At 67.8% G+C, this 55,679-nt stretch carries 56 protein-coding genes (1 of these 56 cut by a window edge); 31 read left to right on the forward strand and 25 right to left on the reverse strand.

Annotation, left to right across the window (positions count from 1 at the left end; translation table 11 throughout):
* Positions 1-125: 125 nt before the first annotated feature.
* The gene (locus AC6EKW_RS06030) at positions 126-872 is read right to left on the reverse strand and encodes a 3-oxoacyl-ACP reductase family protein (RefSeq protein WP_498513920.1); all 747 of its coding nucleotides are present in this window, start codon (positions 870-872) and stop codon (positions 126-128) included.
* Between the two features lie 200 nt (positions 873-1,072).
* Between AC6EKW_RS06030 and phaQ the strand changes: the two genes are divergently transcribed.
* The 10 genes from phaQ (at position 1,073) to AC6EKW_RS06080 (ending at position 10,573) form a co-directional block, all read left to right on the forward strand.
* Entirely contained in the window at positions 1,073-1,492 is a 420-nt protein-coding gene (phaQ, locus tag AC6EKW_RS06035) for a poly-beta-hydroxybutyrate-responsive repressor (protein WP_273887801.1), read from the forward strand.
* A gap of 41 nt (positions 1,493-1,533) precedes the next feature.
* Entirely contained in the window at positions 1,534-1,866 is a 333-nt protein-coding gene (locus AC6EKW_RS06040; protein ID WP_273887802.1) for a hypothetical protein, read from the forward strand.
* Positions 1,867-1,964: 98 nt separating this feature from the next.
* Complete coding sequence (locus tag AC6EKW_RS06045) at positions 1,965-2,318, forward strand: hypothetical protein (protein WP_273887803.1); 354 nt, start codon at positions 1,965-1,967, stop codon at positions 2,316-2,318.
* A 49-nt stretch (positions 2,319-2,367) separates the two neighbouring features.
* Positions 2,368-3,576, forward strand: a complete 1,209-nt coding sequence (locus tag AC6EKW_RS06050) for a thiolase family protein (RefSeq protein WP_273887804.1) — start codon at positions 2,368-2,370, stop codon at positions 3,574-3,576.
* Between the two features lie 65 nt (positions 3,577-3,641).
* Positions 3,642-4,763 carry an ester cyclase gene (locus AC6EKW_RS06055; protein WP_498513921.1) on the forward strand — a complete coding sequence of 374 codons (1,122 nt, stop codon included), beginning with the start codon at positions 3,642-3,644 and terminating at the stop codon, positions 4,761-4,763.
* Between the two features lie 109 nt (positions 4,764-4,872).
* Positions 4,873-6,207 carry an extracellular solute-binding protein gene (locus AC6EKW_RS06060; protein WP_498513922.1) on the forward strand — a complete coding sequence of 445 codons (1,335 nt, stop codon included), beginning with the start codon at positions 4,873-4,875 and terminating at the stop codon, positions 6,205-6,207.
* Positions 6,208-6,227: 20 nt separating this feature from the next.
* On the forward strand, positions 6,228-7,163 hold the full coding sequence (locus tag AC6EKW_RS06065; protein ID WP_498513923.1) for a carbohydrate ABC transporter permease: 936 nt from the start codon (positions 6,228-6,230) through the stop codon (positions 7,161-7,163).
* On the forward strand, positions 7,163-8,044 hold the full coding sequence (locus AC6EKW_RS06070; protein WP_273887809.1) for a carbohydrate ABC transporter permease: 882 nt from the start codon (positions 7,163-7,165) through the stop codon (positions 8,042-8,044). The genes AC6EKW_RS06065 and AC6EKW_RS06070 overlap by 1 nt, the downstream gene beginning before the upstream one ends.
* Before the next feature lie 12 nt (positions 8,045-8,056).
* Positions 8,057-9,079, forward strand: coding sequence for a LacI family DNA-binding transcriptional regulator (locus AC6EKW_RS06075; RefSeq protein ID WP_498513924.1), 1,023 nt, complete (start codon positions 8,057-8,059; stop codon positions 9,077-9,079).
* A gap of 15 nt (positions 9,080-9,094) precedes the next feature.
* On the forward strand, positions 9,095-10,573 hold the full coding sequence (locus AC6EKW_RS06080; RefSeq protein ID WP_273887811.1) for an alpha-N-arabinofuranosidase: 1,479 nt from the start codon (positions 9,095-9,097) through the stop codon (positions 10,571-10,573).
* Positions 10,574-10,634: 61 nt separating this feature from the next.
* Here the strand turns inward: AC6EKW_RS06080 and phaC are convergent, their stop codons facing one another.
* The 3 genes from phaC to AC6EKW_RS06095 form a co-directional block, all read right to left on the reverse strand.
* A complete protein-coding gene (gene phaC, locus AC6EKW_RS06085; protein ID WP_273887813.1) occupies positions 10,635-11,708 on the reverse strand; it encodes a class III poly(R)-hydroxyalkanoic acid synthase subunit PhaC in 1,074 nt (357 codons plus the stop codon).
* Between the two features lie 3 nt (positions 11,709-11,711).
* Entirely contained in the window at positions 11,712-12,668 is a 957-nt protein-coding gene (locus AC6EKW_RS06090; RefSeq protein ID WP_273887814.1) for an E3 binding domain-containing protein, read from the reverse strand.
* An 89-nt stretch (positions 12,669-12,757) separates the two neighbouring features.
* Positions 12,758-13,060, reverse strand: coding sequence for a muconolactone Delta-isomerase (locus tag AC6EKW_RS06095; protein WP_273887816.1), 303 nt, complete (start codon positions 13,058-13,060; stop codon positions 12,758-12,760).
* A gap of 151 nt (positions 13,061-13,211) precedes the next feature.
* Here AC6EKW_RS06095 and AC6EKW_RS06100 point away from each other — a divergent pair, with 151 nt between their 5' ends.
* Positions 13,212-14,507 carry a hydroxyacid-oxoacid transhydrogenase gene (locus tag AC6EKW_RS06100; RefSeq protein WP_273887817.1) on the forward strand — a complete coding sequence of 432 codons (1,296 nt, stop codon included), beginning with the start codon at positions 13,212-13,214 and terminating at the stop codon, positions 14,505-14,507.
* A gap of 45 nt (positions 14,508-14,552) precedes the next feature.
* Positions 14,553-15,344, forward strand: a complete 792-nt coding sequence (gene attM / locus AC6EKW_RS06105; protein ID WP_498513925.1) for an AttM family quorum-quenching N-acyl homoserine lactonase — start codon at positions 14,553-14,555, stop codon at positions 15,342-15,344.
* On the opposite strand, the gene AC6EKW_RS06110 is transcribed toward attM, so the two are convergent.
* Genes AC6EKW_RS06110 through AC6EKW_RS06120 form a run of 3 tightly spaced genes read right to left on the reverse strand, consistent with a single transcriptional unit; the run spans position 15,335 to position 17,148 of the window.
* Entirely contained in the window at positions 15,335-16,033 is a 699-nt protein-coding gene (locus tag AC6EKW_RS06110; RefSeq protein ID WP_498513926.1) for a zf-HC2 domain-containing protein, read from the reverse strand. The two genes, attM and AC6EKW_RS06110, sit on opposite strands and share 10 nt — an antisense overlap.
* A gap of 2 nt (positions 16,034-16,035) precedes the next feature.
* Positions 16,036-16,629 (reverse strand): RNA polymerase sigma factor, encoded by a 594-nt coding sequence (locus tag AC6EKW_RS06115; RefSeq protein WP_273887821.1) that lies wholly within the window; start codon positions 16,627-16,629, stop codon positions 16,036-16,038.
* A 15-nt stretch (positions 16,630-16,644) separates the two neighbouring features.
* The gene (locus tag AC6EKW_RS06120; protein ID WP_498514010.1) at positions 16,645-17,148 is read right to left on the reverse strand and encodes a DoxX family membrane protein; all 504 of its coding nucleotides are present in this window, start codon (positions 17,146-17,148) and stop codon (positions 16,645-16,647) included.
* Positions 17,149-17,294: 146 nt separating this feature from the next.
* Here AC6EKW_RS06120 and AC6EKW_RS06125 point away from each other — a divergent pair, with 146 nt between their 5' ends.
* The gene (locus AC6EKW_RS06125; protein ID WP_498513927.1) at positions 17,295-20,159 is read left to right on the forward strand and encodes an FAD-binding and (Fe-S)-binding domain-containing protein; all 2,865 of its coding nucleotides are present in this window, start codon (positions 17,295-17,297) and stop codon (positions 20,157-20,159) included.
* Here the strand turns inward: AC6EKW_RS06125 and AC6EKW_RS06130 are convergent.
* Positions 20,156-21,268 (reverse strand): FUSC family protein, encoded by a 1,113-nt coding sequence (locus AC6EKW_RS06130; protein WP_273887823.1) that lies wholly within the window; start codon positions 21,266-21,268, stop codon positions 20,156-20,158. The genes AC6EKW_RS06125 and AC6EKW_RS06130 overlap by 4 nt on opposite strands.
* Positions 21,269-21,437: 169 nt before the next feature.
* Between AC6EKW_RS06130 and pdxH the strand changes: the two genes are divergently transcribed.
* A complete protein-coding gene (gene pdxH / locus AC6EKW_RS06135; RefSeq protein WP_420542050.1) occupies positions 21,438-22,061 on the forward strand; it encodes a pyridoxamine 5'-phosphate oxidase in 624 nt (207 codons plus the stop codon).
* 3 nt (positions 22,062-22,064) lie between these two features.
* On the opposite strand, the gene AC6EKW_RS06140 is transcribed toward pdxH, so the two are convergent.
* Positions 22,065-22,349, reverse strand: a complete 285-nt coding sequence (locus tag AC6EKW_RS06140; RefSeq protein WP_273887825.1) for an FmdB family zinc ribbon protein — start codon at positions 22,347-22,349, stop codon at positions 22,065-22,067.
* A gap of 5 nt (positions 22,350-22,354) precedes the next feature.
* Positions 22,355-23,581 carry a formamidase gene (gene fmdA, locus AC6EKW_RS06145; RefSeq protein WP_273887826.1) on the reverse strand — a complete coding sequence of 409 codons (1,227 nt, stop codon included), beginning with the start codon at positions 23,579-23,581 and terminating at the stop codon, positions 22,355-22,357.
* 170 nt (positions 23,582-23,751) lie between these two features.
* Between fmdA and AC6EKW_RS06150 the strand changes: the two genes are divergently transcribed.
* The 10 genes from AC6EKW_RS06150 (at position 23,752) to AC6EKW_RS06195 (ending at position 30,183) form a co-directional block, all read left to right on the forward strand.
* Positions 23,752-24,576 (forward strand): fumarylacetoacetate hydrolase family protein, encoded by an 825-nt coding sequence (locus AC6EKW_RS06150; RefSeq protein WP_273887828.1) that lies wholly within the window; start codon positions 23,752-23,754, stop codon positions 24,574-24,576.
* On the forward strand, positions 24,576-25,949 hold the full coding sequence (locus AC6EKW_RS06155; RefSeq protein ID WP_498513928.1) for an FAD-binding oxidoreductase: 1,374 nt from the start codon (positions 24,576-24,578) through the stop codon (positions 25,947-25,949). Before AC6EKW_RS06150 ends, AC6EKW_RS06155 begins: the two co-directional genes overlap by 1 nt.
* A gap of 9 nt (positions 25,950-25,958) precedes the next feature.
* Positions 25,959-26,360, forward strand: a complete 402-nt coding sequence (locus AC6EKW_RS06160) for a cobalamin B12-binding domain-containing protein (protein ID WP_273841808.1) — start codon at positions 25,959-25,961, stop codon at positions 26,358-26,360.
* Between the two features lie 37 nt (positions 26,361-26,397).
* Positions 26,398-27,171: an enoyl-CoA hydratase/isomerase family protein gene (locus tag AC6EKW_RS06165; RefSeq protein WP_498513929.1), complete on the forward strand. Its 774-nt coding sequence runs from the start codon at positions 26,398-26,400 to the stop codon at positions 27,169-27,171.
* Complete coding sequence (locus AC6EKW_RS06170) at positions 27,168-27,590, forward strand: acyl-CoA thioesterase (protein WP_498513930.1); 423 nt, start codon at positions 27,168-27,170, stop codon at positions 27,588-27,590. The genes AC6EKW_RS06165 and AC6EKW_RS06170 overlap by 4 nt, the downstream gene beginning before the upstream one ends.
* 222 nt (positions 27,591-27,812) lie before the next feature.
* Positions 27,813-28,703, forward strand: coding sequence for an RNA polymerase sigma-70 factor (locus AC6EKW_RS06175; RefSeq protein ID WP_273887833.1), 891 nt, complete (start codon positions 27,813-27,815; stop codon positions 28,701-28,703).
* Positions 28,700-29,089, forward strand: coding sequence for a PPOX class F420-dependent oxidoreductase (locus AC6EKW_RS06180; RefSeq protein WP_273887834.1), 390 nt, complete (start codon positions 28,700-28,702; stop codon positions 29,087-29,089). Before AC6EKW_RS06175 ends, AC6EKW_RS06180 begins: the two co-directional genes overlap by 4 nt.
* A 12-nt stretch (positions 29,090-29,101) precedes the next feature.
* Positions 29,102-29,317, forward strand: a complete 216-nt coding sequence (locus AC6EKW_RS06185; protein WP_273887835.1) for a carboxymuconolactone decarboxylase family protein — start codon at positions 29,102-29,104, stop codon at positions 29,315-29,317.
* A gap of 18 nt (positions 29,318-29,335) precedes the next feature.
* Positions 29,336-29,647, forward strand: coding sequence for a carboxymuconolactone decarboxylase family protein (locus AC6EKW_RS06190; RefSeq protein WP_273887836.1), 312 nt, complete (start codon positions 29,336-29,338; stop codon positions 29,645-29,647).
* On the forward strand, positions 29,644-30,183 hold the full coding sequence (locus AC6EKW_RS06195) for a nitroreductase family deazaflavin-dependent oxidoreductase (RefSeq protein WP_273887837.1): 540 nt from the start codon (positions 29,644-29,646) through the stop codon (positions 30,181-30,183). Before AC6EKW_RS06190 ends, AC6EKW_RS06195 begins: the two co-directional genes overlap by 4 nt.
* On the opposite strand, the gene AC6EKW_RS06200 is transcribed toward AC6EKW_RS06195, so the two are convergent.
* The 3 genes from AC6EKW_RS06200 to AC6EKW_RS06210 all read right to left on the reverse strand — a co-directional run bounded on the left by AC6EKW_RS06200 (position 30,167) and on the right by AC6EKW_RS06210 (position 34,761).
* A complete protein-coding gene (locus AC6EKW_RS06200; protein ID WP_273887839.1) occupies positions 30,167-31,309 on the reverse strand; it encodes a thiolase family protein in 1,143 nt (380 codons plus the stop codon). The genes AC6EKW_RS06195 and AC6EKW_RS06200 overlap by 17 nt on opposite strands.
* A gap of 2 nt (positions 31,310-31,311) precedes the next feature.
* A complete protein-coding gene (locus AC6EKW_RS06205; protein WP_273887840.1) occupies positions 31,312-33,063 on the reverse strand; it encodes a CocE/NonD family hydrolase in 1,752 nt (583 codons plus the stop codon).
* Positions 33,064-33,135: 72 nt separating this feature from the next.
* Positions 33,136-34,761: a long-chain fatty acid--CoA ligase gene (locus AC6EKW_RS06210; RefSeq protein ID WP_498513931.1), complete on the reverse strand. Its 1,626-nt coding sequence runs from the start codon at positions 34,759-34,761 to the stop codon at positions 33,136-33,138.
* A 295-nt stretch (positions 34,762-35,056) separates the two neighbouring features.
* On the opposite strand from AC6EKW_RS06210, the gene AC6EKW_RS06215 reads away from it, so the two are divergent.
* Positions 35,057-35,521, forward strand: a complete 465-nt coding sequence (locus tag AC6EKW_RS06215; RefSeq protein ID WP_498513932.1) for an RrF2 family transcriptional regulator — start codon at positions 35,057-35,059, stop codon at positions 35,519-35,521.
* 6 nt (positions 35,522-35,527) lie between these two features.
* On the opposite strand, the gene cysC is transcribed toward AC6EKW_RS06215, so the two are convergent.
* The 3 genes from cysC to AC6EKW_RS06230 form a co-directional block, all read right to left on the reverse strand.
* On the reverse strand, positions 35,528-36,109 hold the full coding sequence (gene cysC, locus AC6EKW_RS06220; protein WP_498513933.1) for an adenylyl-sulfate kinase: 582 nt from the start codon (positions 36,107-36,109) through the stop codon (positions 35,528-35,530).
* A gap of 9 nt (positions 36,110-36,118) precedes the next feature.
* Complete coding sequence (gene sat / locus AC6EKW_RS06225) at positions 36,119-37,291, reverse strand: sulfate adenylyltransferase (protein WP_273887845.1); 1,173 nt, start codon at positions 37,289-37,291, stop codon at positions 36,119-36,121.
* 66 nt (positions 37,292-37,357) lie between these two features.
* The gene (locus tag AC6EKW_RS06230) at positions 37,358-38,083 is read right to left on the reverse strand and encodes a sulfotransferase-like domain-containing protein (protein WP_273887846.1); all 726 of its coding nucleotides are present in this window, start codon (positions 38,081-38,083) and stop codon (positions 37,358-37,360) included.
* Between the two features lie 162 nt (positions 38,084-38,245).
* On the opposite strand from AC6EKW_RS06230, the gene AC6EKW_RS06235 reads away from it, so the two are divergent.
* Genes AC6EKW_RS06235 through AC6EKW_RS06250 form a run of 4 tightly spaced genes read left to right on the forward strand, consistent with a single transcriptional unit; the run spans position 38,246 to position 42,441 of the window.
* Complete coding sequence (locus AC6EKW_RS06235; protein WP_498513934.1) at positions 38,246-38,848, forward strand: 2-hydroxychromene-2-carboxylate isomerase; 603 nt, start codon at positions 38,246-38,248, stop codon at positions 38,846-38,848.
* Positions 38,841-39,617 carry a 3-hydroxybutyrate dehydrogenase gene (locus tag AC6EKW_RS06240; protein ID WP_498513935.1) on the forward strand — a complete coding sequence of 259 codons (777 nt, stop codon included), beginning with the start codon at positions 38,841-38,843 and terminating at the stop codon, positions 39,615-39,617. The genes AC6EKW_RS06235 and AC6EKW_RS06240 overlap by 8 nt, the downstream gene beginning before the upstream one ends.
* Positions 39,618-39,667: 50 nt before the next feature.
* On the forward strand, positions 39,668-41,650 hold the full coding sequence (locus tag AC6EKW_RS06245; protein WP_498513936.1) for an acetoacetate--CoA ligase: 1,983 nt from the start codon (positions 39,668-39,670) through the stop codon (positions 41,648-41,650).
* Positions 41,647-42,441, forward strand: a complete 795-nt coding sequence (locus tag AC6EKW_RS06250; RefSeq protein WP_498513937.1) for an enoyl-CoA hydratase-related protein — start codon at positions 41,647-41,649, stop codon at positions 42,439-42,441. Before AC6EKW_RS06245 ends, AC6EKW_RS06250 begins: the two co-directional genes overlap by 4 nt.
* Here AC6EKW_RS06250 and tsaA read toward each other — a convergent pair.
* From tsaA to AC6EKW_RS06265, 3 genes are all read right to left on the reverse strand, one after another.
* Positions 42,428-42,877: a tRNA (N6-threonylcarbamoyladenosine(37)-N6)-methyltransferase TrmO gene (tsaA, locus tag AC6EKW_RS06255; RefSeq protein ID WP_273887853.1), complete on the reverse strand. Its 450-nt coding sequence runs from the start codon at positions 42,875-42,877 to the stop codon at positions 42,428-42,430. The two genes, AC6EKW_RS06250 and tsaA, sit on opposite strands and share 14 nt — an antisense overlap.
* Positions 42,867-44,156 carry an alpha-hydroxy-acid oxidizing protein gene (locus AC6EKW_RS06260; protein WP_498513938.1) on the reverse strand — a complete coding sequence of 430 codons (1,290 nt, stop codon included), beginning with the start codon at positions 44,154-44,156 and terminating at the stop codon, positions 42,867-42,869. The genes tsaA and AC6EKW_RS06260 overlap by 11 nt, the downstream gene beginning before the upstream one ends.
* A gap of 281 nt (positions 44,157-44,437) precedes the next feature.
* A complete protein-coding gene (locus AC6EKW_RS06265) occupies positions 44,438-45,421 on the reverse strand; it encodes a phosphotriesterase family protein (protein WP_498513939.1) in 984 nt (327 codons plus the stop codon).
* Positions 45,422-45,552: 131 nt separating this feature from the next.
* Here AC6EKW_RS06265 and AC6EKW_RS06270 point away from each other — a divergent pair, with 131 nt between their 5' ends.
* Positions 45,553-47,220, forward strand: coding sequence for a long-chain fatty acid--CoA ligase (locus AC6EKW_RS06270; RefSeq protein WP_498513940.1), 1,668 nt, complete (start codon positions 45,553-45,555; stop codon positions 47,218-47,220).
* A gap of 23 nt (positions 47,221-47,243) precedes the next feature.
* On the forward strand, positions 47,244-48,299 hold the full coding sequence (locus AC6EKW_RS06275) for a zinc-dependent alcohol dehydrogenase (protein ID WP_498513941.1): 1,056 nt from the start codon (positions 47,244-47,246) through the stop codon (positions 48,297-48,299).
* A 7-nt stretch (positions 48,300-48,306) separates the two neighbouring features.
* Here AC6EKW_RS06275 and nhaA read toward each other — a convergent pair whose 3' ends face one another.
* The 6 genes from nhaA to AC6EKW_RS06305 all read right to left on the reverse strand — a co-directional run.
* Positions 48,307-49,638 carry a Na+/H+ antiporter NhaA gene (gene nhaA / locus AC6EKW_RS06280; protein WP_498513942.1) on the reverse strand — a complete coding sequence of 444 codons (1,332 nt, stop codon included), beginning with the start codon at positions 49,636-49,638 and terminating at the stop codon, positions 48,307-48,309.
* A gap of 64 nt (positions 49,639-49,702) precedes the next feature.
* Positions 49,703-51,253, reverse strand: coding sequence for an APC family permease (locus AC6EKW_RS06285; RefSeq protein ID WP_498513943.1), 1,551 nt, complete (start codon positions 51,251-51,253; stop codon positions 49,703-49,705).
* A 16-nt stretch (positions 51,254-51,269) separates the two neighbouring features.
* Positions 51,270-52,742, reverse strand: coding sequence for an aldehyde dehydrogenase (locus AC6EKW_RS06290; RefSeq protein ID WP_498513944.1), 1,473 nt, complete (start codon positions 52,740-52,742; stop codon positions 51,270-51,272).
* A gap of 2 nt (positions 52,743-52,744) precedes the next feature.
* The gene (locus tag AC6EKW_RS06295) at positions 52,745-53,542 is read right to left on the reverse strand and encodes an acetoacetate decarboxylase family protein (protein ID WP_273887861.1); all 798 of its coding nucleotides are present in this window, start codon (positions 53,540-53,542) and stop codon (positions 52,745-52,747) included.
* The gene (locus tag AC6EKW_RS06300; protein WP_273887862.1) at positions 53,539-54,468 is read right to left on the reverse strand and encodes a VOC family protein; all 930 of its coding nucleotides are present in this window, start codon (positions 54,466-54,468) and stop codon (positions 53,539-53,541) included. The genes AC6EKW_RS06295 and AC6EKW_RS06300 overlap by 4 nt, the downstream gene beginning before the upstream one ends.
* Positions 54,465-55,679 carry the 3' portion of a cytochrome P450 gene (locus AC6EKW_RS06305; protein ID WP_498513945.1) on the reverse strand. The gene runs 21 nt beyond the window's last position, so the window shows 1,215 of its 1,236 coding nt (coding positions 22-1,236); its start codon lies off the right edge, out of view; it ends in the stop codon at positions 54,465-54,467. The genes AC6EKW_RS06300 and AC6EKW_RS06305 overlap by 4 nt, the downstream gene beginning before the upstream one ends.

Here is a 55,679-nt window from a genome sequence, read left to right on the forward strand (position 1 = left end):
GGATGCCAGACCGCCCAGACGGTCAGTATCCATGAATAAATTATATACGTGCGGAAAATATATACTGCAAGAAGATATAACCAAAAGGGTCATATGTAGCGAGGTTCGGCTGGAGTCTGCGGGATCTACATGTAGATCCCGCCGTTGATGTTGAGGGTCTGGCCGGTTATGTAGTCTCCGTCGACGATGAGGTAACGGACGGCGCGGGCGACCTCTTGGGGTTTCCCGACGCGGCCGAGGGGGATGCGGGGCAGTATCTTCTCTTTCACCACGCTCTCCGGGACGCCGGCGAACATGTCGGTCTCTATGAAACCTGGGCACACGGCGTTCACCGTGATGTTGTAGCGGGCGAGCTCCAGGGCCGCGGTCTTGGTGAAGCCGATGATGCCCGCCTTGGCGGCGGCGTAGTTGGCCTGCCCGAAGTTGCCCATCTGTCCGACGAAGGAGCTTATGTTTATGATCTTGCCGGAAGCCTTCTCAATGAAATGGGGGAGCGCCGCTTTGACCGTGTAGTAGCAGCTGTTGAGGTCCACCTGAACGACCCTGTCCCACTCCTCGACGCTCAGCTTCTTCATCGTCTTGTCTATGTTGATGCCCGCGTTGTTGACCAGGACGTCTATCCCGCCGAAGGCTTCGAGCGACTCGGAGATGAGACGCGCCGCCTGCCCGGCCTCCGAGACGTCGGCCTGGATGGCCACCGCCTCCATCCCCTCCGCCTTCAGCTTCTCGACCAGCTCCTCCGCAGGTCCCCGGCTGCGCGAGTAGTTGACCACCACCCGCGCCCCACCGGATGCCAGCTCCTCCGCTATCGCCCTGCCGAGCCCCCTCCCCGCCCCCGTCACTACCGCCACCGATCCCCTGAGCTCACTCACCTCCACAACCCCTTTCTCTCTTCCGTGTAGCCAGTCTAACAGCCGGGTAAAATCTGATTCAAAATATGTGAGCGGCATATATATGGACCATGGAAGCTCACCTCCATAAACCACACCGACCACGATCCATGAAGGCGCGCCCACATGCTTGACATTTCTGAATATATGTGTAAACTGCACACAGCGTGAAAGAGAGGAAGATGAACGAGCGAGAGGAGAGAAGAGGACCGGATCCGAGGAAGGCTGAGGCCCGTCCGCGCAACTGGCTGGTTCCGGTGATTCTGCTGTCGCTGCGGGACTGGAATTCCTATGGGTACGAGTTGATGGAGCGGGCGGCGAAGTTCGGGTTCGAGGCGATGAACCCGGGCACGCTGTACCGGACGCTGAGGCAGATGGAGAAGGACGGGATCGTGAAGTCCACGTGGGAGACCTCGGAGGGGGGGCCGGCGCGGAGGATGTATTCGATCACGGACGCCGGCAGGGCCTATCTGGACTTTTGGGCGAAGTCTTTGGAGCAGTATCAGAAGACGATGGACACCTTCTTCAGGCTATACACGGGGCAGCCGATGCGCTCCGAGGAGGATGAAGAAGAGGAAGGCCGTGAGGGGGGGAAGAAGTGAGATCCCTGCGGTCGGGCATAAAGAAAGGAGAGGTTGAGAGGATGACGAGCAAGAACAATACGAATGAGGCGGCCCAGAAGCTGGCCGATGGAGCGCGCGACTCCTACCAGGCGGTGTTGGATCACGCCATCGGGCTCCAGGAGCGCAACGTGCGTTTCATGCAGGAGATGGTCGATGGGGCGATAAAGGAGCTCCGCTATCAGGCGGAGAGCAACCGGGCGTTCACGCAGGAGCTGGTTGAGCGTGCCGAGCGGCAGCGCGAAGCGTTCCAGGAGCTGGTCGAGGAGAGCGTGGAGGCCTATCTGGACCTCTTGTATGCACCCTTCACCTATTACAGGGAGGGTCTCGAGGCTGCCAGCCGGCTGGCCAGGTAAGCCGGAGCAAAGCGGCGTGTATGCGGGGGCCGGGCGATTCCGCCCGGCCCCCGCTCGTATGTTATGCTGCATGGTGGTAGAGGGAAAGGAGGTCCTCCATGGACGACCGTCGGATGCGCGATCAGATGGAGAAGGTCAACGCGGCGGCGGAGAAGTTCGCCGAGGCGATAATGGAGTCCTACCGGACCGTCTCCGGGCACTCCATGGAGGCTCAGGAGCGTGGGGCCGAGCTGACGCGGAAGTTCTTCGAGAGCGTGATGGAGGAGCTGCAGAGCCAGGCCGAAGGAACCCGCTCGACCACGGAGGCTTTGCTGGAGCAGACCCAGAAGCAGCGCGAGGCCTTCCAGGAGCTCTCTCAGGAGTCGATAAGCGCCTACATGAACTTCCTCAACTCCATGTTCTCCTATTACCAGAGCACCTTCGAGGAGATGCAGAGGCGTGGCGGGCGCTGAGGTGTATCCTTACTTGCATGAGTGAGGACGATCTATAGGAGGAGCCGCCTTGAGCTTTGGGAACAACGGAACGGAGATAGTGGTCTCCACTCCCCTGAGGACGGCGATCGGGACGTTCGGCGGGGCTCTCAAGGACGTGCCGGCGACCGAGCTTGGGGCCACGGTGGCCCGAGAAGTCATCTCCCGCTCGGGCGTGGAGGGGGAGCAGGTAGATCAGGTGATCGTCGGCAACATCCTCTCGGCTGGGCAGGGGATGAACCCGGGGCGGCAGGTCGGGATCAAAGCCGGCCTCCCGGTGAGCGTCCCCGGGATGACGCTCAACCGGATGTGCGGATCCGGTCTGCAGGCGATCGTCTCTGCGGCGCAGGAGGTGGCGCTCGGTGACGCGGAGGTGGTGCTCGCCGGCGGGATCGAGAGCATGGACCAGGCGCCCTTCCTGCTGCCCAGGGCCCGCTACGGCTACCGGATGGGGATGCCGGGCGGGGAGATCCTGGACCACATGGTCTACGATGGGCTGTGGGACGTCTTCAACGACTACCACATGGGCGTGACCGCCGAGAACGTGGCCGAGAAGTACGGCGTCTCGCGTGAGGACCAGGATGCCTACGCCGCGCGCAGCCACCAGCGGGCGGCCCGGGCCATCCAGGAGGGGTACTTCGAGGAGCAGATCGTCCCCGTCGAGGTGAAGCAGAAGAAGGAGACCATCCGGTTCACCACCGACGAGCACGTCCGTCCGAACACGAGCGTCGAGAGCCTCGCCCGGCTCAAGCCGGTCTTCAAACGTGACGGGGGCACCGTTACGGCGGGCAACTCGAGCGGGATAAACGACGGCGCCGCGATGATGCTCGTTACCACCGACAGAAAGGCCGAAGAGCTCGATCTGCCGGTGGCGGGGAGGCTCGTCTCGGCGGCCGTGACCGGCGTGGACCCGGCGTTGATGGGTACGGGTATGATCCCGGCCTCCCGGATGGCATTGAAGAAGGCGGGGCTCTCGATCGAAGATATGGACATCGTCGAGGCGAACGAGGCCTTCGCCTCGATCGCGGTCACCGTCGGGCGTGAGCTGGGCGTACCGGAGGAGCGGCTCAACCCTCTGGGCGGGGCGGTCGCGCTCGGCCACCCGATAGGCGCCACCGGGGCGATCCTCACCGTCAAGATCCTGCACGAGCTCAGGCGTACCGGAGGACGCTACGGGCTGGTGACGCTTTGTATCGGCGGAGGGATGGGGATCGCGGCGATCTTCGAACGCATCTCCTAGGCGGGGGTGGCGATAGGGGGCTCCGTACCCTGCGCGGTTCTCTCCTCGTCCGGATCAAAGAGGGAATGACGCACCAGGGCGGGCCGCTGGAGAAGACACTTCGGCGGCCCGCCCTGGTGCGCGTTGCCGGGGTTGCCGCGGTCCTCGTCGGTGCTCTCGGATTGTTCGAGGGCGTGACGAACCTGCTGGTTCAGTTCTACGGTCCCTACCATCCGCTCTACGGGTTCTACGACCTCGCATACTTCGTGGGCGAACCGGCGAGGAGCTTCATGATCCCGCTGGCCCTGCTCGGGGTCTGGGCCGTCGTCTGCGAGGGTGGCAGTACGTTTCGTGTGGCGGCGCTCTCGGGGCTCGCCGTGGCCCTTCTCACCTGCATAGTGCCCCCAGCCTACATCCTGCGGGAGTGGCTCCATTACGGGGACCAGATACTGTGGCTCGGTCTTTTGGATGGCGGGATCAGAACCATGTTCTTACTCTGGTTCTGGGGCCCGCCGGTCGCAGCGATCCTCGCCGGCGCAGCGGCCTCGAGCGCGCGGAGGGGCCTGGGCCGGGCCCGCTTCGCCCTGTTGCCCGCCGGCGTGATCAGCCTCCCCCTGATAAGCCTCTCGCTCTTCCAATGGTACCTCGGCAGTTCCTCCCGGCCCGGTGCACAGGGCCTCTGGTCCCAGGTGGTCCTCGCGGCTCCCTCCATCTTCGCCGCGCTCTGCTGGATCTTCTTCGGAACCGCACTCTACGGGGCACTCCCCCGTAGTAAGAGACGCCTCCAGGAGGAACGCGAGAGAACGGAGCAGGCGAACCTCCACCGGACACGACGGCTCTACGAGGAGGCGTTCGCCCTCAAAGACCTCTCCTTGCTCGACGAACTGCTCGACCCCGAAGTCTCCGACGAGGTCCACCACCTGAAGGGCCGGCGTAATTTCGAACGGAGCATCCTCGACCTCCACGCGAGCTTCCCGGACCTCCGCCTCTCCATAAAGGAGCAGCGAGCCCGGGACGATACGGTCGAAACCCGCCTGCTGCTCTCCGGAACCGACCGCGGTGGCGTCCTCTGGTACCCCCCGACGGGACGCAAAGCCTCCTTCGAAGCCTCTTTCCAGGACCGGTTCAGAGAAGGCCTGCTCGTCGAACACTCCGGCAGAGTGGATATGGAGAGCCTGCGCCAACAGCTCGGCCTCCCCGAAGCCTGAGCCCCACCACGTCTCGTACTTGATCTTCCTGCCGCACGATGTTAGCCTTCCAATGGTTTAGGCGAACGTTCGCCTAAACCAAGGCGGGGTGTGGAAGGAGGGACGTGGTATGAGCGGAGAGGGCCGGTCTTTCCTTGGGCGGTCCGTCAGCCGGCGCACGTTTCTGAGTGGGGCTGCGGTTGCGGCGGCTGGTCTGGCGGTGAGTTCGTGCGGGCCTTCGGCGGCGCTGGTCGGTGGCGGGGCGCGGAGCATCGATTACTGGAACCTGTTCGGTGGTGGGGACGGGGTCCGGATGGTGGAGATGGAGAACCAGTTCAGGAGGAGCCATCCGGGGATAACGCTCAACGCGGTGACGCTGTCGTGGGGCAACCCGTACTACACCAAGCTCTCGATGGCTATAGCGGGGGGGAGTCCTCCGGATGTAGCGGTGATGCACCTGGCGAAGATGGGGGCTTATGCGCCGGCCGGTCTTCTGGAGGAGCTGCGTCCGGAGGAGCTCTCGCGGTACGGGATCGGGCCGGACAAGTTCCTGCCGCAGGTGCTCGACTTCGCGAAGTACGACGGCAGGATCTACGCGGTCCCGCTCGACACGCATCCATTCGTCCAGTACTACAACGTGGACATTTGCAGGAAGGCGGGGGTCCTCGATTCGGGTGGCAACCTCGTACCGATGGACAGCCCGGGACGGGTCGTGAAGGTGCTCGAGAAGGTCAAGAAGGTCACCGGACAGTGGGGGGTCTCCTTCTACCCCAACGATTCGGCGGGGCCGTGGCGGCTCTTTCTCACGCTCTACGGGCAGATGAAGAAGGGGGCGCCGATACTCTCGCACGATGCGAAGAGGGTGGTCATGGACGACACGAAGGCCGAGCGGGCTCTCGGGTTCATGACCGAGTTGGCGCTCAAGTACAGGGTGATGCCCATCAACATGGACTACGGCGGGTCTGTCGCGCTCTTCCAGAACGGGCAGGCCGGGCTCTACTGGAACGGGGAGTGGGAGGTGACGACCTTCCAGGCAGCGAAGATGAACTTCAACATGGTGCCCTTCCCGAAGGTCTACACCTACAGGGCGGCGCAGGCCGACCACCACTCGTTCATCATCCCGAAGGGTGTTGACCCGGCGCACAAGAAGACCGCGCTCGAGTTCATAAGCTTCATGCTCAAGGACAGCTACGTCTGGGCGCAGGGCGGGCACATCCCCGCCTACCAGCCCGTGGTGCAGAGCGAGAAGTACCGGCACCTCGAGCCGCAGAGCAACTACGCCGGGGTGGCGAAGTACGTCGTCACCGACCCGATCGCCTGGTTCAGCGGGTCTGGTTCGATCATGGAGTCGCACGCCTCGGGGATCTTCCAGGCGGTGATGGCCGGCAGGATGTCGCCCCGGCAGGGGGTGAGGCAGTTCCGGGCCTACCTGCAGCAGGAGGTCTCGCTGCCCAAACCTTACTGAGAAGGAGGAGTGAGGGAGAGATGGAAGCAGGACAGGAGATGGTACGCGCCCCGGCCGTGCCGGCCGTCAAGAGCGGAGGAGGGGGCCGGTGGCGCAGAGACCTGACCGGATGGGGTTTCATGTTGCCGTTCATGGCGGCGTACGCGCTGTTCCTCATCTGGCCGGTCATATTGATGTTCAAGTACAGCTTCACCAACAAGAGCCTGGTCGGGACCGGGGGCTCGCAGTTTCTGGGGTTTCAGAACTACGGGCGGCTCTTCGGCGATCCCGCCTTCTGGCAGTCGCTGTGGCACACGGTCTGGTTTACGATCCTCTCGACTCCGCCCTTGGTGATCCTGGCGCTCGTCTTCGCGATGCTCACCAACCGGGTGGTGCGGGGGCAGGGGATCTTCCGGTTTTCGTTCTTCGCGCCGTTCGTCCTGCCGGTCTCGGTGGTGTGCCTCATCTGGATCTGGATGTACGAGCCCGGCTTCGGGCTCATCGACGGCGTCCTCGGCGGCATTCTGGGCAACGTCGCCTGGCTCGGGGACCCGAACGTCGCGATGATCTCGATAGTCATCACCACCATCTGGTGGACTTTGGGGTTCAACTTCGTGCTGTATCTCGCGGGTTTGCAGGAGATACCGCGCGAGCTGTACGATGCGGCGGCGGTCGACGGGGCGGGTGCCTGGGCGCAGGCGCGTTGGGTCACGCTGCCCCTGCTCAAGCGGACCACACTGCTGGTGCTCGCGCTGCAGATACTCGCCTCGCTCAAGATCTTCGACCAGGTCTACATAATGACCTACGGGGGGCCGAACTTCACCACCCGGCCCATCATCGAGTACTTCTACGACCAGGGCTTCACCGCCTACCAGATCGGCTACGCCTCGGCCGTCTCGGTGGTCTACTTCGTGATCATCCTGGCCGCCTCGGTGGTCTGGTTCCTGTTCAGCCGCAGAAGGGAGGAGACCGTCTGATGGAAGCGGAAGCACCGCGGGGACTCGCTCGCGTATCGCAAAAGGGGCCCGTCCCCGGTCGGCGGGGCAGGGCGGGGACGATCGTCACCTACGCGGTTCTCTCCGTGCTCGCCGCGGCGTGGCTGTTGCCGATCGCCTGGGCGATCGACACCGCGCTCAAGCCCGAGAGCGAGACGACGAAGACCCCGATCACCTGGGCGTCTTCGCACTTCAACCTGAACTCCTTCAGGCAGGTGATAGAGGCGGGGGACATCCTGCGCTGGTACGCCAACAGCGCGCTCGTCTCGATAGTCGTCACGGTCTTCGTCGTGCTGCTGGCGAGCCTCGCCGCCTACGCGCTCTCGCGCATCCCCTTCCGCGGCCGGACGGTGCTCTTCTGGGTCGTGCTCGCCGGGCTGATGGTCCCGCCGCAGGTCTTGATCGTACCGCTGTTCTCGGAGATGCAGGCGGTCGGGTTCGTCAACACCTACCAGGGGATCATCCTGCCGCAGCTCCCCTCGGCGCTCGCCGTCTTCATCCTCAAGGTATTCTTCGACGGCATCCCGCGCGAGCTGGAGGAGAGCGCGCTCGTCGACGGGGCGAGCCGGCTCAGGATCTACTGGCAGATCTGGATGCCGCTCGCCAGACCCGCGCTCGCGGCGGTCGCGATCTTCACGTTCGTCGGCTCGTGGAACTACTTCATCTGGCCCCTGATCGTGGTGACGAGCACCGACATGATGACGATCCCGCTCGGGCTCTCCACCGTGCAGAGCGCCTTCGGCATCCACTACGCCCAGATCATGGCCTCCGCCGTCCTGGGCGGTCTGCCGCTGCTCGTGGCGTTCATCTTCTTCCAGCGTCAGATCGTCGAAGGCATAGCGAACACCGGGCTCAAGGGCTAGAGGGGGGAGAGTTTGGCTGGTGTCTCTCTGCGGGACGTGGCCGCGCTCGCGGGGGTGAGCTTTCAGACCGCGAGCAAGGTCTTGAACGGCAAGGGTACGGTCTCGAAGCAGACCGAGGAGAGAATACTCGAGGCGGCGAGAGAGCTCGGGTACGTGCCGAACGCCCTCGCGCGCAACCTGGTCACGCAGAGCACCTCGACGATCGGGATCCTGGCGAGCAACCTGAGCGACTACGTGCTGGCGCAGTTCGTCGTCGGTGCCGAGCGGGAGGCGCGCAAAATGGGTCGGGGTGTGCTCATCTGCAGCCTGGATGAGGAGGGCTCCGACGCCGCCCGCTGCCTGCGGATGCTCGTCGAGCATCGGGTCGGGGGCATCCTCGCCGCCGCTCCCCAGCTCGAGGAGGACGAGGAGGTCGGCAGGATGCTGCGCGAATGGGAGATCCCGGTGGTGAGCATCCACCACGTCCCCGGCGGTGGGGTCTCGCTCGTGGGCTCCGATCATGCCAGGACCGCTTATCTGGCTACCGGACACCTCATCGGCCACGGGCACCGCAGGATCGCCACCGTGGCCGGCTCCCCGGGGCGGCGGGTGACGAAGGCGCGCCTCAAAGGGTATGAGCGGGCGCTCGGGGAGGCGGGGATCACCCCGGACCCGGAGCTGGTCGAGTTCGGCGACTGGGAGCCCGAGGGTGGATACCGGGCCGCACTCCGGCTGCTCGAGCGTGCACCGGATGTGACCGCGATCTTCGTCCAGAGCGACCTGATGGCCTTCGGCGTGCTGCACGCCCTCTACGAGCGGGGTCTGGACGTTCCTCGGGAGTGTGCGCTCGTGGGCTGCGACGACATCCCGATGGCCGCGCACGCCCTGCCCCCGCTCACGACCGTGCGCGTACCCTTCTACGAGACGGGCGGGGCGGCGGTCAGGCTGCTTCTGGAGGAAGCTGCAGAGAGAAACAGCCGGCGCGAGCAGCGCATACTGCTCCCGGTGGGGCTGGTGCGCCGGCGCTCGTGTGGGTGTGAGACCTTCACCGACTGAAAGGAGCGTTCTCTTTTGGCGCAGATCAAGATAGACCTCGACCGCAGGCTGGGTGAGCTGGACCGCCGGATCTTCGGCGGGTTCATCGAGCACCTGGGACGCTGCATCTACGGCGGCGTCTTCGACGAGGGCTCGCCCCTGAGCGACGAGCGGGGCTACCGTACCGACGTGATCGAAGCGCTCGCGCCCCTGCGCATGCCCATCCTGCGCTGGCCGGGGGGCAACTTCGTCTCCGGTTACCACTGGACCGACGGGATCGGCCCGCGTGAGGAGCGCCCCAACAGGATGGAGCTGGCCTGGCACGCCGAGGAGCCCAACCGCTTCGGGACCGACGAGTTCATCGAGTACTGCCGCGCTTTAGGGACCGAGCCCTACATCTGCGTGAACATGGGGACGGGCACGATGGACGAGGCAGCCGCATGGGTCGAGTACTGCAACGGCACCGGCGACACCTACTGGGCGAACCTGCGGCGCGCGTACGGCCACGAGGAGCCGTACAACGTCCGCTACTGGGGGCTCGGCAACGAGATGTACGGCGAGTGGCAGATAGGTGCGCTCTCGGCCGAGGACTACGTTAAGCGGGCGCGCGAGTTCGCCAAGGTCATGAAGCGGGTCGACCCGGAGATAGAGCTCGTGAGCTGCGGCCTGAACGGCTGGAGCGAGTGGGACCGCATCGTGATAGACGGACTGGTGAGCCAGGTAAACTACCACAGCGTCCACCTCTACACCGGCAGCGACGACCACTGGTCGAACGTCCTCGCCCCGCACCAGGCCGAGCGGGCGCTCACGACCGCCCGCGCCCTCATAGAGCGGGCCCGCTACGAGCAGGGCGTCGAGCACCCTGTCCACGTCGCCTACGACGAGTGGAACGTCTGGTTCCGGGAGCGGGCCGAGGACAGCGGGCTCGAGGAGCGCTACACCCTCTCCGACGCGCTCGCCGTCGCGACCTACCTCAACGTCTTCGCCCGCCACTGCGAGACGGTCAAGATCGCGAACCTCGCCCAGATGGTGAACGTCATAGCCCCGATCTTCACGAACGAGAACGGGCTCTTCCTGCAGACGATCTACCACCCCCTGCGGCTCTACGCCGAGAACCTGAACGGCACCGTGCTCGACATCCACCTGGAGTGCGAGACCTACGACCTTGCGGGCCGCGAGTCCTCGCCCTGGCCGCACCGGGTCGCGGACCTCGGGCCCTTCAGGGTTCTCGACGCCGTCGCGACCCTCGACCCGTCCTCGGGTGATCTCGTCCTCGCCGTCGTGAACCGCGACCCCGACAGGAGCGTCGAGGCCTCGGTGCGCCTCGCCGACGGGAGCTTCGGGGGGAGCGCCACGGCCCGGGAGGTGACGGGGGATGATCCCGGGGCGACGAACGACTTCGGCCGCGAGCGGGTCGGCGTGACCGAGAGGAGCGTCAAGGCGAGGGGCAGCGCCTTCGAGCACGAGTTCCCGGCCTGCTCGGTGAGCGTGCTGCGGGTGCCGGTGGTGAGGTAGGCGAAACGGAGGGCGAGGGCCGCGCGCGGCCCCCGCCCTCCAGGTGCTCTCATTCCCCGATCTACGCCGGGTCTGAGTGGTCGGCGAGCCACCCCCTCACCTTCGGCCAGAGGGTCTTCTTGGCGTTGCGCCCGGTGAGGAGCCCGACGTGCCCGGCGTCGAGCACGTAGAACTCCTTGTCCCGGCTCGAGACGAGGTCCATGATCGCCTCGGCCTGCGGGACGGTGCAGATGTGGTCTTTCTTGCCCGCGATGCTCAGGAGCGGCACGTCGATGCGGGAGAGGTCGACCCGTCGGCCGCGCAGCGAGATCTCACCCTTCACCAGCCTGTTCTGCTGGTAGAACTCGTGGATCCACTGCCTGAAGGCCTGACCCGGGAACGGCGGCCCGTCGTTGACCCACTTGTTCATCGCGAGCCAGGTCTCCATCGACTTGTCCTCGAAGATGCGCTCCCACATGCTCACGTAGGTGCCGACGTAGTTGGTTATGGGCTTCATCATCCGGTTGCCGGTGTCGATCATCTCACCGGGGATGTTCCCGAAGGCGTCGGCGAGGAGGTCTGCGTCGAGGTACTTCTCGTCGGTGAAGAGCGCGTAGAGACCGAGATGCTCTTTGCTGAAGTCTATCGGGGCTGTCAGCAGCAGCAGGTTCTTGAGCGTCTCCGGAAAGAGCGCGGCGTACATCGCGCTCATCGTCCCACCCATGCAGTACCCGAAGAGGGTGAAATCCTCCGTCCCGGCGGTGCGCATGACCTTCCTCGCGGCGCGCGGGATATAGTCGAGGACGTAGTCCTCGAAGGTCATCTCGGCGTCCTCGTCACCCGGGGTGCCCCAGTCGATCATGTACATGTCGAAGCCCTCGTTCGAGAGGTACTCGACGAGGCTGTTGCCGGGGATGAGGTCGAGGACGTAGGGACGGTTTATGAGCGCGTAGACGATCATGACCGGCGTGCGGTACTTCTTCTCGGCGCCGGTCTGGTAGTGGTAGAGCTTCGCCTTGTTCTTGGTCCAGATCGTCTCCTTGGGGGTGCGGCCGGTATCCGCCCTGGCACCCTCCAGCGCGATGCTCGCCCCCTCGCCGTACTTGCGCAGAAACTCCTGCGGGCTGGAGGGTATGGCGCTTCTCTGGTCGCTCACCTTCTACCTCCCCCCTTTCTGGCGCACGTCTTCGACCGTGATCTGACCGTCCGCCCCCGTGCCCTCGACCTCGCTGAGGTCGATCCCGAGCTCCTCGGCTTTGCGCCGGGCGGCGGCGGTGGCCTTTATCTCCTTCCTGCCCGAGCCGTTCCGGGGCTCCTCCGTGCGGGTCCCGCCCACGGAGGCGAGCAGACGGTCGAGCTTCTCCTCGATCCGGTCCATGCGCTCCTCTAGCGAGCGCACCTCCTCGGCGGTGGCGGGCTCTGCGTAGCCGTACTCGAACTCCTCGAAGGCCTCCTCGATCCGGTCTACCTTGTCCTCCAGCGCGACGACGAGCCCGGCCACCCGCGCCACGTCGGAGCGCGTCGGGATCTGCAACGTGCGCAGATACTCCTCGGAGGCCTTGCGGAAGATCCTGTAGAACCTGGCGTAGTTCTGCAGGAACTGGCTGGAGGGGCCGAGAACCTCCTCCTTCTCTATCGCCTCCTGCACGAACTCGGAGAGCGGTCCGCTCACGGCGTTGTACCACTGCACCGCGAAGCGCAGCGGATCGGTGGGGAGCCCGCCCTCGGCCTGCCGCACCATGTTCTCCCGCGCCTTCTCCATCACCTCGGCCCACCGCGGCGCCAGGCTCATCGTGCTCATCCACGACTCGGCGGCCTCCTGCCAGGAGCGCATCGCGGCCTCGAACCACCGCTGCATCTGCTGCGGATCGGTCGTCGCCTCGACCGCCCGCGCCGCCGTCTCGGCCATCTCGGCCCCGTCGGAAGGCCCCCACGCGAGGTTCTCCCTCACCTTCTCCATGCTCTCGAACCACTGCCGGTACAGACCCCACGGGTCCGCGTAGGATTCCCTGTCCCCGGAGAGCATCTCAGACCACGCCTTCGTCCCGGTCTCGTACCATTTCATCCAGAGCTCCGCCGGGTCCGGCGCCGACCGGTCCCTTTTCTCCTCAGCCAACTGAAACAACCCTCCTGATGCGGGGATGCAACTGCGGAAACGATTGTACTATGTACGGAATCTATATGCTGTAAGCATATATGCTGGCATCAACTCCATCTGCGGCGGACGTCTTCGGCGAAGGCGGAGTACTCGCGGACGGGGAGAATTTCGGCTATCTCGAGGTAGTGTGCCATGGGCAGGCCGGCCATGATGATCTGGTCGAGCTCGTCGTGGGATTCGACGTCGAGGATGCCTAGGACGCGGCGCTGGCCGGAGACCTTGTAGAGGGCGACGACCTTGCCGGCTTCGATGGCTCCTTTCGCTGCGTCGGCTTCTCTCTCCCACAGCTCCCAGAGCTGCTCCAGCGAGAGCTCCTTGGGGTTGACCCGGAAGTCCACGAAGACCAGCATGGCGGTTTCTCCTCTCTTCCTATGGCTGGTTGTAATTTTCCTTCCCAGGGTGGAAATTGTCAATCGGTGCGAATGGTTTCACGGTGGGGGATGGACGCTGGTAAGATGGGCGGCTGGAAGCGATCGAAGAGGGAGAGGAGGTTCACTTAAGATGGCCGATCGAGGTGACGGCTCGTCTTCCGGCAACGAGACCATCTTCACGATGGAGGCCACGCCGCTGAAGTACGGGCCCGGCGCGGCCGAAGAGGTCGGCTGGGAAGTGAAGCGTTTGGGGATGAGCCGGGTGATGCTCGTCACCGACCCGGGGGTGGTGAAGGCGGGGATCACGGGGCGCATCCGGGAGCTTATCGAGGCGGAGGGCGTAGAGGTCGAGGTCTTCGACCGGGCGCACGTGGAGCCGACGGCGGCCTCCTTCCAGGAGGCGGCGGACTTCGCCGTCGAGGGAGACTTCGACGGGTTCGTGGCGGTGGGGGGCGGGACGAGCATCGACACCGCCAAGGTCGCCGACCTGGTCTCGACGCACCCGGCTCCGATCATGGACTACGTCAACCCGCCGGTGGGTGGGGGCAGGAAGCCGCCCTCGCCGCTCAAGCCGCTGCTGGCGGTCCCGACGACGGCCGGCACCGGGGCGGAGGCGACCACGGTGGCCGTCCTGGACATCCCGGAGCAGAAGGTCAAGACCGGCATCTCGCACCAGTACCTGCGTCCGGCGCGCGGGGTGGTGGATCCGCTCCTTACGATGAGCCTGCCGTCGGAGGTCACCTCTTCGTGCGGGCTCGACGTGGTCTGCCATGCCGCCGAGTCGTATCTATCCAGGCCCTACGACGCCCGGCCGAAGCCCAAGAGCCCCGACGACCGCCCGCCGTATCAGGGGGCGAACCCGATCGCGGACATGTGGTCCGCCAAGGCGCTCGAGTACGGCGGGAAGTACCTCAGGCGCGCCGTCGAGAACGGCGAGGACGTCGAGGCCCGCGGGGCCATGATGCTCGGGGCCTCGCTCGCCGGCGTCGGGTTCGGTTCCGCCGGGGTGCACATCCCGCACGCCTGCGCCTACCCCATAGCCGGGCTCAAGCACACCTACCGGCCGCCGGGCTACGAGGTCGACCACCCGTTCGTCCCGCACGGCTGGTCGGTGATCGTCACCGCCCCGGCTTCCTTCCGGTTCACCTACCCGGCCGCCCCCGAGAGGCACCGCTACGTCGCGGAGCTCCTCGCCGGCCGTCCGATAGAGAAGGCCGACGAGAACACGCTGCCCGAGATCCTCATCCAGCTGATGAAAGACGTGGGGGCGCCAAGCGGCGTGCGCGAGCTCGGCTACACCGAAGAGGACATCCCGGAGCTGGTCGAGGGTGCCATGAAGCAGCAGCGGCTGCTCGTCGGCTCGCCGCGCGAGGTCACGGAGGAGGACCTCGCGAACATCATCCGCGAGTCGATGGAGAACTGGTAAGGAGAAGGTTTTTTCGGGGCCGGTGGCCCACTGAAAGGAGGAGAGATGGCGGACGACCTCAGGCTGTACTTTCTCGAGTGCGGGAGCCTCAAGACGCAGGTGCAGTACATAAAGATGAACCAGGGGCTCGGCGATCCCTACGAGATCCCGGTGCCCTTCTTCCTCATCACCCATCCCCGGGGGAACGTCCTCTTCGACGGCGGCAACGCGCTCGAGGTGGCCCGCGACGCCCGGGCGCACTGGGGCGTGGTCGTGGACGCCTACGAACCGGTGATGAGCGAGGACGACTTCGTGGTGAACCAGCTCCAGCGGCTGGACATCGACCCGGCATCGGTGCGCTACGTCGTGCAGTCCCATCTGCACCTCGACCACTCCGGCGCGATAGGCCACTTCCCGAACGCCGAGTACGTCGTGCAGCGGCGGGAGCTCGAGTACGCCTACACCCCCGACTGGTTCCAGAAGACCGCCTACATCCGTCCGGACTTCGACAAAGACGTCAGGTGGCTCTTCCTCGACGGTCCGAACGACGACGGTTACGACCTCTTCGGGGACGGCACGATAAAGACGCTCTTCACGCCGGGGCACGCGCCGGGTCACACCTCGCTCGTCGTCACCCTCGAGGGAGAGGGCCCGATGATGCTCACCGCCGACGCCTGCTACACGATGGATCACTACGAGGAGAAGGCGCTGCCCGGCCTGATCCACTCGGCCGCCGACGTGGCCTACTCGGTGCGCAAGATACACCGTGAAGTGGACCGGCTCGGGGCGACCGTCGTGACGGGGCACGACCCGGACGCCTGGCCCAAGTTCAGGAAGGCACCGGAGTACTACTCCTGATTGCCTCCGCGGGTCATCCTGCCCCTCAGCACGACATCACCAGCCGGGCGTCCACCGTCTCTGACGGTGATGACGACGGCGTCGTAGTTTAGGGTTCGAGAGGGGACGTTGAGCCAGACCACGGTCCTGCCGGGGCCGGCCTCGAAGGTGCCCGCGCTCGTGCGCCCGTCCTTCGAGACGAGCCACGCCTGGTAGACCCGCCAGCCGGAGCCCGGGTCCCCCAGATGGTGCAGCCGGAGCTCCATGCGGCGGTTGCCCCGGTCTGCCGGGTAGAGCTTCGCCACGCCCCAGTAGTCCCGGTGCGCGAGCGTCGCGCGGTAGGCGGAGACCGGCTCGAGGCGCACGACCGCCACCGGGGTGGAGGAACCGCGCTGGGCCAGAAGCAGCCATCCGAGCGCCGCGATCGCGAGCACGAGTACGGCCGGAAGGACGAGCCACCTCCGGGAGACGAACCCCCGGTGCGGTGCATCTCCCGCCGCCCGCGAGATCGTCCGGGTCCTGAGGTCCGGTGGGGAGGCGGGGTAAGCCGGGAGCGAGCGGAGCACGCCGACGGTCTCTCTGAGCTCCTCGAGCTCCCTGCGGCAGCGGGGGCAGCCGGAGACGTGTCGCAGGACCTCCTCCCGCTCTTCACGATCGAGGCCCTCCACGGCGAGTGCCCCGAGGTTCCTGCGGGCTTCTTCACAGCCCATCTCTAGAGCACCTCCCGCGAGATGCCGGCCAGGCCGAGCCCGGCCCGCAGTTTCCTGAGCGCCCTGAGGGTGCGGCTCTTGACGGTGCCGAGCGGGAGCCCGGTTCTCTCCGAGATCTCACGCTGGGTGAGGCCTTCGAAGTAGGCGAGCCTGAGCACCTCGCGGTGCGGCTCGTCCAGCTCCTCGAGCGCCACGAGCACCCTCCATGTGAGCCAGGAGTCGTCGACTATCTCCTGGGGGCCTGAAGAGGCGTCACGCACCTCGGCGATGTCCTCTCCGGCGGCCGTGGCCGGGCTGCGGGACTGCCTGCGGTACATGTCCGCGGCCACGCTGCGGGTGATGCGGTAGAGCCAGGTGGAGAAACTCGAGCGCGAGGGATCGAACGTCCCGGCCGAACGCCACACCTTGAGGAAGACCTCCTGCACCAGCTCCTCGGCCGACTGGCCGCTGCCGAGCAGCTTGATCCCCGAACCGTAGACCGTGCGGCCGTAACGGTCGTAGAGCGTCGAGAGGGCCTCGCCGGGTGACTCCCCGGATGACAGACGTCGCACCAGCTCTTCGTCGGTCTGGTCGCTCCGTCTGCGGGGGTGGCGCAACGCCTCACCGGCCTGCTACTTGGCGGTGGCGCGTCGGGAGCCCGCCCGGCGGTTTATGAGCAGGGGGGCGAGCAGGGAGTTCTTCCTGAAGATCCTCTCGTCCAGCGAGAGCGACTTCGCCGCGGGGCTCAGCAGCACCAGGAGCGAGAGCAGCGCCATGATCAGGTCGATCGTAAAAAACTGCGGTGGGGCGAGACCTTCCCCGAAGCCGAGGCCGCCCTGGGAGACGATGAGCATCCCGCTGAACGCGATGCTCCAGAGCGCGGCCAGGTTGGTGAGGAGTCCGAGGACGAGCAGCACCCCGAAGACGAGCTCCCCCGCGCGGGTGAGGTTGGCGAAGAGCTCGGCGTTCGGGATGACGTGCTGGCGCATGAACTGCTGGAAGAAGGGGGGAGCCTGGGCCACGTAACCCCCGGAGCGCAGCGTGGCGGCGAACTGCTGCGGGAAGTGGGGGTTGGCCAGCTTCTCCACCGCCCCATCGAGCCAGGTCGCCCCGATGAGCATCCTCACCCATGCCATCCCGTTCAACGGTCTACCTCCGCGTCGCCTGCGCGCCGTTACATTCAACCATCACCCCGACGACGGGGCCACAACGTTATACGCACCCCGACGATCCGCGGTTCCCGACGGGTGAGATCGCGCCCCCGCAGTATTACACTTAGGACATGATCAGGACACAGCCCGAAGCCGCCCGCCTGCACGAGCTCCTGGACGGCAACCTGGAAGGTTCCCTGCACACCGACGACGCCTCGCGCTCCCTGTGGTCGACCGACGCTTCGATCTACCTCAGAAGGCCCGTCGCCGTGGTCGCCGCCCGCTCCGAGGAGGACATAAAGCACACGCTCGCCGCGGCGAGGGAGCTGGATCTGCCGGTCACCCCGCGCGGGACCGGGACCTCGCTCGCCGGTCAGGCCACCTCCCCCGGTATCGCCCTCGACGTCTCGGCGATGGACCGGGTGCTCGACCTGGATATCGAGGGGCGCCGGTGCGTGGTCGAGCCGGGCGTCATCCAGGGTGACCTCAACCGCCTCGTCGAGCCGCACGGGCTCGTCTTCGGGGCCGACACCTCGACCTCGGACGTGGCTACTTTAGGCGGGATGGTCGGGAACAACTCGGCCGGGATGCGTTCGATCGTCTACGGGACGACCGCCGACCAGATCCTCTCCCTGAGGTGCATCCTGGCGAGCGGCGAGACGGTCGAGCTCCGGCCGCTCCCTCGTGGGGAGGCGGAGAGGAGGGCGCGTGGCGAGGGGGCCGAGGCCCGCCTTCTGCGCAACGCGCTCGAGATCGGAGGCCGCTACGGCGAGGAGATCCGGCGTCGCTACCCGAAGCTCGTCCGCAGGGTCTCGGGCTACGGACTCGACGCGCTCCTCGACCCCGACACGATCGACATCACCCGCCTCGTCTGCGGCTCGGAGGGGACCCTTGCGGTGCTCAGCCGGGCCGAGTTCACGCTGCGGGAGCTCCCCCCGGCGCGCGGCATCGCCTCCTTCGAGTTCGGTTCCCTCTCCGAGATGGCCCGGGCGACGGTGCGCTTCCTCGAGGAATCACCTTCCGCGATAGAGCTCCTCGACGACGTCGCGATAGAGCGTGCCCGCCGCGCCCCGGCCTACCGGGAGGCGACGAGCTTCGTCCGGGGCACGCCGAAGGCGATCCTGCTCGTCGAGTGGAGCGGGACCGAAGAGGAGCTCGACGAGCGCTTCGCCCGGCTGGAGGGGCTCGCCCGGGAGGTCGGGGCCTCGGAGGTCGTCCCGCTGCGCGGCAGGGAGGAGATGGCGCGCACGGTGAAGCTCCGCAAGTCCACGCTGCCGCTCCTCCTGGGTACCACCGACCGGGAGAAGCCGGTCGCCTTCGTCGAGGACGCCGCCGTGCCGCCCGGGCGCTTCGAGGAGTTCGTCGTCCGCTTCGAGGAGATAGTACGCCGCAACGGCACCTGGGCCTGCTTCTACGGGCACGCGAGCGTGGGCACGCTGCACGTCCGCCCGGCGCTCGACACCTCCGACCCCGAGGGGGTGCGCAGGATGCGCCGCATCGCCGAGGAGGTCGCGGACCTGGTCGCCGAGTGCGGCGGGTCCATCTCCGGTGAGCACGGCGACGGGCTCTCGCGCTCCGAGTTTCTGGAGAAGATGTACGGGCGCACACTCCTCGACGCCTTCCGGGAGGTCAAGCGGACCTTCGACCCGGAGGGCCTGCTCAACCCCGGCGTGATCGTCGACCCCCAGCCGATGGACCGCAACCTGCGCATCGGCCCCGGGCACCGCCGCCTGCCCGTGAGGACGGGTTTGGACTTCTCGAAGCAGGGGGACTTCGCGCGGGCCGTCGAGCTGTGCAACGGATCGGGATTCTGCCGCAAGAAGAGCGGCGGGACGATGTGCCCCTCGTACATGGCGACCCATCAGGAGAAGGACACCACCCGTGCCCGGGCGAACATGCTCCGCTCGGTCCTCGACGGGACGCTCCCGCCTGGGGAGCTCACCGGAGAGAGGATGCGCGAGGTGATGGACCTCTGCGTCGGGTGCAAGGCGTGCAAGAGCGAGTGCCCCTCGCAGGTGGACGTGGCCTCGATGAAGACCGAGGTCCTCTACCAGATGGGCAAAGAGCACGGCTTCTCGTTGCGTCAGAGGGCCGCCGGCAACATCCGCCGCGCGCTCGCCGCCGCCTCCTTCGCCCCCGGCCTCTACAACGCCGTGGCCGGGACCGGCCTCGCCCTCCGCCTCTCCGCCCTCTTCGGGATAGACCCGCGCCGCCCGCTGCCCGGGGTCGCGCGCAGGAGGTTCTCGCAGATCCTCCCGGAGCTCCCGCAGGGTGAGGGTCCGGCGGAGGTCGTGCTCTTCAACGACACCTGGAACGAGTACCAGCGGCCCACGATCGGCGAGGGAGCGGTGCGCCTGTTCGCGGCCGCCGGGGCGCGGGTGACGGTGCCGCGCATCGCCTGTTGCGGGCGCCCGATGCTCTCCGAGGGGCTCGTCGAGGAGGCGCGCCGGAACGCGATCCACAACGTCAACGTCCTCTACCCCTTCGTCGAGCGCGGGCTACCCATCGTGGGGCTCGAGCCGAGCTGCATCCTCACCATCCGCGACGACTACGAGAAGCTGTTGCCGCACGACGGGCGGGTGAGGGAGGTCGCCGCGGCCACCCGCCTCTTCGAGGAGGCGCTCCTGGAGCTCGAGCCCGAGCTACCGCTCGCGGAGGGTTCGCCGGTCCTGCTGCACGGCCACTGCCACCAGAAGGCGCTCGTCGGGACCGGGCCGACCGAGCGGGCGCTCTCGCTCGCACCCGGCACCGAGGTCACGGTCGTCGACTCCGGCTGCTGCGGGATGGCCGGGCTCTTCGGGTACGAGAGAGGCCACTACGAGGTATCGATGAAGATGGGGGAGAGGGTGCTCTTCCCGGCGGTGAGGGGGTCGGATGGCGTCGTCGTCGCGCCCGGGACCTCGTGCCGGGAGCAGATCCTGGGTGGCACCGGACGCCGGGCGCTGCACCCCGCCGAGTACCTGGCCTCCCTGCTGGAGGCACGACCGCAGGACTAGCCCACCTCCGAGGCACGTCCCGCCGCCTCCTCCAGCGCCCGGAGCGCCTCCTCCTGGTTCATCCCCGTACTGCGCAGCAGGTCCACGACGGAGGAGCGGATCTGTCCGACCAGCACGCTCGTCGCGAGGTCGTGGCGTTCCTTGAGGATCCTGGTGGCCTTCGTCGCGGCTTCGAGGGCGTAGCGGCGGGCCTCGTCCGGCGGGCCGGGCTCGTCGAGGAAATGTTCCAGGGCCCGGACGGCTTGCGCCAGATCGAGCACCGCCTCGGGGAGCAGCGGTGGGATCTCGTCTCCACGGCGCAGGGCGTTGGCCGCGCCGCGGGCCAGGACGCGGGTGTTTATCACCGCGAGCTCTATGCGGATTGCGGCGTTGGCGTAGAGCCTCAGGTGGTGCAGCGCCCGGCGGCGGGTCGGCGAGAGGCGGGCGGTGTCGCTGCCCGCGGCGAGGGCCTCGTCGAGGCCGCGTATCTGGTCGTCCAGCCAGCGGGATCGCGTGAGCGCCCTCTCCGCCCGCTCCCGGTCACCCTCTGCCAGGGCCGTGGCGATCTCCTGCAGGACCGAGACCAGCTCGTCGAAGATCGGGCGTGCCTTGCGCTCGACCATGCGCTCGGGGTCCACGGGGAGGAGGTAGTGGATCGCGAGCGCCACCCCGCTGCCGACCAGCGCGTCGACCAGCCGGCTCGGTGCGAAGCCCGACTGCGGCGGCTGCAGCACGACGACCAGGATCGCGGAGATCGCGGCCTGGTTGACCAGGATGTTCCTCTCGCCGAAGAACATCGCCGCCACCATCGCCAGGGCGACGACCACCCCGATCTGGGCCGCCCCGACCCCGATGGCGAGCACCAGGAGGTCCGCGACCACGAGCCCCACGGCGACGCCGAGCGTGAGCTCCACCGCCCGACGACCGCGCTGTCCGAGCGTGATCCCCAGGGAGACCACCGCCGCCACCGGGGCGAAGAACGCCTGGGTGTTGCCGAGGATGTAGGTGGCGATGAAGTAGGAGATGCTCGCCGCCGCGGCCGTCTGGATGACCGGCCAGCCGTTCACCCTCAGGCGCAGGATCCCTCTCTCGAGAAGCCGCCTGAGGCGGGATCGGGTTCTCCTCTCCATCGTGCTTTGCCCGGGCTCCGCGTTCTCGTGCTGGTGCAGGGCAAAGAATATACAACAGATGGGACATGCACGGGAAGGAGCGGCTGCGTATAGAATACGGTCCGGCCTGACGTGATGGGGGTTGGTATGAGGATGGGTATCCGTGTCCGGTAGGGTGGACGTATCCAGGATGCGCCGGGAGTACACCCGCGCCGGTCTCTCCGAGGACGGGCTCGCCCCGGACCCGGTGGAGCAGTTCGGGCGATGGTTCGAGGAGGTACTGGCCGCGGACCTCTACGAGCCGAACGCGATGACGCTCGCGACCGCCACCCGCGACGGCCGGCCCTCCGCCCGCACCGTTCTGCTCAAAGGCTTCGACGAGCGGGGTTTCGTCTTCTACACCAGCTACGCCGGACGCAAGGCGCGCGAGCTCGCGGAGAACCCGCGCGCCGCGCTCCTCTTCTACTGGGGAGAGCTCGAGCGGCAGGTGCGGGTCGAGGGCATCGTCGAGCGCCTCCCCGACGAGGAGTCCGACGCCTATTTCGCGAGCCGTCCGCGTGGGAACCGCCTGGGAGCCTGGGCCTCCGAGCAGAGCCGGCCCATAGAGAGCCGGGAAGCGCTCGATCTGCGGGTGCGAGAGCTGGAGGAGCGTTACGCCGGGCGGGAGGAGATCCCCCGCCCCCCTTTCTGGGGCGGCTACCGGGTCGTCCACGAGGCCGTGGAGTTCTGGCAGGGGCGTGAGAGCCGTCTGCACGACCGCCTGCTCTACATGCGGGACGGTGGCGGCTGGAAGGTCGTGCGCCTGCAGCCCTGAGCGCTAGTGGCCTATCTGCCAGGGACGCCCGACGTGCGGACGGTGCGGGGTGTGCCTCTCCTTCCCGAAGTAATCCTTCCCTACCACCTGTGGGCTCTCGGCGCTGCGCTCGCTCCTCTCGCGGGCCGCGGCGATGTTGCGGGGCGTGCGCGACACGTTCGGGGCGGTGTAAAGGCGCCGCGAGGTAGCACCGCATTGGGGGCAGCACGCCCGGTCTGCAACCTCCGAGATCGGGCGCACCACCTCGAAGCGCCCGCAGGAGGAGCACTCGTAGTCGTAGGCCGGCACGATCTCTAGCGCGGGGTCGCCAGGCGTCCCCGGTCGGCGCGGGCGGGGCCGTCTGCAGAGGGTCGGATGTCGAAGTCGAAGATATCCACCGGGAGCCCCACCGTGCAGCAGGCGCTCGGGATGTCCACGATCGCGCTCACCCGTCCCTCGATCGGGGCGGTGCTCAGGATCGCGTACGCCTGCTCCTCGTCGTAGCCGAACATCCCGAGGTACCGGATCGCCTTGAGGCACGCGTCCCGGTAGGAGACCGTGGCGTCCACATAGTGCTGTGTGCCTTCGTCGTCCACGGAGATCCCCTCGAAGAGCAGGTAGCGCGAGGGGGAGAAGTGCGGTTCTATCGGGCTCGGCTGCACGACGGCGTTCGCGATCCCGTAGCGGTTCATGCCGTCCTTGATCAGGTCGACGTGGAAGTCGATCCAGCCCGCGGTCTCGATGGCGCCGCAGAAGGTGATCTCACCGTCGCCCTGCGAGAAGTGGATGTCTCCTACCGAGAGGTTCGCCCCGGGGACGTAGACCGGGATCCAGGCCCGCGCCCCGCGCGAGAGGTTCTTGATGTCGTGGTTGCCGCAGTTCTCCCGCGGCGGGACGGTGCGCGCAGCCTCCCTCGCTACCCGGTCGCGCTCTGCCCCGGAGAGCGAGCCCAGGATGGCGTTCTCCTCCGTCGGGGGGTTCGCGAGCGGGGGGACGCGGCCCGGGTCCTTGGAGATGAGCTCCTGCTCCCTGCGGTTCCAGCGGGCGAGGAGGTCAGCACTCGGCGCGGTCCCCATCTGGCCCGGGTGGACGATGCCGGGGAAGCGTACACCTCCGATGTGCCGGCTCGAAGCGTAGATGCCGTCGAAGCTCCAGATCGCCTTGCGCGCCTCTGGGAAGACGTCGGCGAGGAAGCTGCCGCCGTTGTCACGGGCGAAGATCCCGGTGTAGCCCCACTGGTAGTCCGGGAGCACCCCGATGTCGAGCAGGTCTACCACCAGCAGGTCCCCCGGCTCGGCCCCGTTTACGGCGACCGGTCCCGAGAGGATGTGCACCCTGCTCAGGGGCATGTCGCGCACGTCGGAGGCGTCGTCGTTGTCCTGGATGAAGCCGTCGGTCCAGTCCTTGCACTCCACCCGGAAGACGTCCCCCGGGTTGACCGAGGCGACCGGTGGTATCTCCGGGTGCCAGCGGTTGTGGACGGGCGGATCTTGCTCCTCGGCCGGTTTGGTCAGGTCCACCTTGAGCAGGGGCTCAGGCATTGTGCTCCTCCTTACTTTTGCCTGTATTCTCTCTCGCTGACCGGTCACCGTCAACGATGATTTATCGCCGGTGTACCGCTGGATGAACCAGGCCGCTCGGGGACGGGCGGGTTTGTTGCTAAGATAGCCCGCGTGGTTCTGAGCATCATGGCGGAAAGAAGGGAGGACGCTTGAAGCTCGTCACCTACTCCACCGATGGAGGTGGGCCGAAAATCGGGTACGTCGAGGATGGCAAGGTTGTGCCGCTCGGCGGCTCCAGTATGATCGAGTACATCGAGCACGGCCGGGGCGCCGAGAGACAGCCGGGCGGGGAGAGTCTGGCGCTCGATGAGGTACGGTTGCACGCCCCGGTGCCCGATCCGCAGAAGGTCATCGCGATCGGGCTCAACTACGAGGACCACGCCGCCGAGACCGGAGCGGAGATACCGAAGAAGCCGATCGTCTTCGCAAAGTACCCGAACACGATCATCGGTCCCGGAGAGACGATCGTCGTCCCGCCGATAACCCGGCAGCCCGACTACGAGGCGGAGCTCGCCGTGGTCATAGGTCGGCGGGCGAAGAACGTCCGGACGGAGGAGGCGCTGGAGTACGTCTTCGGCTACATGAACTCCAACGACGTCTCCGCGCGCGACCTGCAGTTCTCCGAGGGTGGGCAGTGGAGCCGGAGCAAGTCGCTCGACACCTTCGCCCCGATAGGACCCTATCTCGTCACCCGCGACGAGGTCCCCGACCCGCAGTCGCTCGCGATCCGTTGCCTGCTCAACGGCGAGGTCGTGCAGGAGAGCAACACCTCGAAGATGATCTTCTCCGTCGCCGAGCTCATCGCTTTTCTGAGCGAGGGGATGACGCTCGTCCCGGGGGATATCATCATGACCGGCACGCCCCCGGGCGTCGGGATGGCGCGGGAGCCGCAGCTGTGGCTCAAGGACGGTGACGAGGTCACCATCGAGATAGAGGGCCTCGGCAGCCTCACCAATCCGGTCGAAGTGCTCTGATGGACCTCGCCGCCGCGCTGCGGGAGGTCCTTCCCCCCGGGCGCGTCCGTACCGACCCTGAGACGATCGAGCACCACGGGCGGGCGATCTTCACCTACCACGAGCCTCGACCGCCGGAGGTCGTCGTCTTCCCGGAGAGCCGGGAGGAGGTCGTCTCAGTCTTACGCTTCGCGAACGAGCACCGCGTCCCGGTTACCCCCTTCGGCCAGGGAAGCAGCCTGGAGGGGCACACCATCCCGCTCGAAGGCGGGATCAGCCTGGATCTCGGCAGGATGGACCGCATCCTCGAGATACGGCCGGAGGACATGGTCGCCCGGGTGGAGCCCGGCGTGCGGCGCCTGGCGCTCGAGGCAGTCCTCAGGGGCTACGGGCTCTTCTTCCCGCCCGACCCGGGATGGGATGCGACCATCGGCGGGATGACGGCGACCAACGCGAGCGGGACCAACGCGCTGCGCTATGGCGCGATGCGAGAGCGGGTGCTCGGGCTCGAGGTGGTTCTGGCCGACGGGAGGGTGATCAGGACCGGCGGGCTCGCCGTGAAGTCCTCCGCCGGCTACAACCTGACCCCGCTCTTCGTCGGCTCGGAGGGGACCCTGGGCGTCTTCACCGAGATCACGCTCAGGCTCCAGCCCCTCCTGGAGAGCGCGGTCGCCGCGCGGACCACGTTCCACGGGATCGAGGATGCCGGGGAGGCCGCCGTCGCCGTGGTCCGCTCCGTGGCGGGGGCGACGCGGGTGGAGCTGGTCGACGCCCGCACCGTGGAGGCGGTCAACGCTTACAAGGGGACCTCCTACGAGGTGGCTCCGACGCTCTTTCTGGAGTTTGCGGGCAGCGTCGAGGGGGCTGAGGCCGACGCCCGGCGGGCGGAGGAGATCTGCCGTCGGGCGGGATGTCTGGCCTTCGAGGCCGAGCGGGACGAGGCGGCGCGCAGACGGCTGTGGGAGGCGCGGCACGAGGCGGCGCTCGCGGTGGCGGAGCTCTACCTGGGGCGGCTTCCGATGACCACGGATGTGTGCGTACCGATCTCCGAGCTTGCTGGCGCTCTGCGCCACGCCCGACGGGCCATCGCCTCGCGGGGGATGGACGGTGTGATCCTGGGGCACGTCGGCGACGGGAACTACCACGCCATCTTCCCCGTCGACCCCTCCGACCCGGAGGAGAAAGAGCGGGCCCGACGGGTCGTCGAGGAGATCGTGGATTACGCCCTCGAGCGCGGCGGCACCTGCACCGGCGAGCACGGCGTCGGGTACGGCAAGATAGCCCACCTGCGCCGCGAGCACCCCGACACCGTGCCGCTCATGGCGCAGATCAAACACCTGCTCGATCCCGCGGGCATCCTCAACCCCGGAAAAGTCGTCCCGCCGGCGGGGTAGAATAAAAGCATGGAGCGCACGATAAGGGTGGTGGTGGCGAAGGTCGGCCTCGACGGGCACGACCGGGGTGCCAAGATCATAGCCCGCGCCCTGCGCGACGCCGGGATGGAGGTCATCTACACGGGGTTGCACCAGACCCCCGAGCAGGTGGTCGAGACCGCCATACAGGAGGACGTGGACGCGATAGGAATCTCGATCCTCTCCGGGGCGCACATGACGCTCGTCCCGCGGGTGGTGGAGCTCCTGCGCGAGCAGGGCGCCGACGACATCCTGGTCTTCTGCGGTGGCACCATACCCAAAGACGACATCCCCAGGCTCAAGGAGCTCGGGGTGGGCGAAGTCTTCACCCCCGGCACCCCGACGTCGAAGGCCGTGGAGTACGTCCGGCGAGCCGTTCCGGCGCGGGACTAGGGGTTTTCTGCAGGCCAGATACCCGGAGGAGGAAGCTTTGGACTACGTCAGGGTGGAGGAGGAGGGTGGTATCGCCGTCCTCACCGTAGACCGGCAGGACAAACTCAACGCCCTGAACCCGCAGGTCGTGGAGGAGATAGGACAGGCGCTGCTCGACAGCGGGAACAAGGAGGTGCGGGCGATAATCGTGACGGGGGCGGGGGAGAGAGCTTTCGTCGCCGGGGCGGACATCGCCGCGATGAGCGAGATGGACCCGATCGAGGCGAAGCGTTTCGCGGAGACGAGCAACGCCGCGATGGCGCTTTTGGACCGCAGCCCGATCCCGACGATCGCCGCCGTGAACGGATTTGCGCTCGGCGGCGGGTGCGAGATAGCGCTCGCCTGCGACATCCGCGTCGCCTCGGAGAACGCCGTCTTCGGCTTCCCGGAGGTATCTTTGGGCATCATCCCCGGCATGGGCGGCACCCAGCGCCTGCCGCGCCTCATCGGACCCGGCCTGGCCAAGGAGCTCATCTTCACCGGACGACGCATAACCGCCGCCGAGGCGAAGGAGATCGGGCTCGTGAACAGGGTCGTGCCGCAGGGGGAGGCGCTGGATGCTGCCCGCTCCATCGCCTCCGAGATCGCCGGCAACGGCCCGCTCGCCGTCCGGCACGCGAAGGCCGCTGCGAACAAGGCGCTCGAGGTGGATCTCATAAGCGGGCTCGACTACGAGTCCGACCAGTTCGCGCTCCTCTTCTCCACCCGGGACGCGAAGGAGGGGATGAGGGCCTTCGTCGAGAAGCGTGAGGCCTCCTTCGAGGGCCGGTGATAAAGGAGGTTATCCTCCGGGCCCGCTACTCGGAGACCGACGCCCAGGGGATAGTCAACAACGCCTCCTACCTCTCGTACTTCGAGGTCGGTCGGGTGGAGTGGCTGCGGGCGGCGGGCGTTTCCTACCGGGAGATAGAACGCTCCGGGTATGGCTTCGTCGTGGTCGAGGCGCACGTAAACTACAGGAGGCCCGCCTTCTTCGACGACGAGCTTACGCTGCGCACCGGGCTCTCGGAGGTCGGCAGGGCTTCGATGCGCTTCGACTACACCCTGCTGCGCGGCGGGGAGACGGTCGTCACCGGCTATACCCGCCACGGGTGTATAGACCTCACCACCGGCCGGCCAGTGCGGGTGCCGAAGGAAATCGCCCGGCTCGCAGCGCTCCGGGAGGATGGCCCGGGGGCCGTCCCCCGATAGCGCTCCTCCGCCACTGCTTTGGCCATTCCGGGTGCACCATCCGTAGCGGGGGTGACCCACCCGGCGTGTCACGGGGAGGTCCGCCGTCTCGTCTTCTCGGGTAGAGGATGGACCTGAAGGAAGCACGAAGGAGGCTGGCATGGAGGGTGGCGGGTCCGATGCCGATGTCGTACGCTTGACCATCATGGGCTGTGCACCCCGTATCCGGGGCGGTAGGTTGCGGTGAGATCCGACGAGGCATCCGCCGCGGAGGTCTTCGAGGAGCACCGCGGGCTTCTCTTCTCGATCGCCTACCGGATGCTCGGCAGCGCCACGGACGCCGAGGACGTCCTGCAGGAGGCGTACCTGCGCTGGCGGGAGGTTGCTGCGGACGAGATCCGCTCTCCACGAGCCTACCTCTCGACGGTGGTCACCCGGCTGTGCATGGACCAGCTGCGCTCGGCGAGGGCTCGCCGGGAGGAGTACGCTGGTCCGTGGCTGCCGGAGCCTCTCGTGGTGGACGCCGCGGACGACCCGGCACTCCTCGACGAGACGCTCTCGATGGCGTTTCTGGTGCTTTTGGAGAGCCTCTCTCCGGTGGAGCGGGCGGTGTTTCTGCTGCGGGAGGTCTTCGACTACGATTACGCCGGGATCTCAGAGATCGTCGGCAAGAGCGAGGCCAACTGCCGCCAGATCGCGCGCCGCGCCAGAGAGGCGGTCGCCGCCCGCCGCCCCCGCTTCGATCCGGCCCCCGGGCAGGGGGAACGTCTGGTGCGGCGTTTCATCGAGGCGTGCATGAGCGGAGACATGGAGGACCTGCTCGAGTCGATGTCCGAGGAGATAACCCTCTGGACGGACGGCGGCGGGCGGGTACGCGCGGCGCGCAACCCCATCCACGGCTCCGACAGGGTGGCCCGGTTCCTCCTGGGTGTGATCCCCGAGGCTTCGGAAGAACTCGAGATCCGGTACGCCCGCGTCAACGGCCAGCCGGGGCTCATCACCTACCATCCGGATGGAAGTCCCCAGGGGGCAGTGGCCTTCGATGTCTCCGGGGGGCGCATCGCCGCCATTCGCTTCGTCGTCAACCCGGAGAAGCTCCGGAGCATCCCTCCACTGGAGGAGGTCGAGCAATGATCCCGAGGCTGGCTCTAGAACCCTTCGCCGACCAGTGGGCGGTCCTGCTCACGACCTACAGGCGCGACGGGACCCCTGTGGGGACGCCGGTCAGCATCGTCGTGGAGGGGGACCGCGCCTTCACCCGCACCTGGGATACGGCTTGGAAGTTCAAGCGCATCCGCAACAACCCGGAGGTCGAGATCTCACCCTCCACCCCGCGCGGCAGGCCCACCGGACCGGCGATCCGGGCCCGCGCCCGGGTGCTCTCCGGCGAGGAGTCGTACCACGCCGCAAAACTCCTGGCCCGCAAGTACCCGATCCTGCACGGCCTTCTGGTCCCTCTGTTCCACCGTCTGCGCGGCTACAGGACGGTGCACATCGAGCTCGAGCCGCTCGGAGATTAGAGGAGGGGCGTCATGAGAGTGCGGAACCTGCTTGCTCCCTTGAAGGTCTTCGTCCGGACCCGCTACGGGCGGGTGCCGGACCTGGTGCGGCTCCTGATCCAAAGCCCCGCCATCCTGGCGGCGGTGGGGATTTACGAGGGGGCGCTGCTCTTTAGCGGGCGGGTGGACGGCCGCACCAAGGCGCTCGCCGGGCTCAAGACGAGCTCGCTCATCGGGTGTCCCTTCTGAATGGATATCGGCTCTGCCGTGGGCAGGGAGCTGGGCGTCACCGAACAGCAGCTGCGCGAGCTGCCGCGCTACCGGGAGAGCGCGGCCTTCTCGGAGGAGGAGCGGCTGGCGATCTGGCTCGCCGAGGAGATGGCCAAGACCCCCGTGGAGATCCCAGCCGAACTCTCAAGGAAGCTGCGCCGGCACTTCGACGAGGCGCAGCTCGTGGAGCTGGCCGCGGTGATCGCCTGGGAGAACTACCGGGCGCGCTTCAACCGCGTCTTCGGGGTGCGGCCGGTCGGTTTCTCCGGAGGAGATTTCTGCGTGTTGCCGGAGGAGCCGCGGGCGTGAGCGGGGACGCGGATCGCGGCGTGCTCTGGCGGGGCGGGCGGCCCAACGCAGCCCTGCGGTTCGGGTTGCGCCTGCCGGCATACCTCTACCGCTGCGGCCTTGGGTGGATCCTGGGGCATCGTTTCCTGCTCCTGGTCCACGTGGGCCGACGCAGCGGCAGGGTGTACTACACGGTGCTGGAGGTAATCCTCTACGACCCAGAAAGCAGGGAGAGCGTGGTCCTCTCCGCCCGCGGAGAGAGGGCCGACTGGTACAGGAACATCGAGGTACGCCCGGCGCTCGAGGTGAGGACCGGTCGGGAGCGCTACGAACCGGAGCACCGGGTTCTCTGCGACGGGGAAGCCTACGCAGCGCTCACGGAGTACGCCGTCCGGCATCCGCTGGCGGCGAGGGTGCTGGCCGCGGTGTTCGGCAGCCCTGAGGCGATCCGCTCGGCCGCAGCGCGGCGGGATCTCGCCCGCTCGGTTAAGCTGGTCGCCTTCCGGCCCCGGGAGGTGTCTGAGCCCGGGCGCCGCAGGCTCAGAGCCGCTCGATGACGGTCGCGGTGGACATCCCGTGTCCGATGCACATCACCTGCAGCCCCAGCTGCCCGTCGGTGGCCTCGAGCCCGCAGAGCAGCTTCGACATGAGCCCGCCGCCGGTCGCGCCCAGCGGGTGGCCGTGGGCGATCGCGCCGCCCCACGGGTTGACCTTCTCCATGTCGGGCTCGAACTCGGCGGCCCAGGCGAGGACGACTGTGGCGAAGGCTTCGTTTATCTCGATCCAGTCGAGGTCGGAGATCGAGAGCCCGGCCCTCTCCAGGGCCCGATGGGTGGCCGGGATGACCCCGGTGAGCTGCATCGTCGGGTCGCTCCCGACCGCGACCCGCGCCAGGAAGCGCGCCCGGGGCTTGAGCCCCGCCGCCTCCGCGGCCTCCCGGTCGGCGACGAGCACGGCCGAGGCTCCGTCGGAGATCTGGGAGGAGTTGCCCGCCGTGACTATCCCGTCCTCGCGGAAGACCGGCGCAAGCTGCGCCATCTTCTGCGGGTCCACGCTACGACGGACGCCCTCGTCGGCGGTGAGCTCGACCTCGTTACCCTCCGGGTCGAGGCCTCTGGTGGGCAGGATCTCGGGATGCTTACCCCTCGCTGCGGCCCGCCGGTGGCTCTCGGCGGACAAAGAGTCGGCGTCGTTACGGGTTATGCCCCACGCCTCCGCGATCCTCTCTGCGCTTTCGCCCTGGTGGACGAGTTCCTTCCTGGACAGAAGGTCCGGGTCGAGCTTCTCGAAGCCGCCGCCGATGTCGCTGAACATCGGGACGCGGGTCATGCTCTCGACGCCGCAGGCGACGACGAAGCGGGCGTCACCGGCGGCGATGGCCTGGGCGGCGAAGTGGACGGCCTGCTGGCTCGAGCCGCACATGCGGTTGAGGGTCACGGCGGGTACCTCGTCCGGAAGTCCGGCGAGCATCACCGCGAGACGGCCCACGTTCGCTCCCTGCTCGCCGGCCTGGGTGACGCAGCCGCAGATCACGTCATCGATCTCCTCCGGCGCGAGCCCGGAGCGCTTGACGAGGCCCCTCAGGGCGTGGGCCAGAAGCGAGGTGGGCCTCGTCTCCCGTAAGGTCCCGTCGCGCCTCCCGAACGGGGTGCGTACCGCCTCGACTATCACCGGCTCTGGCATTCTCATCCCTCCACTGTGGTGAGCGTAAGGCTGCTCGGGTGATCGGGGTCGTGGAAGATCCTCTGGTGGGCCACCTCGGTGCGCGAGGAGCGGGCGCCGCTCTCGCCGGTGTTCAGGTTGCGATCCCAGCGCGGGAAGCTGCTGGAGGTGATCTCGAGCCGGATCCTGTGCCCGGCCCGGAAGGTGTTGCCGGTCGCCCAGAGGTCTATCCTGTACTCGTAGACCTCGCCGGGTTTTATGGGCGAGGGGGCGGTGGGGGAGATCACACCCGGCTCCGGGTAGCTCTCGCGGGCGCTCGCCCGGATGATGCCGTCGGCTATCCCGATCGCACGCCCGTCGGGGTGCACGTCCACCAGCCGGGCGACGAAGTCGGTGTCCGGGGCGGAGGAGGCGGCGAAGAGCCGCACCCAGACCGGCCCGAGCACGGTGTAATCGTGCTCCAGCGGCCGGCTCGTGTAGCACAGGACGTCCGGGCGCTCCTCGTTGGGGGACTGGTCGCGGGCCCCGGCCCGGTAGATCTGGGGCATGAGTATGCTCCCGCCGAGGGTGGGGACCGGGTCTTTCGGGTCGTAGTCGTAGACGTCGGGCTCCCCGGAGGGCGCCTCCCGGGTGAGCGAGCCGCCGCCCGAGAGGTGCCAGACCTCCTCACGCGCCCCTGGCGGGGGCCACTCCTCGTAGCCGCGCCAGCGGTTCTCGCCCATCACGAAGACCTCGACCGGCGGGCGGTCGGCGAGAGCTTCTTCCCTGCCTTTCAGCGTGGCGTCGAAGAAGCGCAGGTGGTAGTCGGCGAGGTCCCCCCGGTAGTTGAGAAGGATGCCCGAGCTCCCGATGCCGAAGTCCAGCTCCCCGAGGGTGCTCCCGAAGTCGCCGTGCGTCCAGGGACCGACGAGCAGGCGCGGCGGTGGTGTGCCGCGCCGCTCCGCCACCTCCTTCATCGCCGCGTACTGGCGCAGCGTCTCGCCGAGGAAGATGTCGTACCAGCCGCCGATGTGCAGCGTGGCCGCCGAGACGTCACCGTATCTGCCGTCGATGTTCAGCTGCTCCCACCACCCGTCGTCCACGCCACGCTCGAAGCCCTCCCGGACGAACGGGGTGAGGCCGTCCGGGTCCGGCAGCTTCGTGAGCGGCAGCACGTCGTACCCGCCGCCGGCCTGGAGGGTGTCTATCGCGGCGACGAGCTCCGGGAGCTTACGCCCGAGCTGCTGCGGGTCGTCGCGGTAGCGCCGGAAGAGGATGTCCGGGGCTATGGTCGTGACGGCCCAGGAGTAGATGGTCCCGAGCTCGTAGGCCCCGCCGCGCATCTGGGCGCCGTTGAGGTGGTTCCCCCAGGTTATGCCGGGGACCATGCTCAGGAGGGAGGGCGGCTTCGTCACCGCGGCCTGCCACTGGGTCTTGCCGTAGTAGGAGAGCCCGAACATCCCGACCCGGCCGTCTGCGCCCGGGAGCCGCGCGGCCCACTCGACGGTGTCGTGGCCGTCCTCGTACTCGCTGGCGAACGGCTCGAACTCGCCCCCGGAAGCGAAACGGCCCCGCACGTCCTGCACGACGACGATGTAGCCGCTCCCGGCGGCGCGCACCGGGTCGAGGAAGGTGGTGTAGGAGGGGATGTCCTTCCCGTAAGGCAGCCGGGTCAGGAGGACCGGGTAGGGCCCGCCTTCGGCCGGACGGTAGACGTTTGAGAAGAGCGTCGTCCCGTCGCGCATCGTGGCGGGGACGTTCTTCTGCACGACTACTTCCCGAATCTCAGCTGGCATCAATCCCCTCCTTCTCGGGAGCGCGCGGCTTCGTTCTTCCTCGGGGATATCTTACGCCCGAATGGAGCGTTTTTACTGGCTCTTCGCCGCCGAGTAGTCCTTGAACTGCTCGCGCAGCGCCATCTTCAGGAACTTGCCGGTCGCGGTGTGCGGGATCTTCTCGACGAACTCCACCGCGTCCGGGAGCTGCCACTTCGGGAAGTGCGGGGCGATGTGGGAGATTATCTCCTCCGCGGTCGCGCTCCGGCCCTCCTTGAGGACGACCACCGCGAGCGGGCGCTCCTGCCACTTCGGGTCCGGGATGGCGATGACGGCGGCCTCCGCGACGGCGTCGTGCGACATGATCGCGTTCTCCAGCGCCACCGAGCTGATCCACTCGCCACCGCTCTTTATCAGGTCTTTGGAGCGGTCCTGGATCTCGATGTAGCCGTTCTCGTCTATGGTGACGATGTCGCCGGTGCGGAACCAGCCGTCCTCGGTGAACTTGTCCCTGCCCTCCTCGGTATTGAAGTAGCTGCTCGCGACCCACGGCCCCCTGACCTCGAGCTCGCCCATGGTCTTCCCGTCCCAGGGGACGAGGTCCACCGCTCCGCGCGCCCGGAACTCGATGAAAGCGGCCGGCGGGCCCTGCTTGGCTCTGATGCGGTACTTCTCGTCCTCGGGCAGGTCGTCCATCCAACTGCGCAGGTTGCACACCGAGCCGACCGGGTCCATCTCGGTCATCCCCCAGGCGTGCACGACGTTGAGTCCGTGGCGCTCCCGGTAGGCCCGGATCATGCCCTCCGGCGCCGCCGAGCCGCCGACGATGATGGCGCGCATCGCCGAGAGGTCGTGGGCCCCGGGGTTTTCGTCCAGCTCGCGCAGGACCCCGAGGAAGACCGTCGGCACCCCGGCGGTGATCGTCACCTGCTCCTGCTCGAAGTCTTCCAGCAGGCTCTTCGGGTCGAGGTGCGGCCCCGGCAGGACCTGCTTGGCCCCGACTAGCGTCGAGACGAACGGGATGCCCCAGGCGTTGACGTGGAACATCGGGACGACCGGGAGCACCGAGTCGCGCTCGGCTATCCCTAGCATGTCGGTCATGCCGAGCGAGATGGAGTGCAGGCAGATGGAGCGGTGCGAGTAGAGCACCCCTTTAGGCCTCCCGGTGGTACCCGAGGTATAGCACATCGCCGCAGCATCCCACTCGTCCGGCTCGGGGTAGGAGAAGGCACCTTCGTCGGCCTCCCCGACGAGCTCCTCGTAGTCGAGCATGGCCTCTGGGGCGCTCCCGCCGTAGGTGAAGACCACCACGTGCTCCAGGTCCACCCGGTCCCTGAACCCGTCGAGGAGGCCCAGGAGCGTCTCGTCGATCATGAGCACCCGGTCTTCCGCGTGCTCGATTATGTAGGCGATGTCGTCCGCCGAGAGGCGCGGGTTTATCGTGTGCAGGACTCCCTCCGCGCACGGGATGCCGAAGTAGGCCTCCAGGTGCTGGTAGGTGTTCCACCCGAGCGTCGCCACCCGGTCGCCGGGACGCACCCCGAGCGCTTTGAGCGCCACGGAGAGCTTCTTCGCCCGCCGGACGAAATCCCGGTAGGTGTAGCGGTGGAAGCTTTTGTCCGGACGTCGGGTGACTATTTCCTTCGGGCCGTAGAGGTCGTCGGCCCGCCGGAGCATGGCCGGAAGCGTGAGCTGATACTCCATCGTGAGGCCTCTCACCGCATCTTCCTCCTGATCTTCCGTGCCGGTTCCAGGGAGGACCGGCGCCCTTTCCCTCACCAAAATGGCTGCGTTCGATGTTAACATTCACCATGATCCGGTACAACGCATGGGACGCTCGAGGTTCGTGCTGCCCGGAGGAGATCCACCACGGAGAGGAAGGGTGATGGAGTCGGAGCTCGTTCAGTTCATCCTGCTGTTGGTGCTGTTCGCGACGGTACTCGTCGGTGCCTACTGGTTCGTGTACTTCCCCGGAGGGAACGACCGCCGACGCGGCGGTTAGCGGGAGGGAGGGGTGCAGGTCTCGGCCAAGGCCGACTACGCGCTGCGGGCCGCCGTCGAGCTGGCCCGGGCCGCGATGGCCTCCGAGGGGCCGGTCAAGGGCGAGCGGCTCGCCGAGAAGCAGGGCATCCCGCGTAAATTCCTGGAGAACATCCTGCTCGACCTCAAGCGCGCCGGGATAGTGAGGACCCAGCGCGGAGCCTCCGGGGGATACTGGCTCGCCTTGCCCCCCGAAGAAGTGCGGCTGGCCGACGTGATCCGGGCGGTCGAGGGGCCTCTGGCCAACGTGCGGGGTGAGTGGCCGGAGGAGGTCGAGTACGGCGGCGTGGCCCGACCGCTGCAGCAGGTCTGGATCGCGGTGCGCGCCAACCTGCGCGCCGTGCTGGAGAAGGTGACGCTCGCGGACGTGGTCAGGGGGGAGCTACCCGAGCACGTCGTCAGCCTGACCGAGGATCCGGAGGCCTGGGTCCACCACTGAGCCCCCTTACCTGAGGCTGTTCTCCTCGATCTCCGCCGGGGTCTTCAGATAACCCAGAAACTCCAGCTTCTCGATGACCTTCCTCGCGCTCTCCTGTGGGCTCTCCTGGTCGGTCCTGAGGTGCAGCTCCGGGGCGGCCGGCGGCTCGTAGGGGTCCGAGACGCCGGTGAACTGCTTGATCTCGCCCTTGAAGGCCTTCTCGTAGAGGCCCTTGACGTCGCGCTCGGCGCAGACCTCCAGCGGCGCGTCCACGAAGACCTCGACGAAGTCTATGATCCTGCGCCGCACCTGATCACGGGCCTCCTTGTACGGGGAGATGGCGCTCACGATCACCGCCACCCCGTTGCGCGTCAGCAGGTTCGCCACGAACCCGATCCTGAGCACGTTCACGTTGCGGTCCTCGCGGCTGAAGCCGAGCCCTTTGGAGAGGTTGGTCCGGACGATGTCGCCGTCCAGAACCTCGACTTTGCGTCCCCTCTCCCTGAGCTCCCGCTCGACTATCTCGGAGATGGTGGTCTTCCCGGCCCCCGAGAGCCCGGTGAACCACAGCGTGAAGCCGCGCTCCTCGCCCCGCAGGTACCTGTACATGTTCCCTCCTCAGCTCTCTCTCATGCCTTCTATCAGGACCTCTACGACCTCCGGACGCGAGAACTCCGGCGGCGGGTACTCCCCGCGCCCGAGCATCTCGCGCACCCTGGTGCCGGAGAAGAAGACGTGTGATTCGGCGTCGTGCGGGCAGGTCTTGGTGGTGGCCATCCCGCCGCAGTTGAGGCAGAAGAAGGCGTGCTCGAAGAAGAGCGGCGTGATCCCGAGCTCGTCCGGATCGAACTCGTCGAAGATGGCCTGCGCGTCGTAGGTGCCGTAGTAGCTTCCGACCCCGGCGTGGTCGCGACCGACTATGAAGTGAGTGCAGCCGTAATTCTTGCGGCAGATGGCATGGAAGATGGCCTCCCTCGGGCCGGCGTAGCGCATCGCCGCCGGGAAGACCGCGAGCACCGTGCGGTCTTTGGGGTAGTAGCGCTCGAGCAGCACCTCGTAGGAGCGCATTCGTACGTCCGCCGGGATGTCGTCCGACTTGGTCTCGCCCACCAGCGGGTTCAGGAGCAGCCCGTCGACGGTCTCGAGCGCGCTCTTCTGGATGTACTCGTGCGCCCGGTGGACGGGGTTTCTGGTCTGGAAGCCGACGATGCGCCGCCAGCCTTTCTCGCGGAAGATCTCCCTGAGCTCCGCAGGCTCGTAGTAGTACCCGGGGAAAGGCCGCGGCGTGGGCTCTTCGACGAGCAGCGTGACCGTGCCCCCCACCAGCAACTCCCCCTGCAGGAAGAGGTTGGCCACTCCGGGGTGCTTCTCGTCGGTGGTGCGGTAGACCTCCTTAGCCTCCTCTTCCCTGTCGTAGGGGTATACCTCCTCGACCGCCATCGTGGCCACGACGTGGCCGTCCTGGGCGGTGAGGGCGATCTCCCCACCCTCGCGCACACCTTCGAGCTCCTCACGGTCCGCCGCGAGCGTCACGGGCATACTCCACGCGAGCCCACCGGCGAGGTGCATGCCCTCGACGACGCTCTCGTAGTCCTCGCGGTTCATGAAGCCCTCGAGGGGCGAGAAGACGCCCGTCGAGATCATCTCCAGGTCGGAGAGCGCCCTCGGCCCGAGCCTGAGGCGGGGCAGACGGCTCGCTTCCTCCAGCCTCTCTTTTCGTTCGTCTTCCGGTGCCCGGCGGTCGACGAGTATCCCGCCGTGCGGCGCGATGGGGTCATTTTCGGTCAGCAAACTATTCTTCCTCCATCGGAGATCGATGCATGAGAGATCAAACTTACCATGTATCCGCGGCGGCTTCTACGCCGCGCTCCTTATGACGTTGGCGGCGAGCTGGTAGTAATAGGGCAGACAGTGCTCGTAGACCGCGCGCAACCCGGCCGGGAGCTCCGGGTCGCGGCGTTCTACGGGCTCTATCCCGGTGCTGTTCTGGGCCTTCTCGTGCCACTCCTCCCATCTCTCCCACTCCGGGACCTCTGAGGGGCGCCACGAGAGGGCGCCGGGGTCGAAGGGGACGCCGACCCGCTCGCAGTAGGCGGCGAGGATCCCCTCCGGATCCTCGCTGAAGCTCATCGCGTCGACGACGACGGGGCTCTCCCCGGTGCGCTCGACGAGCTTGAAGAGCCGGTAGGCCTGCTCGTAGCCGGTCTCCTCCGGCGTGAAGTCCGGCCACATCTTCCTGAGCGAGGAGATCACGTACTTCGGCTCCCGCACTATGAAGGTGTTCTGGAAGTGCGAGACGAACTCCTCGTCCATGAACCCCCGCACGTGGTAGGCCATGTCCTTCACGAAGACCCGCTTCTCGCGCGGGCGCAGGATCTCCTCCAGCACCCTCCCGTAGTTGTACTCGGGTCTGGGGGGCTCGTCTTTGTAGCGGTCGCTGCGGCGCTCCTCGCTGTAGTAGTAGGAGGCGGAGAAGGGTTCGTGGAAGACCTCGAAGTCGTCCCTCTCCACGAAGACCCTCTCGAAGGCGGTGGATATGGACCTCGGTACCGCCCACAACGCTATCGGCTTGTGATGCTCCATGTCATGCTCTCCTTTCGAGCTTCGAGCCGCTTACATAAACTGTGCGTATTCTTACCCCGGCCGCGGGCTTTGAGGCGCGGATGCCCGGGCTTTTTGACGCTTGGTTTCGAGGTGTTGTACCTTTCAGACTAGCGAATGCTGGAGAGGAAGGGAAGGTGCCCGGTGGCAGGGGTTGAGTTCTATTACGACCTCGTGAGCCCGTACTCCTACCTGGCGTACGGTCGGGTGGAGCGCATCTGCGAGAAATACGGGGCGGATCTGGTCTTGAAGCCGGTGCTGCTCGGTGCTCTGCACAAGGCCGCCGGAATAAAGGCCCCGGTGGAGAGCCCGATGAAGGCCCGCTACCAGGAGCGGGACATCCGGCGCTGGGCCCGCCGCTACGGGCTGCCGCTGCGGTTCCCGGACCCCTTCCCGTTCCGCACGCTCAAGACGATGCGCGCGGCTCTCTACTGCGAGAGCCTCGGGAAGCTCCCGGAGTTCACCCGCGAGGCGTTCGCGCTCTACTGGGAGGAGGGTGGGGCCCCCAAAGGGTTCGAGGAGGCCTGCGAGGACGGCCCGCTCGCGGAGGTGGCGCGCAGGATCGAGGTGGAGCCGGAGGAGCTTCTCGCCGGGGCCTCCGCGCAGGAGGCGAAGGACGCCCTCCGGGCGGCGACCGAAGAGGCGCTCGGGCGCGGGGTCTTCGCCGCCCCGACCTTCTTCGTCGAGGACGAGATGTTCTGGGGCAACGACCGGCTGGATTTCGTCGAGGAGGCGCTGGATGGCTGAGGAGTTCGGGGTTCGTTCGGTCGAGGTGGATCTCGGCGGGAAGAGGGCGCTCGTTACGGGGGGTGCGAGCGGGATCGGGAGGGCGTGCGCCGTCCGGCTCGCTCAGGCCGGGGCGAGGGTCGCGGTGCTGGACCTCGACGGCGAGGGGGCGCGGAAGGTCGCGCGCGAGATCGGCGGGGAGGCCATCGAGGCCGACCTCTCGGACCTCGAGGCGGTCGGAGAGCTCGGTATATCCGCCGACATCGTCGTCAACAACGCCGGGCTGCAGCACGTCGCTCCGGTCGAGGAGTTCCCGCCGGAGCTGTTCACGAAGATCATCCGGATAATGCTCGAGGCGCCGTTTCTGCTCGTCAGGCAGGCGCTGCCCGGGATGTACGAGCGGGGGTGGGGCAGGGTCGTAAACATCTCCAGCATCCACGGGCTCGTCGCCTCCGAGTACAAGAGCGCCTACGTTGCGGCCAAGCACGGGCTGGAGGGTTTCTCGAAGGTGCTCGCGCTCGAGGGCGGCCCGAAGGGCGTGACATCCAACTGCATCTGCCCGTCGTACGTCAGGACGCCGCTGGTGGAGGGTCAGATCTCCAACCAGGCCCGCCGCCACGGGATCCCGGAGAGCGAGGTGATAGAGAAGATAATGCTCGCCGAGCCCGCGATAAAGCGCCTCGTCGAGCCCGAGGAGGTCGCCGAGATGGTCCTCTACCTCTGCTCGCCCGCCGCCTCTTTCATAAACGGCGCCTCGCTCACGATAGACGGCGGCTCGACCGCCCGCTAGGCTGGTAGGATAGCCGCAGAGAGAGGAGAGCCGAGGGAAAGGAACGTCCGATGCAGACCGTCACCGAGGGCACGCTGCTCTGGGAGCCTTCCGAAGAGTTCAGAGAGAGGGCCAACCTGACCCGCTACATGCGCTGGCTGCGAGAGGAACGCGGGCTCTCTTTCGAGGATTACCACGAGCTGTGGAGGTGGTCGGTAGAGAGCCTGGAGGATTTCTGGGGGAGCCTGTGGGAGTACTGCGGGGTCCTCCACGACGGCTCCTACGAGAGGGTCCTCGCCGAACGCACCATGCCCGGCGCCCGCTGGTTCGAGGGGACCCGACTCAACTACGCCGAGCACATCTTCCGCAAGGGCTCTCCGCAGAGGAGCGCGCTGGTCCATGCTTCGGAGCTCAGGCCCCTCGGCCAGGAGAGCTGGGGGGAGCTCGAGAGCCGGGTCGCCTCCCTCGCCGCGGGCCTGAGGGAGCTCGGGGTCGGGCGGGGGGATAGGGTCGTCGCCTACCTCCCGAACATCCCCGAGGCGATCGAGGCGTTCCTCGCGTGTGCTTCGATCGGGGCGATCTGGTCCAGCTGCTCGCCGGACTTCGGTGTCGGGAGCGTCGTGGACCGCTTCCGGCAGATAGAGCCGAAGGTGCTCCTGGCGGTCGACGGCTACCGCTACGGCGGGCGCGACTACGACCGGATGGAGGTCGTGGCGAGGATAGAGCGTGAGATCCCGAGCCTCGAGAAGACCGTCCTTCTTCCCTACCTGGGCGAGAGGCCGGACGTCGCCCGTCTCGGGAACGCGATGGGCTGGGAGGAGCTCCTCGCCTCCGGCGAGGGTGCCCCGCTCACCTTCGAGCGCGTCCCGTTCGACCACCCCCTGTGGGTACTCTACTCCTCCGGGACGACGGGGCTTCCGAAGGCGATCGTGCAGGGCCACGGCGGGATACTGCTGGAGCATCTCAAGCAGATCGAACTCCAGATGGACCTCGGAGAGGACGACCGCTTCTTCTGGTTCACGACGACCGGATGGATGATGTGGAACATCGTCGTGGCGGGCCTCCTCTCCGGGGCGGCGGCGCTCCTGTACGACGGCAACCCCGGATACCCGGACATGTACGCCCTCTGGCGCTTCGCCGGGGAGACCGGGATGACCCACTTCGGGACCAGCGCCGCGTACATCACCGCGTGCATGAAGGCGGGGATAGAGCCGGGACGCGAGCTCGAACTCCCGCGCCTGAGGGCGATAGGCTCGACCGGCTCGCCGCTGCCGCCCGAGGGGTTCGCCTGGGCCTACGAGCACGTCAGGCGCGACCACTGGCTCTTCTCGACCAGCGGCGGCACCGATTTGTGCACCGCGTTCGTCGGGGGCTGCCCGCTCCTTCCCGTGCGGGCCGGCGAGCTGCAGTGCCGCGCTTTGGGGGCGAAGGTCGAGGCCTTCGACGAGGAGGGCAACCCGCTCGTGGACGAGGTGGGGGAGCTCGTCATCACCGAGCCGATGCCCTCGATGCCGCTGTATCTTTGGGGGGACGAGAGCGGCGAGCGTTACCGGGAGAGTTACTTCTCGATGTACCCCGGGGTGTGGCGGCACGGCGACTGGATCAAGATAAAGAAGAGCGGCTCGTGCGTCATCTACGGCAGGAGCGACTCCACGATAAACCGCGGCGGCGTCAGGATGGGGACCGCCGAGATCTACTCGGCCGTCGAGAGCGTCCCGGAGGTTCTCGACTCGCTCGTCGTCGACGTCCAGCGGCCCGACGGGACCGCCTACATGCCGCTTTTCGTGGTGCTCCGCGAGGGTGTGGACCTCACCGCGGAGATCGAAGCCGAGATAAAGCGGCGCATAAGGGAGTACTGCTCGCCCCGGCACGTCCCGGACGAGATCCTGGCTGTCCCCGAGATCCCGAAGACCCTCAACGGCAAGCGGCTCGAGGTGCCGGTCAAGAGGATCCTCTCCGGGACCCCGCCGGAGAAGGCGGCGAGCCGCGACGCCCTGGCGAACCCGCGCTCTCTGGACGTGTTCGTGGAGCTCGCGAGGAGGGAGGAGAGTTGAGCTACGAGACGGTCATCTTCGAGAGGCGGGGTGCGGTCGCCGAGATCGCGCTGAACCGCCCCCGGGCGCTGAACGCCTTCGACGCCACCATGCACCGCGAGCTCTACGACGCGCTCGGCCGTGCCGCGGAGGACGAGGGCGTGCGGGCCCTGCTCCTGCGCGGGGAGGGGCGGGCCTTCTCCTCCGGCGCCGACCTGAAGGACGAGGGCGTGCGCGGCGAGGACGGCTCGCTCGCGGACCTCGGGGACTACCTGCGACACACCTACTCCCGCACCGTTCTGCTTATCGCCTCGATGGAGAAGCCGGTCGTCGCGGCGCTCGGCGGCGTCGTCTACGGGGCGGGTGTCGGGATCGCGCTCTCCTGCGACCTGAGGGTCGCTGCCGAGGACGCCCGCATCTCGGTCGCCTTCGTCAACATCGGGCTCATGCCCGACGCCGGGACGACCTTCTTCCTGCCGCGGGTCGTGGGGCTGGGGCGGGCGATGGAGCTGAGCCTGCTCGGCGACGAGATCGGGGCGGAGGAGGCGGCCCGCATCGGGCTCGTCAACCGCGTCGTCCCGGCGGAGAGGCTGCTCGAGGAAGCCCGCTCCCTCTCGGAGAGGCTCGCCGCGATGCCGACCCGCGCCCTCGGCGAGACCCGCCGGGCGCTTCGGCGGAGCTTCGAGAGCGGCCTGGAGGAGGCGCTGGAGCGGGAGGCGGAGGGACAGTCGCGCTGCGGGCGTACCCGCGACTTCGAGGAGGGCGTGCAGGCGTTCTTCGAGAGACGGGATCCCCGCTTCACCGGGCGCTAGAGTCGGAGTTGTCGGCCGGGACGCCCCTCTCCGAGCACCTCCTCGCCGGCTTGATGTCCAGGATCGGGGTGCCGTCCAGCGCCTCGAGGTCGCGCACGAGGATCCTTCCGCCCTGGATCTCGACGACTTCGACCGGGTGCAGCCCGATAGGGTTCGGCCTGTCCGGGGAGCGAGTGCAGAACACACCGCGCTCGCCCCCGGAAGGATCCCCGCGGGGTCGCACCCGCAGCACGTCCCGGCTGGCGCGGTCGAGCCAGCTGAGAACGAGGATCTCGTCCCCCTCCCTGATTCCTTCGAGCCCCGGCACCGCCCACTCCTCGAGCAAGATCCAGGCGTCCGGCGCCCCCTCGCAGCCCTGCTTCGGCGCCGAAGCCCTGTCGGTGAGCGGCGACTTTACCCACCCGATCGGGACCGGGTCTATCTCCTTACCGTCCATCCATGCCCTCCATCGTCTCCTGCCCGGTCCTCTCCTCCAGGAGGATATCCGGGTCCACCTCCTCCAGGCCTGCCACCCCCGAGAGGGCCAGCGTGAGTTCGAGCTCGGCCATCATGTGGTCGATGACCGCCCCGACCCCCTCGGCCCCGGCCAGCGCCAGGCCGTAGACGTAAGGACGTCCTATCCCGACCGCCCGGGCGCCGAGCGCGAGGGCCTTGACCACGTCTGCTCCGGTGCGTACCCCGCCGTCCATGAGGACCGGCACCCTGCCGCCCACCGCCCGGGCCACCTGCGGGAGCGCCTCCAGGGAGGAGATCGCCCCGTCCACCTGCCTCCCGCCGTGGTTGGAGACGACGATCCCGTCGACCCCCAGCTCTACGGCCCTCGCGGCGTCTTCGGGGTGGAGGATGCCCTTGAGGAGCAGCGGCAGCGCCGTCGCCTCCCGCACCCGCCGCACATCGTCCCAGGAGAGCTCGGGGAAGGAGTAGGTCGCGACGAAGCTCTGCACCGCCCGTCGTCCCCGCCCCAGGCTCCCACCGCCCAGCCGGCGCAGGGCGAGCATGGTCTTCAGCAGCGAGGGGGAAGGCCGTATCCGGGGTGATGGGCCTTCCGGGGAGTCCTCCAGCGAACCCATGAACTCCGGGTCCGTCACGTACTGGGCCAGCCCCCGCCCCTCGAGGAACGGCAGGTGACCGAGGTCCAGATCCCGGGGCCGCCAGCCGAGCTGGACCGTGTCCACCGTCAGGACCACGCCGGCGCATCCCGCGGATTCCGCCCGGCGCAGGAAGCTCTCCACCACCCGCCGCTCCGTGGGGTGGTAGAGCTGGAAGAAACGCGGGGTGTCGGGGCCCACCGCGTCCATCACCCCCGCCGCGGCCTCGATAGGACGGGAGCTCTGGTTCGAGAAGATCACCGGGACGCCGCGCCCGGCGGCAGCCCGGGCGACGGCGAGGTCGGCGTCGGGGTGCGCCAGCTCCAGCACCCCGATCGGGCAGAGGAACAGCGGCGCGGCCCACCGCCGCCCGAAGAGCCCTGCCTCCAGAGAGGGGGGCCCGGCCCCGCGTAGCATCCGGGGACGCAGCGCGTAGCGGTCGAAGGCCGCCCGGTTGCGGGCCATCGTCCTCTCGAGCCCCGCCCCGCCCGCCACATACGCCCAGGCCCTGCGCGACATCCTCCGCCTCGCCGCCCGCTCCAGAGCATCCGGGCGGGTGGGGACCACGGGCTTCTTCCCGAGGAGGCCCTCCAGGTAGATCTTCTGCTGGATCCTGCGTCCGATCATGGCTTTCCACCCGGGAGGCATTCTACCCCCCGCAGCGGGTATGGTGCCGCCCCATCGGGACGCCACATGCGGCACCAGGTCTTTGATCCCGTTTGCCTCGATTGAAGGGGATTCCGGTGATCCTCCCCGCGGCCGCTGTGCGCGTCTGCACGGAACGTTTGTCCCGGGCTGATCTCCTCCTTACGGTGGTGGGAGGTCAGCTTATGTCCCATCCCGAACTGAAGGTGGCGGACCGTGCGACGAGTGAGGACGGGGCTCGAAACCGGCCGGGCGGCCTTTTCTTACTCGGGATCGAAGAGCCGCCTCGGGTTCTCCTCGAAGATGGTCTTTATCTGCTCGTCGGTTATGCCGGCCTTCTTCATGCGGGGGACGACGTTCTCGAAGAGGTGGGTGATGTGCCAGTTCGCGACGAGTTTTTGCACCTCCTCGGGGAAGTTCAGGGGGCGTCCGAGCCAGTGGTTGACGGTGTCGTGGGAGAGGAGGATGCTGTCGGTGTGGCCGAGGCCCAAAAGCCCCACGACGCACGCCAGGCGCATCTCGTCCGGCGGCATCCCTACGAGCCCCTGCAGCCCGAAGCGGTCGAAGGCGATGTTGACCCCGTGTTCGAGGGTGGCGAGGTGGTAGGAGATATCGGTGTTGCCGTCCATGTGTCCGATCTGGATGCGCCGGGGGTCGGCCCCTTCGGAGATGAGCAACTCCGCCTGATCCGGGGCGGCGGTCCCCTCCTGGGTGTGGGTTATGATCGGCACCCCCGTCTCCCGCTGCACCCGGGCTCCGGCGCGGAAGAACATCGCCTCGTAGTCGGTGATGCGGTCTTTGCTCGAGGCGAGCTTGATGACCCCGGCCTTTATCCCGGTGTCTGCGATGCCCTCGGTGACCTCGCGCAGCATCATCTCGTAGATCTCGCCCTCGGCCACGCCGAACGACTGGCGGAACTTGAAGTACGCTGGGGCTCCCTCGCCCTCGTAGTAGTAGCCGGTGGAGCAGACGATGTTGATGCCGCTCCTCTCCGAGATCTCGCGCAGGAGCTCCGGGTCCCGCCCGCAGTCGTTGGGGGTGGCGTCCATCACGGTGGAGACGCCGTGGGATTTGACCCTCTCCGCGACCTCGAGACCGACCCTGAGCGCCTCCTCCCGGTCGTAGGGGCCGAAGGTGACGTCCCCCTGGTAACCCGGGTAGCCGAAGACGAAGTGCTCGTGCACGAGCGTCCTCCCGAGGTCGTCGGACGAGACGGGGCCGGTGACGGTGTTGACGGTCGCTGCCAAGGTTCCTCCTCTCCTCTTCCCTCGCCGGTCATTGTTGCACCAGGCGCCGGGATGCGGCAAGTTGTCCCCGGACCGCCCGGGGGCTAACATCCCGGGCATGGGGGAATCCTGCGGGGAAAGGGAGGTTTGCGATGATCGAGAGGCACTACGAGTTCTGGCCGAGGCGGCTGCCGCGCTCGCTCTCTTTGCCCGAGACGGGCGTCTTCCACAACCTCGCGGTCTCCGCCGCCCGCTACCCGGACAAACCGGCGATCGTCTACTACGGCACGGAGATCCCCTACCGGCGCCTGCTCGCCGAGGCGGAGGGGGTGGCCTCGTTCCTGCAGCGCGAGGCGGGGGTGGCCAGGGGCGATCGGGTGATGCTCTACCTGCAGAACAGCCCGCAGTTCTTCGCGGCTTTCTACGGGGCTCTGCGCGCCGGGGCCGCGGTCGTGCCGGTAAACCCGATGCTCACGACCGGCGAGCTCGAGCACTACGTCGCCGACAGCGGGGCGAAGGTCGCCTTCTGCGGGCAGGAGCTCTACGGGCGGCTCGCCCCACTCCTCGGGCGGGAGAACCTCGAACACGCCGTCGTCGCGGCCTACTCGGACTACCTGCAGGAGGAGACGGACCTGCCGCTCCCGCCGGAGGTCGAGGCGGGGCACGAGGTGCCGGAGGGGGCCGTGCCGTGGGGTGAGGTTCTCGCCGCGGGTGGATCTCCCGAGCCGCTCGAGACCGGGCCGGAGGACATGGCGCTCCTGCCGTACACCTCCGGGACGACGGGCGCGCCGAAGGGGTGTATCCACACCAACCGCACGCTGCAGGCGACGCTCGTGGGGGCGGCGGTGTGGAACACCGTGACGCAGGAGGCGGTCGCGCTGTGCACGCTGCCGCTCTTCCACGTCACCGGGATGCAGCACAGCATGAACGCCCCGGTCTACGCCGGGGGTACGGTCGTGCTCATGACCCGGTGGGACAGGGAGGTCGCCGCCGGGCTCATCGAGCGCCACCGGGTGACCCACTGGACGAACATCTCGACGATGGTAGTGGACTTCCTGGCGAGCCCCCGCATCGCCGAACGCGACCTCTCCTCGCTCGTGTTGGTCGGAGGCGGAGGGGCGGCGCTCCCGGAGGCGGTGGGGGAGAGGCTCTACGAGCTCACCGGGCTGCGCTACGCCGAGGGTTACGGGCTCTCCGAGACCATCTCCCAGACCCACATAAACCCGCCGGACAGGCCCAAGCTGCAGTGCCTCGGCATCCCGTCCTTCGACGTGGACGCCCGGGTGGTCGACCCGGAGACCCTGGAGGAGCTCGGGCCCGGGAAGGAGGGCGAGATCGTGGTCTGCGGTCCGCAGGTCTTCCGGGGTTACTGGAGGAGGCCCGAGGAGGACGAGAAGGTCTTCTTCTGGCGGGAGGGCAAGCGCTTCTTCCGCACCGGCGACCTCGGATACTACGACGAAGAGGGCTACTTCTTCATGGTCGACCGGATCAAGCGCATGATCAACGCCGGCGGCTACAAGGTGTGGCCCGCCGAGGTGGAGTCGGTCCTCTACCGGCATCCTGCGGTGCAGGAGGTCTGCGTCATCCGCTCCCCCGACCCCCGGCGCGGCGAGACGGTCAAGGCCGTCGTCGTGCCGAAGGAGGAGGCGCGCGCCGGCATCACCGCCGAAGAGATAATAGAGTGGGCGAAGGAGAGGATGGCCGCCTACAAGTACCCGCGGCTGGTCGAGTTCGCCGACGAGCTGCCCAAGAGCGGCTCCGGCAAGATCCTCTGGCGCGTCCTGCAGGAGCGGGAGGAGAAGGCGGCCGGAGGCCGGTAGAGTAAGAGGGGAGGATGGTGAGGATGGATCTTCCGTCCACGATGAAGGCGGCACGCTTCTACGAGGCCGGGAGGCCGCTCGAGGTCGAGGAGGTTCCGGTGCCAAAGATCCGGGAGGACGAGGCGCTGGTACGGGTGCGGGCCGCCGGGATCTGCGGCTCGGACGTGCACATCGTCTTCGAGGGCATCACGCCGACCGCCTTCACCCCGATAACCCTGGGGCACGAGCCCGCCGGGGTCGTCGCCGCGGTGGGCTCGCGGGTCGAAGGCTGGGAGCCGGGGGAGAGGGTCTCGGTCACGCCGTTCTATTTCTGCGGCGCCTGTCCCAACTGCCTCGCCGGGCACGCCGAGGTCTGCCGGGAGAGGAAGGTCGTCGGGATACACACCGACGGGGCCCTGGCCGAGTACATGGCCGTCCCGGCGCGCAACCTGATCCCGCTGCCCGACGGCGTCCCGTTCGAGGTCGGGGCGATCGTCACCGACGCGGTCGCGACCCCCTTCCACGCGCTCGCCGACCGGGCCGCGCTCTCACCCGGCGAGACCGTCGCGATCTTCGGGGCCGGAGGGCTCGGGCTGCACGCCGTACAGCTCGCCAGGCTCTGCGGAGCGCAAAAGATCTTCGTCGTCGACGTGCGCGAGGAGCAGCTCGAGCGCGCCCGCCGGGCCGGGGCGGACGTGACCGTGAACCCCGGCGAGACCTCCCCCGTCGAGGCGATCCTGGATGAGACCGGAGGGGTCGGGGTCGACGTCGCGGCCGAGTTCATCGGGCTCGGGGAGACGATCGCCCAGGCCGTAGAGTGCGTCGTCTCCGGGGGGAGGGTCGTGGTCTGCGGGCTCGGGGCCGAGCCCATCAAGATCCTCCCCCCGACGGTCTTCGTGCGGAAGCAGATCTCCTTCCTCGGCTCCTACGGGTTCACCAAGCGCAACATCGAGCGGCTGCTCGAGCTCGTCTCGGCCGGGAGGCTCGACCTGGAGCGCTCCATCACCCACACCTTCCCGCTCGAGGAGGTCAACACCGCGCTCAAGTACCTGCACGAGAAGATAGAGGATCCGATCCGGATAGCCGTAACGCTGCCGTAGCCGCTGGCTAGCCGGTGTTCCGCTCGGCCGTCATCCTGAGGATCGTCCAGCCCACCGCTCCCGAGATCAGGGACGCCAGGAGGATGCCGAGCTTGGCGGGTTCGATCAGACCGCCGTTCGAGAAGGCGAGCTCCGTGATGAAGAGGCTCATGGTGAAGCCGATCCCCGCCAGCCATGCCCCGCCGTAGACGTGGCGCCAGCCGATGCCCCCGGGCAGCTCCGAGAGGCCGCTCTTCACGGCCAGCCAGGTGAAGAGGGTGATGCCGATCTGTTTGCCCGCCACCAGACCGAGCACTATTCCCAGCGTAACCGGGCTGGTGAGCGCCCCGGCGATGTTGCCGCCGAGCGGTATGCCCGCGTTGGCCAGGGCGAAGAGCGGCATGATGACGAAGGCCACCCACGGGTGCAGGGCGTGCTCCAGCTCTTGCAGCGGGGGTTCCAGCTTGTAGGTTGCGTGGTTGAGCGCGTGAAGCGCGGCCTGGCGTTCCTCGTTGGTGAGCACGTTCTCCCCCTTGTCGCCCGCCCTTTCGAAGCGGTCGAGGATGTATCTGCCCTGTTCCAGGAACTCTCTGGCGTTGATGAACGAGCTGGCGGGCACGGTGAAGGCGAGGAGTATCCCCGCTACGGTGGCGTGTACCCCCGAGAGGAGGAAGCATACCCAGAGTCCGATGCCCAGCACGGCGTAGACCAACGTCCTGCCCACCCCGAGCAGGTTGGCCACCACCAGCGCTCCGAGGAACACGCCCCCCGCTCCCAGCGCTTCCCAGGAGATTCGCGGGGTGTAGAAGATGGCGATAACCAGCACCGCCACTATGTCGTCCACGATGGCCAGCGCCGCCAGAAACACCTTGAGCTCCACCGGCACCCTCCTTCCGAGCAGGGCGAGTATGCCCAGGGCGAAGGCTATGTCGGTGGCCATCGGTATCCCCCAGCCGCCGGCTCCTCGCGTCCCGGCGTTGATGGCGAGGTAGATCGAGGCGGGGACCACGGCTCCGCCCAGCGCGGCGAAGACCGGGAGCATCGCCCCCCGCAGCGAGGACAGCTCGCCCACGAGAACCTCGCGCTTTATCTCCAGCCCCACCACCAGGAAGAAGACCGCCATCAGGCCGTCGTTGATCCAATGGGCGAGGTCCTTGGAGATGGAGAACCCGTCCATGCTCACGGCCATCTTCGTGTGCCACAGGGCGGAGTAGCTCCCCGCCCAGGGGGAGTTCGCCCAGACGAGGGCGGCGGCGGTGGCGACCATCAGCAGGATGCCGCCGGAGGACTGCTTGTCGGCGAAGTCCTGGAAAGGACGCACGATCCTCTCCACCGGCGGCTGCTCTCGCACCGAGCTCATTCAACGAATTATAAGCTAGACCCCTGTGGCGGCGCCGATCTCTCGGCGCCGCCACAGGACGCACCTAACCGGAGACCTGTTCCTGCGGTACGGCCTCTTCGTCCTCGGGCTCCATCGGCCCTGCTCCCTCGCCGATCCCGGCGTAGACGTCCGGGTGGCGCGAGCGGAGGAACACACCCACCAGGAGCCCCGCCAGGCCGCCGCCGAAGAGGATCACCGGCAGGATCACGGTGAGCGGGCTGAGCGGCGCCGTCGTGGAGCTGGTGATGAGCACGTTGAAGTTCGCGACGCCGAGGACGAGCAGCGCGACGAGCAGCACGCCCGCGACGTTGGGTGCTATCGTGGTGGTCCAGCGGCTGAGTTCGGCCTCCGGGTTGCGCCGGAAGTAGCTCGCGACCGCGAACGAGGTCACGGACATCAGCAGCAGCACCCCCAGGGCTCCGAGGTTGGTCAGCCAGGTGAAGAGCGTCAGCAGCGGGTTGAGCCCGAGGATGGCGAAGATCCCGAAGACCACCACCGCGAGCAGCGACTGGGAGATCGAGGCGATCCAGGGCGATCCCGTCCGCGGGTGCACCCGCCCGAAGAGGCGCGGCAGGACCCCCTCGCGCCCGAGCGCGAAGATGTAGCGGGCGACCGCGTTGTGGAACGAGAGGTTGGCGGCGAAGATGCTGGTGACGAAGAGCAGCGAGGCCGCATCGCCCCACGCCACCCCGAGACGCTCCTGCCCGGCGATGAAGAGCACGGTCGTCGGATCCGGGGCCCCGGCGGTCGCGTAGCCGGCCTTGAGCATCGCCTTCGGGTCTACCATCGTGTCCGGGCCGGCGGCGACCCCGACCATCCAGCTCGAGAGGGCGTAGAAGAGGGCGATGAAGCTCACCCCGATCAGGGTCGCCCTCGCGACGGTCTTGCGCGGGTTGCGGCACTCCTCGGAGTAGATCGCCGCCGACTCGAAACCCATGAACGAGGCGACGCTGAAGGTGAGCGTCGCCCCGGCCGCCGCGCCGAAGGCGACGAGCGGGTTGAAGCCGATCGTGGTGAGGCCCTCGGGGCCCGGCTTGGCCAGGACCGCGAGGTCGAAGAGCGCCACGGCGAGCACCTCGAGGGTGAGCAGCACCGCGAGTACCCGGGCGTTGAGGTCTATCTGCAGCACCCCGAGGACGGCGATCACCGCCCACGCGAGGAGCACCCACACCCACCACGGGGCGTCTATGCCGAGCCGGCCGGACATGAACGAGCCGAGCGCGACCCCGAGGAGGCCGTAGATCCCGATCTGCATCGCGTTGTACGCGATGAGCGCGACGAAGGCCGCACCCACCCCCCCGACCTTGCCGAGCCCGCGCGAGACGTAGGCGTAGAACGCCCCGGCGTTGGCGACGTGGCGGCTCATCGCGGCGTAGCCTATCGAGAAGATGCCGAGCACGATGCCCAGGGGTATGAACATGAACGGGACGGCCTTGTTGCCGGTCACCAGGTAGGTCGTGGCCTGACCCCCGGCGACCGCCGTGAGCGGGGCCGAGGCCGCCACGATCATGAACACCAGATGCCCGACCCCGAGCGAGCGTCGCTGGAGCCGCGTTCCTCCGGAGGGGGCGGACCCCTCTGTCGTCTGCGCCATCAGCTTTCTCCTCCTCTCACCTTGTGCTCCCTTCCTGGATCTGCAGCGTCTTCAGGTCCGAGTAGAAGTCGAGGGCGTAGTCGCCCCCCTCGCGTCCGATGCCGGAGATGCCCATCCCCCCGAACGGGGCGGTCAGGTCGCGCACCAGGAAGGTGTTGACCCACACGACCCCGGCCCGGACCATCCGGCCCACCCTGTCGGCCCGTCCGAGCGAGGAGGTGTAGATCACGGCGGAGAGCCCGTACTCGGTGGAGTTGGCGAGCGAGACCGCCTCTGCCTCGTCCTCGAACTCCTGTATCGTGAGCACGGGGCCGAAGACCTCCCGCTGGACGATCTCGGCGTCGTTGGATTTCGGGCGGATGAGGGTCGGCTCGTAGAAGAGCGGTCCCACCTCCGAGCGGCGCCCGCCGCGCAGCACCTCGTGCCCCTCGGCGCGGGCGCGTTCGACGAAGCCCTCGACCCGTTTCAGGTGGTCGGGGTGGATGAGCGGCGAGATGGTCGTCCTCTCGTCGCGCGGGTCTCCGAGGACGTGCTCGTCGGCGAAGCGGTCGAACAGCTCGAGGAACTCCCGGGCGATCGAGCGCTGCACCAGGAGTCTGGTCCCGGCCAGGCAGACCTGCCCGGCGTCGTCGTACTGCCCGGCGGCCTTCCTGGCCGCGGCCTCGAGGTCGGCGTCTTCGAAGACGATGAGCGGTCCTTTGCCGCCCATCTCGGCGGTGAACGGCACCAGGTTCCTGGCGGCGGCCTGCCCGATGAGGCGCCCGGTCTCCGGAGAACCGGTGAACGAGACGCGCCGCACCATCGGGTGCGCCACCAGCGCCGCCCCGGCCTCCTCGCCCATTCCCTGCAGGACGTTGAAGACCCCGGGCGGGAAGCCGGCCTCCTCGGTGAGGTCCGCGAGAAGGCTGGCCGAGAGCGGGGCCCACTCGGCGGGCTTGAGGATCACGGTGCAGCCGGCGGCGAGCGCCGGGGCGACCTTCCAGGTCGAGAGCATGAACGGTGCGTTCCAGGGAGTTATCGTCGCCGCGGGCCCGGCGGGCATCCTCTGCACCCGGTTCCAGGTCCCCTGCGAGCGCCAGTCGCGCTCCTCGTAGGAGGCGGCGAGCCCGGCGTAGGCGCGGAAGTTGCGCGCCCCGCGGTGGATGACCCGCGCCCGCAGCGAGCGCAACAGCATCGCCATGTCCTCGCACTCGACCGCCGCGAGGGACTCGACGTTCTCGTCTATGAGGTCGGCGAGGCGCCTCATGTAGGCGCCCCGCCCCTCGGGCCCCAGGGAAGCCCACCGCGGGAAGGCCTCTTTCGCCGCGCGTACGGCCCGGTCGGCCTCCTCCTCGCCGCCGCGGGAGACGTAGGCGATGGGCTCGCAACTCATCGGCGAGATCACCTCGAAGCGCTCCCGGCTCGCCACCCTCTCGCCGCCGATGTAGTGGTCGGTCGAGACCTCGACCCCGGCCACCTTCGCGGTGTTCTTGCGTGTTCCTACGGACATCGCTAGATCTCCTTGACGGTCTCGAGGTCGTCCACGGTGTAGCCGAGCGTCATCCGGTATCCCCGCCCGACCTTCACCGGGGCGAGGATGTGGTGCTCCTCGCCCTCGGCCGGGTAGAGCTCGAGCGTGGCCTCGCCCTCGACGGCCGTAGAGGAGGCCCGGTCCCGGCTCAGGAGCTTCACCAGCTCGTGCACCTGCGGGTCGTCGTGGCGGCCGCGGGCGAGGCGGGGGAAGTGCCGGACGTTGACGATGGGGGGCGCGTTGTGGCGCGGGCCCTCCTCCGAGGGGCCCTCCACCGTGAGGGTCATGCGTGAGATCATGCGTCCCCGCGCCGAGCAGGTCGCTCCGTAACGGGCGCCCTCCCCGAGTCCCGGGTCGGCGGCCACCCCGAGACCGAAGGTGCGGGTCATCCAGATCGACCCGAGCTTCTTGGGGAACCCCTGGATCCAACCGCGCACGAGCGCGAAGTCCTGGTCCACCCAGATGAAGGGGCAGGTGGTGACCTCCTCGCCGTCGAGCAGGGCGTTCACGACGAGGAAGAACTCCCTGTACTGGGCGCGCACCGGGTCCAGAAGCTCCTCGCCCTCCCCGGAGCACGACTGCCAGTCGGCGAAGACCGCCGCGCACCGGCCCGCGTCGGGGTGCGGATCGAGGCCCTCCGGGAGGACCGAGCGGGCGGCGTCGGGGTCGGCCCAGTAGTCCACGACGAGGAGGTCTCCGACGTAGTGCCAGGGCGGGTGGGGGACGAGGCTCGCCCTGCCGGTGCTGGTGCGGGGGATCGAGTAACCTTTCAGGCTCAAGTGGAGACCTCCTCGGGTAGCGGATATCCCAACATCTCCAGGCTCTCGCGCTCGGAGGCTATCGCGGCCTCGTCGAAGCGGAAGTACGAGCGGGGTGGGAGCTGGCCCCAGGTGTTGGACGAGAAGCGGTCGTCGGGCCAGCGGCGGACCTCGTGGTCGTCCTCGAGCTGCTCCATGTCGCAGTAGAGCTCGACGAAGCACTCCTCCTCGACTATGCGCACGTAGGAGGCGATGTTGCCCCCGATGCCGTGCCGGACGGGACCCCAGGCGACCCACCTGCCGCGGCGGCCCAGGTGGTCGAGCGCGGCGCGCATCTGCCCGATGTCGACGACGTCGAAGGCGAGGTGGTGGAAGTGGGAGTAACCCTTGTCCACGAGCGCCATCACGTGGTGGTCGCGTCCTATGTGCAGCCAGACCCCGCCGTCGCCGAGCCAGTCGGTCACCTTCATCCCGAGCACCCGCGTGTAGAACTCGAGCTGCTCCCGGATGTTCGCGGTGAGGAAGTTGACGTGCCCGAGTCGGCGTGGGTGGCCGGGGGCGGGGTTGGCGAGCGGCCGGGCCTGCGGGGTGAAGCGCATCCTCTCGTCCTCCCGCCGGTATCCGAGGAGCCGCACCCGGTTGCCTTCGGTGTCTTCGACCTCGAGCGCGCCTTCCTTCTCCTCCCAGCCGACGCCGCACTCCTCGAGGTGGCGCCGGGCGTCGTCGAGGGTGCACGAGCGGGAGAGTTCGTAGGCGACGTGCCCGAGGCCGCCCTTCTCCGAGGAGACGAGCTCGACGGAGAAGGGCTCGTCGTCGCAGGCCAGGCGCACCCTGTCCGCGCTCCTCTCGCGCTCGGCGAGCCCGAACTCCACGCTCCAGCGCGAGGCGGCCTCGGCGGCGTCCCGGGTCAGGAGGCTGACGTGGGCTATGCGGCGCAGCGAGATCATGCGGCCTCCACCCGGACGGGCATGCGCTTTATGCCGTTGAAGAAGTTGGAGCGCAGCCGGTCGACCTTCCCGGCGAGCTCGACCGAGCGCAGCCGCGGGATCAATTCCTCGAAGGTCACCCGGACCTCCATCCGGGCCAGGTGCGCCCCCAGGCAGAAGTGGACGCCCCCGGGGCCGAAGGTCATGTGCCGGTTGGGGTTTCGCCCGACGTCGAAGGTGTTCGGGTTCTCGAAGACGGCCTCGTCGCGGTTGCCGGAGGTGAACCAGGTCGTCACCTTCGCCCCGGCGGGGATCTTCGTCCCGGCGAGCTCGGTCTCCCGGGTCGTGGTCCTGCGGAAGTGGTGCACCGGGGTCGCCCAGCGCAGCATCTCCTCGGCCGCCGAGGGGTAGAGCGAGGGGTCGCGCCTGAGGCGCTCGAGCTGGTCGGGGTTCTCGATCAGGGCCAGCAGGCCGTGGGTTATCGTGTGGCGGGTCGTCTCGTTGCCCGCGGTGGCCAGAAGCACGAAGTTGACGTCGTACTCGCGTGGGGTGAGCCCGCCGAAGGCCATCTGGGTGATGATGTCGTCCTTGGGGTTCCTGCGGCGCTCGGCGGCGAGGGCGCGTCCGATCCTGAAGAGCTCGAGCGCGGCCGGGCTCGAGAACGGCAGCAGCCGGTGCTCGGGCCTCTCCGGCGGCCGGGCGAACTCCGGGTCCTGGTTGCCGAGGAGGTGGTCGCCGATCTCGATGATGTAGCGCCGCTCCTCCTGCGGGACCCCGAGGATGTCCGCGAAGACGCGCATCGGGATCTCCGAGGAGATCTCGCGCACGAAGTCGAACTCGCCCTTCGGCAGCGCGCCCTCTATCACCTCGCGGGCGACCTGGCGTACCTGATCCTCCCACCCCCGAACCGACTTCGGGGTGAACTTGCCCTTGATGAGCGCCCGGATCTCGTTGTGCCGGGGCGGGTCGAGGTCGATCATGGACTTGCGGGCTTCGATCTGGTCGGGTTCGAGGTCTTCGAGGGAGGTGCCGCCTATCTCCGAGGAGTAGACGTCCCAGCGGCGGTGGACCTCCCGGATGTCCCAGTAGCGGGTCACGGCCCAGAAGCCGGGGCCGTCGGGTTCGGGGTTGAAGTGCACCGGGTCCTCCCGGCGCAGGATCTCGAACCACTCGTGGGGCACCCGCTCGACGAAGGCGTCCGGGTTGGAGAGGTCTATCTCCTCCAGGCTTGC

The sequence above is a fragment of the Rubrobacter sp. M3-4 genome, from assembly GCF_059772285.1.

Coding starts and splice junctions, on each gene's coding strand:
- pdxH (WP_420542050.1), top strand. CDS start 21,438: ATGCGCCGGGAGTACACCCGCGCCGGTCTCTCCGAGGACGGGCTCGCC.
- AC6EKW_RS06045 (WP_273887803.1), top strand. CDS start 1,965: ATGGACGACCGTCGGATGCGCGATCAGATGGAGAAGGTCAACGCGGCG.
- attM (WP_498513925.1), top strand. CDS start 14,553: ATGGCGGACGACCTCAGGCTGTACTTTCTCGAGTGCGGGAGCCTCAAG.
- AC6EKW_RS06065 (WP_498513923.1), top strand. CDS start 6,228: ATGGAAGCAGGACAGGAGATGGTACGCGCCCCGGCCGTGCCGGCCGTC.
- AC6EKW_RS06230 (WP_273887846.1), bottom strand. CDS start 38,083: ATGGAGCATCACAAGCCGATAGCGTTGTGGGCGGTACCGAGGTCCATA.
- AC6EKW_RS06240 (WP_498513935.1), top strand. CDS start 38,841: ATGGCTGAGGAGTTCGGGGTTCGTTCGGTCGAGGTGGATCTCGGCGGG.
- AC6EKW_RS06155 (WP_498513928.1), top strand. CDS start 24,576: ATGGACCTCGCCGCCGCGCTGCGGGAGGTCCTTCCCCCCGGGCGCGTC.
- AC6EKW_RS06290 (WP_498513944.1), bottom strand. CDS start 52,742: ATGTCCGTAGGAACACGCAAGAACACCGCGAAGGTGGCCGGGGTCGAG.
- AC6EKW_RS06180 (WP_273887834.1), top strand. CDS start 28,700: ATGATCCCGAGGCTGGCTCTAGAACCCTTCGCCGACCAGTGGGCGGTC.
- AC6EKW_RS06040 (WP_273887802.1), top strand. CDS start 1,534: ATGACGAGCAAGAACAATACGAATGAGGCGGCCCAGAAGCTGGCCGAT.
- phaQ (WP_273887801.1), top strand. CDS start 1,073: ATGAACGAGCGAGAGGAGAGAAGAGGACCGGATCCGAGGAAGGCTGAG.
- fmdA (WP_273887826.1), bottom strand. CDS start 23,581: ATGCCTGAGCCCCTGCTCAAGGTGGACCTGACCAAACCGGCCGAGGAG.
- AC6EKW_RS06300 (WP_273887862.1), bottom strand. CDS start 54,468: ATGATCTCGCTGCGCCGCATAGCCCACGTCAGCCTCCTGACCCGGGAC.
- AC6EKW_RS06200 (WP_273887839.1), bottom strand. CDS start 31,309: ATGCCAGAGCCGGTGATAGTCGAGGCGGTACGCACCCCGTTCGGGAGG.
- AC6EKW_RS06185 (WP_273887835.1), top strand. CDS start 29,102: ATGAGAGTGCGGAACCTGCTTGCTCCCTTGAAGGTCTTCGTCCGGACC.
- AC6EKW_RS06130 (WP_273887823.1), bottom strand. CDS start 21,268: ATGGAGAGGAGAACCCGATCCCGCCTCAGGCGGCTTCTCGAGAGAGGG.
- AC6EKW_RS06270 (WP_498513940.1), top strand. CDS start 45,553: ATGATCGAGAGGCACTACGAGTTCTGGCCGAGGCGGCTGCCGCGCTCG.
- AC6EKW_RS06060 (WP_498513922.1), top strand. CDS start 4,873: ATGAGCGGAGAGGGCCGGTCTTTCCTTGGGCGGTCCGTCAGCCGGCGC.
- AC6EKW_RS06095 (WP_273887816.1), bottom strand. CDS start 13,060: ATGCTGGTCTTCGTGGACTTCCGGGTCAACCCCAAGGAGCTCTCGCTG.
- AC6EKW_RS06245 (WP_498513936.1), top strand. CDS start 39,668: ATGCAGACCGTCACCGAGGGCACGCTGCTCTGGGAGCCTTCCGAAGAG.
- AC6EKW_RS06205 (WP_273887840.1), bottom strand. CDS start 33,063: ATGCCAGCTGAGATTCGGGAAGTAGTCGTGCAGAAGAACGTCCCCGCC.
- nhaA (WP_498513942.1), bottom strand. CDS start 49,638: ATGAGCTCGGTGCGAGAGCAGCCGCCGGTGGAGAGGATCGTGCGTCCT.
- AC6EKW_RS06285 (WP_498513943.1), bottom strand. CDS start 51,253: ATGGCGCAGACGACAGAGGGGTCCGCCCCCTCCGGAGGAACGCGGCTC.
- cysC (WP_498513933.1), bottom strand. CDS start 36,109: ATGTACAGGTACCTGCGGGGCGAGGAGCGCGGCTTCACGCTGTGGTTC.
- AC6EKW_RS06125 (WP_498513927.1), top strand. CDS start 17,295: ATGATCAGGACACAGCCCGAAGCCGCCCGCCTGCACGAGCTCCTGGAC.
- AC6EKW_RS06160 (WP_273841808.1), top strand. CDS start 25,959: ATGGAGCGCACGATAAGGGTGGTGGTGGCGAAGGTCGGCCTCGACGGG.
- AC6EKW_RS06100 (WP_273887817.1), top strand. CDS start 13,212: ATGGCCGATCGAGGTGACGGCTCGTCTTCCGGCAACGAGACCATCTTC.
- AC6EKW_RS06070 (WP_273887809.1), top strand. CDS start 7,163: ATGGAAGCGGAAGCACCGCGGGGACTCGCTCGCGTATCGCAAAAGGGG.
- AC6EKW_RS06260 (WP_498513938.1), bottom strand. CDS start 44,156: ATGATCGGACGCAGGATCCAGCAGAAGATCTACCTGGAGGGCCTCCTC.
- AC6EKW_RS06120 (WP_498514010.1), bottom strand. CDS start 17,148: ATGGCATGGGTGAGGATGCTCATCGGGGCGACCTGGCTCGATGGGGCG.
- AC6EKW_RS06275 (WP_498513941.1), top strand. CDS start 47,244: ATGGATCTTCCGTCCACGATGAAGGCGGCACGCTTCTACGAGGCCGGG.
- AC6EKW_RS06055 (WP_498513921.1), top strand. CDS start 3,642: ATGACGCACCAGGGCGGGCCGCTGGAGAAGACACTTCGGCGGCCCGCC.
- AC6EKW_RS06110 (WP_498513926.1), bottom strand. CDS start 16,033: ATGGGCTGTGAAGAAGCCCGCAGGAACCTCGGGGCACTCGCCGTGGAG.
- tsaA (WP_273887853.1), bottom strand. CDS start 42,877: ATGGACGGTAAGGAGATAGACCCGGTCCCGATCGGGTGGGTAAAGTCG.